This window comes from Novosphingobium guangzhouense, from assembly GCF_002896965.1.
GTDB classification, from domain to species: Bacteria; Pseudomonadota; Alphaproteobacteria; order Sphingomonadales; family Sphingomonadaceae; genus Novosphingobium; species Novosphingobium guangzhouense.
On sequence record NZ_LYMM01000027.1, the window covers coordinates 1 to 56812 of the forward strand.

The following is a 56812-nucleotide window of genomic DNA, read 5'->3' on the forward strand; positions in this document are numbered from 1 at the left end:
TGATGTTATCGGGCGACTTGAACGCCTGCTAGTGGTTGCTTCACGAAGGTCCGCAATCAGGAACCGTGTAACTGTCTCTGAGGGGCCTGCTTGGGGCGTTTGCAGACAGTCCACTTTCCTACACATGGCGCACTCCAGTACAACGCCTCCATGCCGACACAGACCGTCCTGCAAATCGCAAGGTTACACCATAAGGTGACACCTGTTCCTCCCAAGGTGACACATTGGCGGCCGAATGTGTCACCTTGCACGCCCAAGGTTACACATCCGGCCCCTCGATCCCCCCCAATTCCGGCAAGGTGACACCTGTTCCCCCTGGACCGTGTAAACCGTGTAAACCTGTCACCATGCGGCGGCCTTTTACAGGGCCTGCCGAAGCGCCCTTGACCTGCAACACCCACGCGCTAGGCAACCGGCCATGGCCTACCCCGTCTCCCCGCTCGCCTCGCCCTTCCCCGCCCTGCCCGATATCGCGGGCGTCGTGCCGCATGTCGTGCGCGCCGGATACAAGGACTGGGGCCGCTGCGATCTGACTTACGTGACGCTGGACGAAGGCACCGCCGTCGCGGGCGTGTTCACGAAGAACGTGTGCTGTTCCTCCGAAGTCGATCTTGGCCGCGAAAACGTGAAGCTGGGCCGGGCGCGGGCTCTGGTGGTGAACGCGGGCAATTCCAATGCCTTCACCGGCTATCGCGGCCGTGAAGCGGTGGAACAGATCATGGAACAGGTCGCCGGCCACATCGGCTGCCCGAAGGAACAGGTCTTCGTCTCCTCCACCGGCGTGATCGGCGTGCCGCTGCCCAAGGACAAGGCGCGCGAAGGGGTCGAAAAGGCGCTCAGCGCCGAACCCTGCAGCTGGGAAGACGCCGCCAACACCATCGCCACCACCGACACGTTCGCCAAGGGCGCCACGGCCACCGCGATGATCGGCGACACCAAAGTGACGATCAGCGCCATCATCAAGGGCTCGGGCATGATCGCGCCCGACATGGCGACGATGCTGGGCTATCTGTTCACCGACGCCGCCGTCAGCCCCGAATTCCTGCAGGCGGCCCTCTCCGCCGCGAACTTGCGCACGTTCTCGTGCATCACCGTCGATTCGGACACCTCGACCAGCGACACCGTGCTGGCCTTCGCCACCGGCAAGGCGGGCAACGCCCCCGTTACCGGATTCGACAGCCCCGGCGCCCATGCCTTCGCCGCCGCCGTCCATGACGTATGCCGCCAGCTCGCCCACCTCGTCGTGCGCGATGGCGAAGGCGCGCAGAAGTTCATCGCGGTGTCGGTCAGCGGCGCAGTGTCGGACGAAAGCGCGCGCAAGGTCGGCATGGCCATCGCCAACTCTCCCCTGATCAAGACCGCCATCGCCGGAGAAGACGCCAACTGGGGCCGCGTGGTCATGGCCGTGGGCAAAGCCGGCGAACCCGCCGACCGCGACAAGCTGTCGATCGGCTTCGGCGGCATCTGGGCGGCCAGGGAAGGCCTGCCTCTGGCAGACTATGACGAAGCCCCGGTGGCCGCGCATCTCAAGGGGCAGGACATTTCGATCGAGGTCGATCTTGGCCTTGGCGAAGGCTCCGCGACGGTGTGGACCTGCGATCTGACCCACGGCTACATCTCGATCAACGCCGACTACAGGAGCTGAGCTTGAACACGCCGTTCTTCACGATCTGGGGCCGTCTGAACTCCCACAATGTCAAGAAGGTGGCCTGGTTCGCCGAAGAACTCGGCCTCAAGTACCAGCGCCATGACATCGGCGGAAAGTTCGGCTTCACCGGCGAATATCTTGCCAAGAACCCCAATCGCCTGATCCCCACGATCGAAGACGGCAAGATCGTGCTGTGGGAATCGAACGCGATCCTGCGCTATATGGCGGCCGAGTACGGCGGCGGAGCATGGTTCCCCGCCGATCCTATCGACCGGGCGCTGGCCGATCGCTGGATGGACTGGCAGTTCGCCTATGCCGATGCGCAGCGCGTGCCCTTCCTCTCCTTCGCGCGCACGCCGCAGGACCAGTGGGACCACGAAGCCATCGCGCGCGGAGTTGAATCATGCGCCCGGCACCTTGCGGTGATGGACGCCTACCTTGCCGACAAGCCCTGGCTTTCGGGCGCGCAGTTCGGCATCGGCGACATTCCCATGGGCGTCTACGCCTACACCTGGTTCAGCCTGCCGTTCGACAAGCCCGAATTTGCCGCTGTTGCCGAATGGTACCAACGCATCCGCAAGCGCCCCGGCTTTGCCGAACAGGTGATGATCCCCCTCACATGATCACTCCCGCCCTTCACGCCGCCGTCGAGACCATCATGCGCGAGGCGAGCGAGCACGCCATCCTTCCGCATTACCAGAAGCTTGCCGCCAGCCAGATCGACGCCAAGGCGCCCGACGATGTCGTCACCGTGGCCGACAAGCAGGCCGAAGCGCTGCTGACAGATCGCCTGTCCGCCCTGCTCCCCGAAGCGGCAGTGGTGGGCGAGGAAGCCGCCTTTGCCGACCCTGCGGTGATGGAGCGGCTGAAAGAAAGGCTGTGCTGGACCGTCGATCCGCTCGACGGCACCAACAACTTTGCCTACGGCAAGGCGCCCTTCGGCGTCCTCGTCGCGCTGGCGGACAAGGGCGAGACGATCGGCGGGTGGATTCTCGACTGCCTGACCGGCCGCTTCTGCCGCACCGATCTGGGCGGCGGTGCATGGATCGACGGCGAACGCATTACCGCGCGCACCACCGGGCAGAAGCCGCCGGTCGCCGCGATCTCCACGATCTTCCTGGATGACGGCGCGCGCGAGAAAGTGCTCACTCACATCGCCCCGCACTACACGCTGGTCGATATCCCGCGCTGCGCGGCAGAGCAGTACCCCCGCCTCGTCAACGGCACCAACGACATCTCGGTGTTCAACCGCACCCTGCCTTGGGATCACGCAGCGGGCGTCCTGTTCCTCAACGAAGCAGGCGGCAAGGCCGCGCGGCCAGACGGCAGCGCTTACCGCGTAGACGAATACGAGCGCCGCGACCTCATCGGTGCGTCAAGCCCGGCGCTGTGGGATGCCTTTGCCGAAGTGGTGGCGAAGCTGGCGTAAAAGACCACGCATATCACGAACAAAAAAGCCCCCGCCGTTCACACGGCGGGGGCTTTTTCAAACCACTATCGAAGCGATCAGAGTTCGCTTTCGATCCAGCCCTTCAGCGCGCTCTTGGGAGCTGCGCCCAGCTTCTTGGCGACCGGCTGGCCATCCTTGAACAGCACCAGCAGCGGGATCGACTGCACGCCGATGGCCGAAGGCGTTTCGGTGTTGGCCATGATGTCCATCTTGGCGATGGTGACCTGCTCGCCCAGTTCCTCGGCGATTTCTTCAAGGGCGGGAGCGATCATCTTGCACGGGCCGCACCAGTCCGCCCAGAAATCGACGAGGACGGGCTTGTCGGACTTGAGGACGTCGGCCTCGAAGCTGGCATCGGTGACGGCAATGGTGGACATCGAATGACTCCTGAATTGGGATTTGAGCGACAATCTAGGGAGGAAACCCGGCGAAGCAACGCCGGAGCGGTGAAAGCTTTACTCGCGCGGCTCCAAGTCCGGCTTGTGGGCGGCCAGAACCTCGACCGGAACCGCGATCAGCCGGGGCACCGCGGTGTAGAGCAGCGCCACCTCCACCGTGCGACCGGGGAACGTGGCCTCCAGCGCAGCAGCATAGGCACCCATCTGCCGCAGCACACCGCGCGGCACGGCATGGACGGCATCAGGCGGGCGGCGCGCGCTCTTGTAATCGACAAGGCGCACGCGGCCAGGTTCGATCACCAACCGGTCGATCGTGCCCGCCACCACCTGCCCGCCGACGACTGCCGCAACCGGAACTTCGGCAAGGCTGTCCGGCCCGAACAGGTCCGCCCAGTCCGCGTTCCCAAGCACCGCCAGCGCGCTTGCCAGCAAGCCATCGCGAACATCGTGGGGAATGTCGGCCGCGTGCCGTGCCAGCCACCCTCTGCCCGCATCCTCGCGCGCGGCGGCGGGGACATCCGGCAGACGTTCCAGCAGCTTGTGAACCAGCGTACCGCGACGCGCCGCATCGCGCCCGGCGCCGGGCGGGAAAGGCGGGTCGGGCGCGTCTTCCTCACCCAGCGATGAGGGCGCCAGCGGGCGCGGCGGGCGTGGTTCTGCGGGAGGACCACGTTCCAGCCAGCGCGGAAGCGGCTCGCGAAGATCCAGCATCGGCGTTGTGGCAGCGCCACCCTTTACCGCAGCCGCGGGCACCGACGGCGCAGGCTGGCCATGTTCGCACCGCGCGCCCCAGATCGGGTCGCCGATTTCCGCATCCGCCGCGAAGAGTGCCCGCAGCCGCGCATACCAGCTTTTGGGGCTGGGCTCCCCCTTGTCGCGCGACGTCAGAGCACCACCGACGAACAGCGCTTCCTCCGCACGGGTCATCGCCACGTAGAGCAGGCGCCAGTGCTCCTGTTCATCCGCGCGCTTATCGGCGTCGATACGATCGGCGATGCGCCCTTGCTTCTCGTCCTTCGAAAGCGGCGGCAGCGGGATCGCGCGCGCCGGATTAGCGGGGTCCGGCAGATCGATACCGCGTTCGCGCGCATTGTCCGGGTTGCTCGTCGCATCGGCAAGAATGACGATCGGTGCCTGTAGCCCCTTCGATCCGTGGACGGTCATGACCCGCACCAGACCCGCCGCGTTATCCGCTTCGCGCTTCAGTTCGCCGTCGCCGGCATCGAACCATGCAAGAAACCCGGCAAGGCTCGGCGTATCGGTGACCGCATAGGCCTTGGCGGCATTGATCAGTTCATCGATCGGGTCGTTCGCTTCCGAACCCAACCGCGCCACCAGCCGCCGCCGTCCCTGCCACGGGCCGACCAGCAGCCACTGCAGCAGATCCTGTGGCGGTTCATAGTCCGCCAGCCGCAGCGCTTCGCCAAGCCGGTCCATCACCGCTGCGACTTCAGGATCACGCGATCGGCGCAGATGCTCCCACAAACGGGTGTGCTTGTCGCGATAGCCATGGGCCAGCAACTGCTCCTGGCTCCATCCGATCAGCGGCGACACCAGCAGCCCGGCAAGGTTGAGGTCATCTAGCGGCTGCACCGCAAATCGCAGCGCAGCGACGAGATCCTTGACCGCCAGTGGAGCGCCCAGTCGAAGGCGATCGACGCCCGCCACCGGCACGCCCGCCGCATGGAGCCGTGCCACGATCAGCCCGGCCAGTTCCTTGCGCTGGCGCACCAGCACCATGATGTCGCCCGCACGTGCCCGGCGTGGCGTTCCCTTGGCCAGCGTGAAGCCCGGCCCCTGTTCGTCCAGCCATTCGCGCACCTGCAGCGCGATGCGCTCTGCCATCTGGCGATCGGGGCGCGAGAGCCAGTCCGGCGTTGCGCCTTCTTCATCCGGCAGTTCGTCATCCTCGGCGTCCGTGCTGTCGCTGACGGGATGCCAGAGCGCGACATAGCCGGGGCGCTCCTGCCCTTCGTGGGGTTCTGGCGGCTGATCGAGCCCGAAGTTCTCATGCCCGACACCCGCGATCGCGCGGTCCACGAAGTCCAGCACCGTCTGCGCGGTACGGAAAGACCGGTCCAGCCCCAGTTCCAGCAGCGCGCGGGCGGAGTGGTTGCTGCGCAGCATCTGCGCATTGTCAGCCGCCGCGTCCATCTCCCTGCGCACCCGGTCAGCCGCGCGGCGGAAGTTTTCCGGGCTGGTGCCCTGAAAACGGAAGATCGCCTGCTTGTAATCGCCCACCACGAACAGCGTGCGCATAAGGCTCTCTTGCGGGCTGTCCTCATACTTCGAAAGTCCGGCCCAGAACTCTCCCGCCATGGCGAAGATGATGTCCCACTGCGCGGCATTCGTATCCTGCGCCTCATCGACAAGGATATGATCGAAGCGGCGGTCCAGCTTGTACCGTATCCAGTCCGCCTGTGCCTGATTGGCCAGCAGGTCGGCCGCGCGGCGGATCTGGTCGTCAAAGTCGATCAGCCCTTCGCGCTGCTTGGCTGCATCCCAGGCCATCGCGAAGGCACGGCCCAGTCGCAGCGCCGGAACCAGCCGCTCCGCCAGTGCCAGCAAAGCCCGCAGCGCCCGCACTTCCAGAATGCGTTCGATCACCCGCGCGGCAGAATCAGCGTAACCGGGATCGATCTTGTCCAGAGAAGTCGTGGACTTGGGTTCACCCTTGGCGGTCAGGAAGACTTTCGCCAGCGCATCCAGGCTTTCCAGCCGTTGCCTGGCGTTACCCAGCAACCACTCGCTGATCGCATCGACCGCGCCAAGCCCCGTCTTGGTTCCCCACTCGTTGTTGACCGCCATGCAGTGCCGCAGAGAGCGCACGTCGAACGCCGCATCCTCGCACCGCGCTGCCAGCCAGTCGGCATCGGCGTCGCTGGGCAGTCCCAGCAGGCGCAGCACGTTGCCGCGCATGTCCGCTGCCTGCCAGCCGCCCGGCCCGAACCAAGCCTCGCGCGCGGAGGCGCAGCGCAGCAGGAACGCCATGACGGCATCGGGGCCATGCCGAAGCGAAAGCTGCTCCACCGCCCGCAGCAGGGCCGGATCACCGACCGGCGCGTTCTGCGCGTCGACCAGCAGATCTGCCAGCACCTGCCGCGCCAGCAGATCGCGCTCCCTGTCCTCCATCGGGCGGCTGCCGGGGATGAGGTCTGCCTCCAGCGGGAAAGTCGCCAGCAACCACTGCGAGAACGCGTGGATGGTATCGATCCGCAGCCCGCCGCCCGGACTGTCCAGCACGGAAGCAAACAGCGTGCGCGCCCGTGCCAGGTTTTCATCGGTAGCCTGCGCGCCGATAGCGGCAAGGCGGGCACGCAAGCCGAACTCGTCCAGCCGCACCCATTCGGCCAGCGTACCGTTGATACGCGCGGCCATTTCCGTTGCGCCGGCTTTTGTGAAGGTCAGGCACAGGATCTGCGAGGGATCAACGTTGGGCTGCAGCAACAACCGCAGCACGCGCGATGACAGCACCTGCGTCTTGCCCGTGCCCGCCGAGGCGGAAAGCCACACGGTTTCCTGCGGATCGACCGCGCGCATCTGGTTCCCGTGCAGGGGATGGACGGCTGCGGGGCCGCTCATGCCGCACCTTCCGGCTTGTTGCCGAGCGAGGTGATCCATTCGTCCAGCCGCATCAGCTGATCGTAATCAGCATAGCTGCCCAGTTCAGGGTTGAGCCGTGCGGTGAAGGGTTCGTCGCCCAGAATCCAGCGGTCCAGCGCATCGTCCAGATAACACAGCGTCTCGGGCAGGAAATCCTCGCGCGGGATGCCGGATTTCTTGCGGCCTTCCAGCACCGGTTCGAACATGTAGCCCATGCCGCCGTCTTTGCCCTTGGCCATCGACCAGTATTCGAACGAATCCGCCACACCTTCCACGCCTTCGAAGCCGCCATCCTTCGCGATCAGAGCGATCAGGCCAAGCTGCAGCGCAAAGCCTTCCTGCACGCGGCGGCCGGTTGGCGGCTGCCCGGTCTTGTAATCGACCACGGCCAGACTGCCGTCCTCGCGCCGGTCGATGCGGTCGGCGCGGCCGTGGATGCGGATGTCGCGGTGGCGCATGTCGCCCCATTTCTCCACCGCAACGACCTTGCGCCCTGCCTTCTTGGCATCGAGGATCATGCCCTCGAAAGTCTCCAGCGCGGCGGAGAGGCGCGGCCACCACAGCACGCGCATCAGCGGGTGGGCATTCTGTTCCGTCAGCACGCCCTGCGCGATCGCATGAAGCCCGCCCTCCGGCTCTCCCGCTTCATGCCAGCGCTGCATGATAAGATGCGCAACCTCGCCCTTCCATGCTGCGCTTGGTTCTGCATCAAGGCCGTCGATGCTGCGCAAGCCAAGGACTGCGCTGGCATAGAACTGATACGGGTCACCGCGCAGCCGATCGAGCCCGGTGACGGAAACATCGACCCGGCGCTGCTCGGCCGAAGGCATCGGCTGCGGACGCGGATGCGCTGCGACTTGCGCGGCGTCGTCGAGCAGGCGGGCGAGACGCACGGCGTCCTTTTCCACGTGCCTTTCCAGCTGGTCACCCAGCATCGCGCGCACGCGCAGCACGAAGCGCGAAGGGATCACCGGCCCGCCTTCGTCACGCTGCGCCCAGCTGAGCACCACTTCGGGCGCGCCCAGCGCTGCGGCAAGGTCGTGCGCGGAAAGACCGATGCGGAAATCCGCACCCGGCACTCCCAGCGCGCGCAGCACGGCAGGCGGCAGCAGCGCGTCCTGCGCGGCGCTGCCCGGCCACACGCCCTCCACCAGACCGCCGCAGATGACAAGATCGGCACGGCTCATGCGGGCTTCGAGCAGGCCGTAAACCGATACGCGCGGATGCCCGCCCCATGGAGGGCGCACCGAAACCCGGTCCATCGCATCGCGCAGCACCGCGGCCAGTTCGCGCGGGTCCAGCAGCGTTCCCGCCGATCCCGCCGCCCCGCGCAAATCCTCCACCAGCGCACTGAGCGCGCGACCGTCAGCCCCGCCCCACAGGGCTTCGCCGCACAGGGCCTCTGCTGCATCGGCCAGCAGCCCAAGCAGGCGCTCGAACGGTTCCGCCTCGCCCAGAGCGAACAGCGGCGACAGGATCGCCTCGATCCCGGCCCACCATTCGGCCAGCTTCGCGTCCTCAGCCTTTGCGGTCAGAGGCGCAAGGCCCGCACCCGGACGCGGGCCGCGCAGTGCAAGGTCCAGCTTGCGCGCATTCTCCAGCCAGCGCGGTCGGCCCGGTCCCGCGCCCGTCAGCGGATGAACCAAAAGCGCGATGAGCGGCACCGGCGCGGCCTGTTCGGCAACGACTTCTGCCAGCAGCAGCAACAGGCGCCCCGCCGCAGTCTGCGGCAACGGGCGACCTGCGGTATCGTCCGCCTCGATCCCCCAGCGCTCCAGATGGCTGACGACACGCGCGGCCAGCCCCCGGTCCGGAGAGATCAACGCGACGCGCCGCTCGGGCGTTTCAAGCGCCTCGCGGATGAGCACTGCGATGGCCTGTGCTTCTTCTCCGGGATGGGTGCTTTCCATCAGGCGCACACCGTTCAGGCGGCGCTGTTCGGCAGGCAGATCGACCCATGCCGCAGACGCGCGCGGCGGCAGGAACAGGCTGGAGATCGCACGGCTTCGTTCCGGCGGGGCAGCGGCCAGGCCCGAACGGTGCCAAGGCTGCACTTCGCTGCGCGCCAGCCCCATGCGGTTGAGCAGCAGTTTGAGGTGATATTGCGGATGGGTCACCGCATCGCCGCGGCCAAACGGAGGTTCATCCGGCTGCGCGGGTGCACCTGCGGTGCCGAGTTCGCCCCAAACTTCGTCCGCCAGGGAAAGGTCGAGGTCGGGCAGCACCACAAGGCCCTGCGGCATTTCGCTGACGACCCGCAGCAGGCGCGCAAGCGCCGGGGACGCGCCGGTGACGCCCGCAGCCACGACAGGGTACGGCGGCGGCGCGGCCTTCCAGCGCGCGGCAGCGTGATCGAACAGGCGATTGCGACGGTCTGGCGCATCGATTTCGCCGCGCCCGGCAAGTTCGGCGATCCAGTGCTGCTGTACCATCAGGAAGCTGCGGGTATTGTCGCTCCAGTGACTGGCCAGATCGCCGACGATGCCGATCACCCGTTCGGACATGAGATCAATCGGAGCGATCTCCTCCGCAAGAAGGCGATCCATCGTGCGACCGATCTCAAAAGCGCGACGCAGCAATGCCGCACCGGTGCCTGCAGCATCGCCCTCCACTTCACGCAGGTAATGGGCAAGACGCAGCCAGCGGCGCGTGCCGTCAGCGGCAGGCGGAATGTCCGCCGCTCCCAGCGGATCGAGCAACGGCCCCAGAGTCTCGTCCAGATCGAGATCGCCCACCACCGCCATGCGCGGCAGCAACATGCCTGAGCCGGAGTGGCGCACGAAAGCCTCGGTCACCGTGCGCACCGTGCGGCGGCTTGGCAGCAGCAGCGTCAGGCGTGCCAGCGCGATCTCGTCTTTCGCGTAGCGCGGGATCAGCCCCGCGACGAGAGCGTCGGCAAAACCGCGATGGGCAGCAATGGAATAGACCTTTGGACCGGTGCGCTCAGGCACGGGTCAGCCATTCCTCGGTCGGCCGGATCGCCGACGGTTCACCCACTTCGAACCACAGCCCCTGATGCGACACACCGTAGAGCCGCCCTTCCTCGATCGCGCGCGACCACAGCAGGTTGGTGGAAAACGGCCCCTCCGGCGCATCGCGCAGCAGACGCTTCGAAACGAGCTGGATGCCGGTATAAATGAACGGCGCGACACGGCCCGGACGGCGGCGCGAAACACGGCCCTCAGGGTCAAGGTGGAAATCACCCTCCCCCCGATAATTGAGCGCGCGGGTATGCGGCACCATCAGTAGCAGCGCATCCATGCGTTCCGCGTCCCACACCTGCGACAGTTCGGTGAACACGTCATTGGGACCATCGAGCCAGATGTTGTCGCTGTTGAGACAGAAGAACGGATCGGGCAGCAGGGAAGCTGCGTTGACCATGCCGCCGCCGGTTTCGAGCAGCATCTCGCGCTCGTCCGACATCGTCACGGCGGGCGCAATCTTGCGCACCTTGAGGTGGCCTTCCAGCGCATCGGCCATGTAATGCGCGTTGACTACGGCGTGGGTGACCCCTGCATTGCCAAGCTTGTCGAGCGCATGATCGATCAGCGACTTGCCGGCAACGCGCACCAGAGGCTTGGGCTGCGTGGCGGTAAGCGGGCGCATGCGCTTGCCCAGCCCTGCAGCAAGAACCATCGCCGTATCGCTGGCGAGCGGCTTTATCGTCATTTTTCGAAAGTGCCCCCGTTGGCATCGCGCAGCGCGGCGGGAATATTGGCGTCGAACCAGCCCGCCACCGGGGCCAGCGCCGGGTGCGCCAGATCGCGCTCCAGCATGGCCCACACACGCGGGATCAGGTCAAGGTAGCGCGGCTTGCCATCGCGCCGCCACAGCCGCACGAAGATGCCGATGATCTTGACGTTGCGCTGCGCCCCCAGCCGCGCATAGTCCGCAAGGAAGGTTTCCACGTCCGTCCCGGCCTTGTGCACGTAACGGTCGAACATCTGCGCCTCAAGTTCGGGCGAGACTTCGCGGCGCGCGTCCTGCAGCAGCGAAACGAGGTCATAGGCAGGATGGCCGACAAGGGCGTCCTGAAAGTCCAGCAGCCCCTGCTTTTCCAGGCTGCCAAGCAGCATGATGTTTTCTGCGTGGTAATCCCGCAAAACGGTGACGCCGGGCCGCTGGCGCGGCAGAACCGGCGAAAGCGCCTGCTCCCACGCGGCCGTGAAACCGGCCGCATCGACATAAAGACCCTGCGCAGTGCAGTACCAGTCGATGAACAGCTTCACTTCGCGGATATATTCCGCCAGCGAATAGTCGCGGAAAGGCCCCGCCGGCAGCTGGTGCAGCTTCACCAGCGCATCGATCGCGGCGGAATAGACAGCGGTTTCGTCGGCCGGCCACTGGTCGAGGTAATCGCGCATCCGCGCATCCCCGAAGTCTTCCATCAGGATCAGACCGCGATCCGGCTTCTCGGCAAGGATGCGCGGCGGCCGCATGCCGTTGTCATCCAGCCAGTGCGCAGCGCGAAGGAATGGGCCAATATCCTCCTGCGGGGGCGGCGCGTCCATCAGCATCGCGGTAGCGCCGTCTATACTGCGCACACGGAAATAGCGGCGGAACGAGGCGTCGCCCGGCAAAGGTTCGACAGCCGCGCCTCCCCAACCGGCGGCGGCAAGAAAGGCATCGAGGCCTTCGGGCAGATCAACGGAGCTGAGCGTCATACAGGTATACGCCCTAGCCAATCCGCCCCACCCTCGACAATGGCGATCCTGCCGTCCTGAACAACTTCCAGCGTGATGGAGAGGCAACCCGGCTCATGCGTGAAGCCGCCCGCGTGATCCGGCCACTCGGCGATGAGGGCCGCGCCTTCGCGGTAATCGTCAAGGCCGATCTCCTGCGCCTCGTCAGGATGGTTGAGGCGATAGAAGTCTGCGTGAACCAGCGGCAGGCGCACGGCGGGCGGATCGTAAGGCTCTATGATCGCGAAACTGGGCGAGGGCACCTCGCCCTCATGGCCAAGCCCGGCGATTATCGCGCGCGCCAGCGTGGTCTTGCCCGCGCCAAGACCGCCGGTCAGCGCAACGACATCGCCCGGCAGCAGCGCATCGGCCAGCTTGCGACCCCATGCGTCCATCGCGACAAGATCGGGAAGGTCCACCCTCATGGCAGTTCGATCACGGCGCTGGTGCCCTTGCCGGGTTCCGATTCGAGCCTCAGGCTGCCGCCGTGCGCCTCCACCAGCTGGCGGGCCAGCGGCAGGCCAAGCCCGTCGCGGCTTTCCACCTTGCCGTCAGCGCTGACCTTCATCCCGTCCAGCGCGCGGGCGAGCGTGCGGCTGTCCATCCCGGCTCCCTTGTCCTGCACAAGTATCTGGATCGCATCCCCGTCCCCAGCCTTCCGGCGCGACAGCTGGACAAGCACGCGCCCCCCGCGTGAAGACGCTGCGATCGCGTTGTCCACGATATGCCCGACCGCCCGCGCAAGCCGCCGCCGGTCGGCGACGAGGGGGCGCAGCAGGCCCTTGGCCTGCAGATCCAGCGTCAACCCCGCCTTCTGCAATCGCCCGGCCCGTTCCTCGACCACGGAGCGCACGAAAGGCATCGGATCGATTTCCTCGAACTTGAGCGGTAGCAGGCCCGCTTCACTCTGCGAGAGGTCAAGCAAGCTATCGATATGGTCGCCCAGCTGCTGCGACGCCTCTATGATCGAACCGACATAATCCCGCCCCGGTTCGCTCAGATCGCCGCCAAGGCCCATGCCCAGCATTTCCGCGAAGCCGCCGATCGAAGTCAGCGGCGTGCGCAGTTCCTTGCTCATGTTGGCAAGGAAGCGGGTCTTGATCCCATCAGCCTCGATCAGCGCGGCGTTGCTTTCGCGCAGCGCCTGTTCAGCCTTCATCGAATCGGTAATGTCGAGCACCGCCAGCAGGCCGTTCCCATCGGGCAGCGGCACGCCCGCGTATTCGAGCACGCGGCCATCCGCGAGGGTAATCCGCCCGCCGGTCTGCGTGCGGTCAAGCGTGGCTGCGCGCACCACGTTCCCCACCGTTTCCGCCTCGACCGGGCGCTTGAGGCGTGACGCGATCTTCTTCAGCAGCGCTTCGACGTGCGGATGCGTATCTAAGAATTCGCTCTCCAGCCCCCAATCGGCGGCAAAGCGGCGGTTCCATATCTGCATGCGGCCATCAGGCGCGAAGACCGCCACCGATTCGAACAGGCTGTCGAACGTGGCCGTGCGCGTCCGCAGCAGCGTATCGCGAACGGCGGAGAGGCGCAGCTGCTCCGTCCGATCCTCGATGATCAGCAGCAGCCCGCCATCGGGGACCGGCTGGGCAACGATGCGCAGATGCGTGCCGTCCGCCAGCGTCCAGCTTTCCTCCTGCGTGGAGCCTGCCGCGAACCAGCCCGCCTTTTCGCGCCGCCATGCGGGAAAGTCCCGCGCCTCCGGTACGCGGCCCGAATCGCGCGCGGCGTCAAGAAGACGCTCAAACGCCGGGGGATCGACAAGCACCCGACCGTCAAGCTTGAACAGGCGCTGGAACGGCTGGTTGGCGAAGGAGAGACGACGTTTGGCATCGAACTGCGCGACACCCGCCGATAGCTGATCGAGCAGGGCCCGCTGCGCTTCCCGGAAGGCGCGGAAGGAGCGCGACATCTCCTCCAGATCCTCGATATCGACGGCGTAGCCAGCAACACCGTCATCCCCCAGCGGCAGGTCGCTGACGCGCAGGGCGCGGCGCTGGCCGTCGATGGTGGTGGAAACGATACGCTCTATCGGGGTGCCCTTCTCCGCCGCCTTGCGCGCCACCTGCCCCGGCGTGAGGCCGTCCGCAGATTCGATCAGTTCGGTGCCCTTGGCGACCACATCGTCCGCGCTTCGGGCGCCCACCGCCGCCACGTAGGCGTGGTTGACAAGTTGCAGTTCGCCGTCGGGCCTGCGGAACCACATCGGCATCGGCGCCGCTTCGATCAACGAGACGAGCGCGTGGAAATCCCCCCGCGCGCGCGCCGCTTCATCACGCAGGCGGACAAGTTCGGTCTCGCTGTCGGAAAAATCGAACACCCAGACCAGCGCCGCCCCGCCGGGAGAAACCTGCGGGTCCGCCAGATGCCCGCGCAGCGCAAGGCTGCGGCTGGAGCCATGCGGCGTCACCGCCATGCGAAAAGGCGCGGCCGTCTTCTGGCAACGGCGCACCGCCTCGGTCAATTCGGCAAGTTTCTCGGCGGGCAGGCCGCGATCATTTCCATCCAGTTCGGAGAGGAACTGCGGTACTTCGTCCAGCCCCAGCCACTGCGCAAGGCGCGGGCTTGCCTCGATGCGGCCGTCGGTACGCACCAGCAGCGGCAGCGCGGGCGATTCCTCGACCATTCGGCCAAGGCGGCGGGCGGAGCGCAGTTGCGCTTCGGCGCGGCTCTGGCGCAAGCGGGCAGACAGTACCGCCCAGGCAGCGGCGATCGTCCATGCGCCCAGCAGCAGGCCGATCAGAAGAGGCAGGAAACGCGAGAATTCCATCGCGACAGGCTATGCTGCGCGCAGATGCCGCTGACAATGGGGGATGGCGCGAAACCGGTAGATACACGCGGTGGGCCCACCGCCTGCCCGCACCCTTCAGCCGGAACGAAAAAGGGCGCCTCCTCGCGGAAGCGCCCTCTTCTTTCGGTTCATGACCGATCAGTAGCGGTAGTGATCCGGCTTGAACGGACCAGCTTCCGGCACGCCGATGTAATCAGCCTGCTTCTTCGACAGCTTGGTGAGCTTCACGCCCAGCTTTTCGAGGTGCAGCGCGGCCACCTTCTCGTCGAGGTGCTTGGGCAGCACGTAGACGCGGTTTTCGTACTCGTCGTTCTTGGTGAACAGTTCGATCTGCGCGAGCGTCTGGTTGGTGAAGCTCGACGACATCACGAAGCTGGGGTGGCCGGTGGCGCAGCCCAGGTTCACCAGGCGGCCCTTGGCAAGAACGATGATCTGCTTGCCGTCCGGGAAAGTGACAAGGTCGGTGCCCGGCTTCACTTCCTTCCAGTCGTAGTTGTCGAGCGCCGCGATCTGGATCTCGCTGTCGAAGTGGCCGATGTTGCAGACGATCGCCTTGTCCTTCATCGCGGCCATATGCTCGCCGGTGATGACGGAATCGTTGCCGGTCGCGGTGACAAAGATGTCGCAGCGGGTCACGGCGTCTTCCATGGTGACGACTTCATAGCCTTCCATGGCGGCCTGAAGCGCGCAGATAGGGTCGATTTCGGTCACCATCACGCGCGCGCCGCCGTTGCGAAGCGAAGCGGCCGAACCCTTGCCGACATCGCCGAAGCCGGCGACACAGGCGACCTTGCCGGCCAGCATCACGTCGGTGGCGCGGCGGATCGCGTCAACCAGCGATTCCTTGCAGCCATACAGGTTGTCGAACTTCGACTTGGTGACCGAATCGTTCACGTTGATCGCCGGGAACGGCAGCTTGCCGTCCTTGGCGAGATGATAGAGGCGGTGAACGCCGGTGGTGGTCTCTTCCGAAACGCCCTTGATCGCGTTGACGGTGCGCGAAAGGAAGCCCGGCTTGGCCTTGAGGAAGGCGTTCAGCGCGCGAACGAATTCGATCTCTTCAGCGTTGCTGGGTTCGAACAGCGTCTCGCCCGCTTCGACGCGCGCGCCCCAAAGCGCGAACATGGTGGCGTCACCGCCATCGTCGAGGATCATATTGCAGGTCTGGTCCGGGTTCTCTTCAGTGCCCCAGTCGAAGATCTTGCCGACGTAATCCCAGTAGTCCGACAGCGATTCGCCCTTGATCGCGTAGACCGGGATGCCCTGCGCGGCGATGGCTGCGGCGGCGTGGTCCTGCGTCGAGAAGATGTTGCAGGTGGCCCAGCGCACGTCCGCGCCAAGGGCAACCAGCGTCTCGATCAGCACGGCGGTCTGGATGGTCATGTGCAGCGACCCGGTGATGCGCGCGCCCTTGAGCGGCTGCGACGCGCCGAATTCCTCGCGCAGTGCCATCAGGCCGGGCATTTCGGTTTCAGCGATGGCGATTTCGGTGCGGCCGTAGTCGGCAAGCGAGATATCGGCGATCGCGTAATCGGGGGCAGTGGTGGTGGCCACGGGGGAAACTCCTGGTCGTGAAGGGTCGGCGCCCGAAGCGTACAGGACACCGACAATCGCGCCTCCCTACCCGCTCGGCACGACGGAGGCAAATATAAAGATATCTTTATATGCTGATCCGCCGCACCGCCATTGCCGCCGCCCGTCACGGCCCTATATCTCGGGCGCAACTCAATCCACGCCTTTGAAAGGACGAGATTCATGACCATCGCAGTTGGCGAAAAGCTGCCCGACGTTAAGCTCATCAAGGTTGGCGAAAGCGGCCCCGAGCCCGTGCAGTCGGGCGAATATTTCGCGGGCAAGAAAATCGCGTTCTTCGCCGTTCCCGGTGCCTTCACGCCGACCTGCTCGGCCAAGCACCTGCCCGGATTCGTCGACAAGGCGGCGGAATTCAAGGCCAAGGGCGTCGACGAAATCGTGTGCACTTCGGTCAACGACGCCTTCGTGATGGGCGCATGGGGCAAGGCCGCCGAGGCTTCGGACGTGACCCTGCTGGCAGACGGCAACGCAGACTTCGCCAAGGCCGTGGATCTGACCATGGACGGTTCCGGCTTCGGCATGGGCACGCGCAGCCAGCGCTACTCGATGGTCATCAACGACGGCGTCGTCGAACAGTTGAACGTCGAAGCGCCCGGCTCGTTCGAAGTCAGCTCGGCAGAGCACATGCTCGGCCAGCTCTGAGCCTGAGGCATCGCTGAAAAAAGGCGCCCTTCCGATGGAGGGGCGCCATTTTCTTGTCCGCCTGCTGCGTATCGGCAGGGCGTTGGAGTAGCCGCACGGCTTGGCGGGGGCGCAATGCGCGGGTAGCACTTGCGCGAACGGTTCAAGTCAGGGGTTAGATCATGGCGCGCTCGGTTATCGTCACCGGTGGTTTCGGAGTTCTGGGACAAGCGGTGGCGCAGGCATTCGCGGCGGCGGGGGACAAGGTCGCCCGGGTGGACTTCGCCCCCACCGCGCATGAACCGCTGCCGGGCGCACTCGATATCGGCGGGGTTGACCTGACCGACGCGGCATCAACGCAAACCGCGCTGGACAAGGTCGCCGCAGCGCATGGCGGGGTCGATGTGCTGGTCAACGTCGCGGGCGGCTTCACGTGGGAAACGCTGGAGGACGGCTCGATCGATGCGTGGGTCAGGATGCAGGCAATGAACCTCTTGACCGGGGCAACGATCACCAAGCTGGCCCTGCCCGCGCTCAAGGCATCCACCGCTGGCCGCGTGGTCAACATCGGCGCAGGTGCGGCAGGAAAAGCTGCGGCGGGCATGGGCGCCTACACCGCGTCGAAGTCAGGCGTCCACCGGCTGACAGAAGCGCTGGCGGAAGAACTTTCCAGCACCGCCGTCACCGTCAACGCCATCCTGCCCAGCACTATCGATACGCCAACGAATCGCGCCGACATGCCCGATGCGGATTTCTCCACATGGGTGCAGCCGTCAGCTATCGCGGACGTGATCGTATTCCTTGCATCGCCGCAGGCGCGGGCGATCAGCGGAGCGCTGATCCCGGTGACGCACGGCGGATGATACGCGGCACGTAGACAACGATACGCCGCCCTCCCCCCTCGCCCGCATAGATCCGTTGCCATGCACGGCTGCGGGACAGGGCTTCTGCCAGCGGGGCGTTGTGATCCTCGTCAAGCACAAAGGCAGCCGGGTTCCATTTGCGCACGACATCCACCAGCGGGACGATGCCGTTCTCGATCCCGCCGTTATACTGCCATTCCTGACGCGCGTAGCGGTAATAGCGGCCGTCATAGGCGACCTTCCAGTCGGGGTAGCCGGTGTCGATGATGACGCCGCCGAACGGGAAATCGCCATAGATCGTTCCGCGCACGCCCGTCTTGCGCAAATGCTCCACTGCCGCGATCGGCAGGGTCGGCGCGAAGCGGGTGGGCGCCAGCAGCGGGGCGGCCACCGCAACGAGCACCAGCGGAGCGAGCACCGCCAGCCATTCGCTTCGGCCCGGCCTTACGCCCTCCGATCCCGCAGCGCGGGCAATCACCGGCACCATCGCCACGGCCCAGAACAGCACGAAGCGATAGGCCATCAGCGTCATGATGGTGAGGCCCAAGGCAACGGCCGCTTCACCCAGATCGACGCGCCCGCCCCGGCGCACGATCAGCCAAAGCGTCAGCAGCGTTATCGCCAGCACCGGCAACCCGTTCGCATGATTGGCCGGTATCCAGATCGGGAACCACTCGCTTGCGCCGATGGCGATGCTTGCCTGAGCATTGGCGGCCGATGTCGCGAGTATCGAGGCCCCATCGGGGGTGGCGAACATCGCCGCCACCGCCAGCAGGCCAAGCGCGCTGAGCCCCCACGGGCCGGACGATGCGCGGCCCCTCATCCGGCGATACCACCCGGCCCCGGCAGCGAGGTTCAGCGCGGCCACCGCGACGCTTACCGAGGGATGCAGGTTCTGCCAGGCGACCAGCACCGGCAGGCCCAGCGCCACCATCGGCAGCGGCCGCAAGTCCAGCCGCTGTAGCGCCAGCAGCAGCCCGAAGCACAGGCAGGCGAAGCTTTGCGGACGCACGCTGGCAGTCGGCAGCGCCGCGACGAAGACCAGTGCCAGTGCGATCGTGACCGCTTGCAGGCTCGCGCCCTTCCAGCGGCACGCGGCGGCGACGGACCAGAACCCGCCAAGCCAGCACAAGGCGTCGAAAAGGCGCAGCAGATCCCAGCCGCCAATCCGCCGCACCGAGGCCATCACCGCCTGCCCCGCCCATGCCACGGCGGGCAACGGTTCCCCGGCGTGAAGCGCGGCGAATGGTTCGGTAGGCACCGGCCCGCCGCGATCGACGATCAGTTCGCCCAGCTTGAGTTGCCAGAAGATATCGACGTCCCAGACCGCCCGCAGCAGCAGGGTCAGCAGCATTCCCGCCGGCACCAACGCCATCAGCAGGCGCGCGCGCGCCGGTCTTGCCTGAAATGCCCCGTCTGACTGCTCGATCATCTGCCTGTCCGCCCCGGCCTGCCCCCGCCGGATGGCAGCGGCTTTGGCCACAGGCGCGGCACCATTCAAGAGGATTTTCGCATGTTCACTGCAGCCCCCGCCACGCAGCGTAATCCGCGATCAGCTGTGGATAGTCCTCAAGCGCGGGAAAGCGGTCATAGCGCCGCTCCACTCGCGTTTCGACCCAGCCCAGCTTCTCTGCCACCTGCATCTCGACATAGGGCATGAAGGCATGCCCATCGTCGAGCAGGGTTGCGCGCACATTCACGAAGCCCATCACCGGATCGACGCGGGTGAATACCCAGGACTTGCACCAGACGCAGTGGTGATGCTGCGCCTCGTCACCGTGAAGGCCGCCGATCTCGGTTTCCCCGGTGACAACCTCGAACCCGTGCAACGGCACGGCAATGGTGGTGGAGAATGCACTGGCCGTCATCCGTTGGCAGCCCGTGCAGTGGCAAAGTCCTTCGATCAGCGGCCGAGCGGTGAGGCGAAAGCGCAGGCGCGAGCAGCGGCAACCGCCCTCAAGAACCTGCGCCTGGCCCATGTCATCCTCCCGGTCGGCTCAATACCCCATCAGGCTGAGCACTTCCTTGCGGGAACGTTCATCCTCCAGGAAAGTGCCCATCATGCGGCTGGTGATCATGCCCACGCCGGGGGTGCGCACGCCGCGGGCCGTCATGCAGGCGTGGTTCGCCTCGATCACCACGGCGACGCCCTGCGGCTTGAGGTGTTCCCAGATGCACTGTGCCACTTCGGCGGTCAGGCGTTCCTGAATCTGCAGCCGCCGCGCGAAGCCATGCAGCACACGCGCCAGCTTGGAGATGCCGACGACATGGTTGCGTGGAAGATAGGCGATCGCGGCCTTGCCGATGATCGGCGCCATGTGGTGTTCGCAATGCGACTGGAAGGGGATATCCTTCAGCAGCACCACCTCATCGTAACCGCCCACTTCTTCGAAGATGCGCGACAGATGAATCGCCGGATCTTCCTGATACCCCTGGCAATATTCGAGCCATGCGCGCGCGACGCGCTTTGGCGTGTCGATCAATCCTTCACGCGTCGGATCGTCGCCCGCCCATTCGATCAGCGTGCGAATGGCGTCCTGAACGTTATCGGGCACGTTCGGCTTCCCGAGCGGGTTGTCCTCATCGGGACCGACCAGGCTGCTCATTCCGCTTGCTCCTTCTCAATTTCTTCATCAGGCGCACACGCATCAGGTGTCCTTTGCGTCGGAACAACCCGCGTCGCTCGATGGGCTCGAACATTTCGCCGGGGCGTTCCGGATCGAGCACCCCGCTTTGGCCGAGTGCTCTTTCAGCTTCCGACAAGTTCTTCAAGGGCAAGGGTTCGAGATATTTCACTCCGGCCTTGGCGCGATCGCGATTGAGCGCGTCCACCATCGCCGCCATCGAGCCGTGCGCCTCGATCCCGGCGGCCACTTCGTCTTCGGTGATACCGCAGTGCTCAGCCAGCAGGCGCAGGCGCAATTCGGTGATCGTGGCCGGATCGATGTGGGTATTGGCAGGCCGCGTGACGTCGATGAACACGTCACATTCGCTGTCCAGCCCCATCGATCGATTGTTCATGTTCGCTGAGCCCACGCGCAGCACTTCGTCATCGATGATCGTCAGCTTGGCATGGACGTAGATCGGCTCACCTTCGGCATTGGAGGGTGTGAAGATGCGAAAAGCACCCTTGGGGTCCGCGGCCTGCAGCGTCTCGACCAGTTCGACGCGTGCGGTGTCCATCGCCTTCTGTTCCAGCCAGCCGTCGGCGGTGACGGGATTGACGATGAAGAACTCGGGCGGATTGTCCTCAGCCAGCCGCTTGCAAATGGCCTCCGCGATCGCGCGTGAGGCGAAATACTGCGTTTCGGCATACATGAAGCGCTTCACGCGGGCGATCTGCTCGACGAAAAGCTGCTCGATCTCGTTGACCTGGGGGCAGTCGTTGTATTCCGCGCGGGTACGGGCGATGCCGATCTCGACGTTCTCGAATTCGGCCATCAGCCCTTCGGGCCATGGCGTTCCTTCACGCGGACTGCAGGGTGCGAGATCCTCGCCGCCGGCCACTTTCCATCGCTCGCGCCCCAGACGGCCCAGCGTCGCGGCGACTTCGCCCTCCATCATCATCGTGACGTCGTGCCAGGGGCCATAGAGCCGCCCCGTCGGCCGCTTGCGGCGCGGGTCGTGCGGCAGGTGGTCAGGCGTGTCCCAGCGGTCAGACGTCATGTCGATGCCGCCACAGGCCGCGACCTTGTCATCGATCACCACGATCTTCTGGTGGTGGCTGCAGCCGACCGGATGAGCGGAATCGAACTTGAAGTCGATGCGCGGATGCTTCGCCCAGCGCACTACGTCGAAAAGCATCGTACCCCGGAACAGGTACTTGAGCATGGCGACGTTCCACTTGAGCAGCTTGATTTCCAGCTGCGGATTGCGCCGCGCGACCCAGAGCATGAACGAGCCCAGCCGTGCAGGGAACTTGCGCTTGCGGCCGCGCTGCCACCAGCGTCGCCCCGAGGTCAGCAGGATGCGGGAATCGAAGTCCCACCCGATCATGAAGATGCGCTGGCGCGCGCCCTCCATCGTTTCGCGAATGGCCTCGAAGTAATCCGCCGCGTCCACCACCACATGCGCGCGCGAGGCTTTGGCGTAGCGCCACACCGAGGGCGAGACACCCCCGTCATTCCGGTCTTCCATCGTCGATCCTGCAGGAGCTTCCACCACGGCCGCATCAAGCACCCAGCCCCCGGAAAGTTCCCCTGCGAATGTCAACTTGTGAACATGGGGAGGGACTTCGCCCACCCTGCCCCGGCGTTCGTCGCACGGGGCCTTGGCCATAAGTATCGTAGGGGCCAGACCATGCCCTGCGCCTTGGGCGCAGCATGGTGATGCACGCGGTTTTCGCCAGTGTCGGGATTCGCCCAATCGCATCATGCAATGATCGTCTGGTAGTCATATCGACAACTGCAAGTGCTCACGCCGGTGGCCAGAACGGCTGAAATCCGCATTTTTCCACAAGGACAGACCGGCTCATCGCGCGAATGGCTCGATTCGCCCCGGCTTTCGGCAACCGTTCACCCTGCGTCGAATTTGGCTGACTATACCTGTCCCTTACCCCGTCTGCCGTGAGCGTGTTCGCCACGGCGGGGCCGGCGCAAGTCGGACGGGGTAACCCAAGCCCGGTTCGCCGGGCCGCATTTCTCGCCCCTTCAGGGGGGCTTGTTCCGGACTTGTCCTCCCACGGTCCGGCAAACAAGGAGTACGCCATGAAGAAAACCCTCATCACCGCCGCCATCGCTGCGGCCGCCTTCGCTCCCGCTGCCGTGATGGCACAGGCAGCCACTCCGGCTGCCGCTCCCGCCGCGTCGGCGACCGCTGCGGTCAATCCGACCACCGGCGCCAAGGTCTTCGACGCCACCGGCGCCGACGTCGGCACCGTGGAGGCCGTGCAGGGCGATATCGTCACCGTCTCCACCGGCACCGCGCGCGCCGGCCTTCCCAAGAATGCCTTCGTGATGCGCGACAAGGGCCTCACCATCGGCATGACCAAGGCTGAACTGGAATCGGCCGTGAACGGCGCCAAGGCAGAAAACACCGCTGCCAAGGACGCCGCGATCGTCGCCGATGCCCCGATCAAGAGCAGTGACGGCGTCGTTCTGGGCACCGTCAGCAAGGTTGAAGGCGACAACGTCACTGTGGCCCTCAGCGGCGGTGCTTCGGCTGCGCTCAAGAAGTCGTACCTCGGCCTCGGCGCCGACGGTTCGCTGGCCCTGGGCATGACCGCTGCCGACTTCGCCAAGGCGACCCAGTCGGCCGCCGCCGGCCAGCCGGGCGCAGACGCCGCCGCGACTGCGGGTGGCGCAGCTGCCGCGACCACGCCTGAAGGCCAGTAAGCCTGAAAGCTTATCCTGCTTCGGCAGGATGATCGAGGGCCGGGAGCGATCGATGTCGCTCCCGGCCCTTTCTATTTATCCGGGTCAAAAAGGTCTTGCGATTCGCGAACAGGCTGTTGCAATAGCGGCGCCAGCCCGTCCAGACGCGCGACAAGCGCGCCGCCCATAGACCTCATGGGATCCGCATTGACCATCTCGGAACGCTTCACGACCTTCTTCAAGGCCGTCCCCGGCATCGACGCCTCGCTTGACCTTGCGCGCCGCAGGGCCGCCACGATCGGCGGCGCGGTGCTGCTGGGCCTCATCGCCATCGCCTTTGCCTGGGCGGGTGACACTGCGCAGAAAGTGTTCCGCGAATTCGCCGCCGTTCATCCTTATGCGCCGCTGGTCATGACGCCCGCGATCTTCGCCGCGGTGGTCTATATTACCCAGCGCTGGGCGCCCGCCGCGCGCGGATCGGGCATTCCGCAGGTCATGGCGGCCGGCGAGAACCTTGAACTTGCCCGATCGCCGCTGCTGCAGATGCGCACCGCGATCACCAAGCTGATACTGACGGTGATCATGCTGCTGGCCGGAGGATCGGTTGGCCGCGAAGGCCCGACCGTACAGGTCAGCGCCGCGATCATGGTCGCCTGCCACCGGGTACTGCGCGTGCCGATGACTGCGGGCGTCCTTATCGCGGGTGGCGCGGCAGGTGTGGCCGCCGCCTTCAATACCCCGCTGGCAGGCGTCGCCTTCGCCATCGAGGAACTGGCCGCCGCGTTCGAGCAGCGAGTGGCCGTACTGGTGATGGGCGCGGTCGTCGTCTCGGGCCTCGTCAGCCTCGGCATCGCGGGCGACTATGTCTACTTCGGCGCCATGCGAAAGACGCTGGAAGTCGATTCCGTCGTCCTGATCGCGCCCGTCGCCGGTATTCTCGGCGGTGTGCTGGGCGGGCTGTTCTCGCGCCTGCTGCTGGCCTGCGCGCGCGCGGAACACCCGCTTCTGGCAACCATGCGCGCGCGGCCGGTGGTCACTGCGCTCGGCTGCGGCTTTGTGGTGGCAGTGCTGGGCGTCGTCACCGGCGGATCCACCTGGGGCACGGGTTACGAGACCACGCGCCTGATGATCGAGGGGCAACAGAGCGCATCGCCGTGGTTCGGCCCGGCCAAGTTCGTCGCCACCGCCGCAACCGCGATCTCCGGCGCGCCGGGCGGCATCTTCGCGCCGTCGCTATCGGTCGGCGCGGGCTTTGGCGAACTGCTGTCCTATGTCTTTGCAGGCGACCCCATGCCTGCCGTCGTGCTGCTGGGCATGACCGGCTACTTCGTCGGCGTGGTGCGCGCACCGCTGACCGCCGTGATCATCCTCATGGAGACGACCGCCAGCCGGGGCATGATCCTGCCGCTGTTCCTGACTGCCATCATCGCAGACACCGCCAGCACGCTGGTTTGCCGCGAAAAGCTTTATCACGGCCTGTCACGCGGCTTCGTGGCGAAAGGCTGACCCACAATCCTCCTGCCGGCGCCCCCGCATCCTGCGAGGTCGCCGGCAACCGCATGACCCAAAACGAAAAACCCCGCCGGATCTCGGCGGGGTTTTTCGTTTTGAATGGTGGCGCGCCCGGAACGATTCGAACGTCCGACCCTCAGATTCGTAGTCTGATGCTCTATCCAGCTGAGCTACGGGCGCATACCATTTTCAACCCAACCAAAGCCACGATTTCCCCCGAAAGGGAAAGTGGCGCGCCCGGAACGATTCGAACGTCCGACCCTCAGATTCGTAGTCTGATGCTCTATCCAGCTGAGCTACGGGCGCGTTGGAGGGCTGCCACTAGGAGGAGAATCGGCTTCGGTCAACGCCTATATGCCCCTTTGCGGCTATTATTTATCCACACCCCCCAAATACCGCTCAAGAGCATCGGCCAGCGGGTAGTCCAGCGGCGGCATGGCAAGCTGCGCGATCGCACCCGGCAAGACCCAGGCCACGTCCGCCGCTTCCAGGGCGCGCGGTTCGCCCTGCCAGCGCCTGCATATATAAAGAAGGATCACTATCGGACGCGGCATCCCCTTCCCGCCTTCGGCGACCGATGCGGTACGCCCGCTGGCGAAGCCTACCGCCTGCAGATCATCAGGCGCGATCGTCACGCCCAGTTCCTCCTCCAGTTCGCGAACCAGTGCGGCCTCGGGGCTCTCGCCCGGCTCCAGCTTGCCTCCGGGAAATTCCCATAGGCCGCCATGCACCCCGGTGAAATCGCGCTGCTGCATAAGAATGCTGCCGGAACGCTCGCCGTCAGCCTGACGCAAGAGCGCGCCGGCGACCACGAGCAGGGGTGTCGGTGAACTTTCCAGCACTGCCTCCTGAATTAATGCCTAATTAACGCTGCCGTGGGATCAGCCAGCCCTCGCGCGAACTAGCACGGTGACCATGCGCTTCCATCGCCTTCTCAAGACGATCATCGAAAACCGGGACGGAGCGTCCACGGTGGAATACGGCATGATCCTCGCCTTCATCGTGCTGGCTGTCTTCGCCACCCTGCAGGGCGTGGCCAGCCAGACCGTATCTATGTGGAACACCGTAGCGACGAAGTCCTCCGCCGCGACGAATAAAAACTAGCCTGAAAACGGGGCTCAAACAGCCTTAAGCGTTTATCAACGATTGCAGGGTAAAAAGAGATTGTCCAAGGCGCAGAAGAGAGACTGAAGCGAGGCGGACCGGGTACACACAGACTGCTTTATCAGGAGACCACCATGAAGTTTCTCGCCAAGCTGCGCCGCAACGAACAGGGCGCGACCGCCATCGAATACGGCCTGATCGCCGCTCTGATCGCAGTTGCCGCCATCGCCGCCATGCAGGGCATGGGCTCGCAGCTCGTCACCACCTTCACGAAGACCTCGTCGGCTATGTCGAAGGGCGTGAACTAATATACGAATACTTGATCTGTACTTTCACATCAGTGTTTCGAGGGGCGGCAGGGAAACCTGCCGCCCCTTTCGTATTTGCGCGATCGGGGCGATACGGCGCCTGATCTCAGTAGGTTACGATCTTCACCTTCTGCCCCGGCGTCAGCGTGGCGTTCGCCTGCAGGCCGTTGAGCACCAGGAAACGGTCCACGGCCGCATCGGTATACGCCATCCGCGCCGCCAGCGAACGCACGCTGTCGCCCTGCTTTACAGTGACCACCCGCAGCAGACGCGGCTTCACCGTGCCTGCATCGGCCGCCGAGATGCGCCGAATCGAGCGGAACATCGGCGTGAACACTTCGGCCGCGCCCGCCTGTGCCAGGGTGACGAAGTGATAGGCCTGACTGTTCCCGAAATCGTAGGCGAAGACGACGACGTCTACCGTGCCGCTCTGCTGCTGCACCCGCGCCACGCCATAAGCGGCGGGGATGCCGTTCACGGTCGTCTTCTGGATGCTGGACGGCGTGATTCGCGCCTGATTCGATTCGGTCAGCCCCGCGAATACGCTGGTGATATACGAATCAAGGGTGCCGTTCAGCTTGCCGCCCGAAAACTGCGCCTTGCCCGAAGACCCGCTGATCGACACCGCCTGCGTGCCGTTGACCATGAAGAAGCCGTCGGGTGCCTCGAACGCGAATCTCAGGGTGGGATGGGTGAACTTGCGCCCGTCGACCACGCCTTGCTTGGGATCGTCACCGTAGACCAAGCCATCGATCCGCGTCAGGAACGTGTCCCGATTCGTCGCCCCCGCAGCAGAATTGCCCGCGTACGTCAGTGCCGATCGCACGCGCGAAGCGGGATCGGGGTGAGTCGAGGCCCATTCCGGCGTCTGGTTGCTGGACCCGCGCAGTTGCGCCTCAAGCGCATTCTGCCGCGCCAGGCTTTCCAGCACGCTCGACATCGCGCGCGGATCGTAACCGGCGCGCTTTAGATACGTGATGCCCAGCTGGTCCGCCTGCAGTTCCTGCGAGCGTGAGAATTTCAGCGTAAGCAGCTGCGATCCTTGCGAAAACAGCTTCTGCCCGAAATCACCAAAGGCATTGTCGCCCAGCACCGCGCCGGCCAGCACGGAACCCAGAACGCCTAGGATCTGGTTGCGCTGCGCGGCCTTCTGGCGCTGAGCGGAATGGCGCGCGGCGACATGGCCGACTTCGTGGCCGAGCACACCCGCCAGTTCCGCCTCGTCGTTCATCAGCGCGGTCAGCTGGCGCGTCACGTAGACGTAGCCGCCGGGGATCGCGAAGGCATTGTTAACCGGCGAATTGAGCAGCGTAACCGTGAAGTCCCCCGTCGCGTTGGACAGGCCGGACTGCACCGCGATACGCTTGCCCACTTGCTCGACATAGCTGGCCTGCGGGCCGGTGAGCGCACCGCCGAATTCCGCAAGAAGTTCCGGGTGGGCCTTGGCGCCTTGCGACTTGTCGGCCGCAGAGATCGCATAGACGCGCGGCGCCTTCGACGATTGCGCCTCAAGCCGCGACGGCCCTGCTGTAGCCACCAGCAGCCCCAGCGCGGATACTGCCGTGCCGATCCCGGCCGCGCGCTTCACGTTCAACACCATCTCGCTCCCTTTTACCGTGCGACGGGCCGCCACCCGCAATCTTTCCCGTGCGATCAACGAGTCGCAGGTGGGCCTTGTTCCATTCCGGCTACATCCGCCCCGTCGCCAGCGGGTGACGGGAATTGACCAGTTCAACCAGCCGCGAACTGTCGACATGCGTGTAGATCTGCGTCGTCGCGATATCCGCGTGGCCCAAAAGCATCTGCAGCACGCGCAAGTCCGCGCCGCCTTCCAGAAGGTGCGTGGCAAAAGCGTGGCGCAACACGTGAGGCGAGACGCGCTCAGGGTCGAGCCCCGCCCTGCCCGCCAGCGCGCGCAAAAGCTGGAACAGCCGCACCCGCGTCAGGTGCCCGCTTTCCCCGCTCGACGGGAAGAGGAATTTCGACGTACCCTTTCGCACCGCCAGCCAGCGTGAAAGCACGGCGCGGGCCCGCGTGCTGACCGGGACCATGCGCTGCTGCCCACCCTTGCCGGTGATATGCAGGAACGGCGCATCGCGCGGCACAGCGGCCACGGGCAGCGAAACCAGTTCGGTCGCCCGCAGGCCGGAGCCGTAAAGCAATTCGAGCAACGCCAGCAATCGCACCGCGTCGGACCGTTCGCAGACGGCTTCCTCATCCGCCTGCGCCAGAAACCGCTCCACCTCTTCATGGCTGAGAAGGCGCGGCAGGGGACGGCGTGGACGCGGGCGCGGCAGCGCGCCGGAAGGATCGTCGGCACGCAGGCCCTCATCCATGAGAAAGCCGTAGAACTGGCGCAGCGCCGAACAGCGCCGGGCAAGGCTGGATGCGGCCAGCGTGCTCCATGCAGCGCCCAGCCCTTCCAGCGCTTCGGCGTCGGCATCCGCGACATCGCCCAGCGCCTGACGCGCGGCCTCAAGATCGCGGCGATAGGCGGCAAGAGTGTTGGCCGCCGCACCGCGCTCCGCCGCCAGCATGGCAAGGAAGCGTTCGACCAGATCGTCGCCCGCTCCGGCCCCGCTGCCAGCCGCGCTGCTCCCCACGCTTCCGGCCCCGGCCACGCCTGTCAGACCCGCGCGACCGCCTCGGCGGCGATCATCCGCGCTTCGGCGTCGAGCCCGACCGACCGCAGCGCCGCAACGATATGATAGAGGTGGCGCGGCGTCATGCGCTGCCAGTTGTCACCCTGCATGCCGAAAGCCGCGAGCAGCGCCACGCTGGCCTCGTCGCCGCGACTGGCGGCATGGTCGATCGCCTGCGTCCAGCGGGTGCTGCCACCCATCCCCATCCCGGCATCGCGCACGACCCGCTCTGCATCGGCGCGATCGACGCGCTCCAGCCCGGCAAGCCCGGCGGCAAGGAAGGCCGAGCGGCGCTTCTGCGTGCTGTCGTCGTTATCGACGTAGGTATTGAGCGTCGAGCTGCCGACCGTCGCCACGCGTCCCGGCGCTGCAAGGATCAGCATACCCCACGCGCGCGACCCGGCCTCGACCACGCTCGACCAGCGCAGCGCATTGGCGTCGTATCCCGCGGCCAGCATCGAGGCGATCAGCGAAGGCGCAGCCTCTGCCATGTCGGCGCTGGGCGCCATGCGCGCCGCCGCTGCCGCCGTCAGCACCTGGCGCGCATAGAGCGCCGATCCTTTGGCGTTCCACAGCGTCTGCATTGCCGCCAGCCGCGCTGCCGGGTCCTGCAGCGTATAGGCATCGCGCAGGGATTCGGCGCGATCCTGCCATTCACCGGTCACGTCGGCATCGGCGAATATCTGCGAATAAAGATCGACCATCGCCGCGTTGGACAGCACCCCCGTGGCCGCCGCGCGGTCCGCCGCCGCAGCCCGTCGCGCCAGCCCTACCATCGGCGCCAGCGCGGTTGCATAATCATAGGAAGGCCCCGCCTGCGCCATCAGCGCGGCCGGCGGCTCAAGCCCGGTGCCGATGGCAAGGCCATAGCGCCACGGCGTCATCGTGGTGACCTTGTCCCACTCGATCGTCACCGCGCGCCGCGCCTTGCCCGCCGCCCCGGCGTACTTCTGGGCGAGGAGCAGGTCGATCTGGTCCATCTTGCCGCGCACCCGGTCCCGCTCAAGCTTCGATATCGCCGCCGTGCTGTTGCCGCGAAACGCCTCGCAGATCGTGCGCGATGTATTCCACGCGGCATCGTCACGCAGCGACCCTTGCGTCGCCATGACCGGGCACATGCCGGTAAAATCGGCATTACGGGCATAGACGTCAAACGCCACCTGCCCGAACGCGGGAGTATAATCGGCGATGTCGAGATCCTGCAGCACCACGCGCGCCGCATCGGTTTCGCCCATGCGCAGCAGCAGGCCCACGCGCATCGCCATGAAGTCGGCCGCGCTCATCCCGGCGGGCGGATTGAGGCGCGAAGCCAGCGCGCGGCGCAGCAGGATGTGCCCCCAGCGCGAAACCAGCTGGCCCCGGTTACCTTGCAGCGCCACACGGATCAGGCTGCCGTTCTGCCCAGCGAGCGAGGCCATCGGCAGCCCCCCCTCGTCCGCGCCCAGCATTCCGGCCTCGTCGGCAGAGCGGCGCGCGGCGGGCGGCATGTCGATCACCACCTTGGCGCCCAGCAGCGCTTCGAAATCCTCGGGCGACATGCGCTCAAGCTCTTCAAGGGTGGGGATGCGGCGCAAGGTGCCGTCGTCCTGCGCGATTTCCGTCGGCATCGCGCCCGGCGTGCCGGTCGGAACCGCCTGTACCACCGGGGTCGACGTGGCGGCGGGGCGCGGAGCCCCCGATGCGGCGGCTGCGGCAGGCGCGGAAGAGGATGCCTGAGGACGAGGCGCCTGCGTGCGCGGGGCCTGCGGACGCGGAGCGGCCGTGCGCGAAGGCGCGGGCGCTGGTTCGTCGAACATCTTGGGCAGAAGGGATTCAGGGCCTTCCTGCGCCACCGCCCATACCGAAGTGAGCGCCAGCGCCGCACCGGCCAGCAGGTTCACCGCTCTCATTTGGGCAGCTCCGGCACGGCAACCGATACGGTCTGCTGCACCACCGGCTGAACGCCCGCGTCATTCCATGCGGCAATGCCAAGGCCGATGACGGCGATCGGCAGGAGAATGGCAACGGCCGACGCTATACGGCGCCTGCGCTTTACGATGTTCACTCGGCTTCCTTCACCATGCTTGCGCTGCGACCTAGCGCAACTATAGGCGATGGGGCAATGGACGTTCAACAAACCCGGTTTTCCGCGCAGGAAATTGCGGCACTCGCTCGCCGCATCCACCGCCCCATCGTGCTTGTCGGCATGATGGGCGTGGGCAAGTCCAGCGTGGGCAAAAGGCTCGCGCAGCTGCTCGATTGCCCCTTCGCCGATGCGGACGACGAGATCGAGCGATCTGCCCAGATGACCATCCCGGAAATCTTCGAAACATACGGCGAAGACTATTTCCGCGACGGTGAACGCCGGGTCATCGCGCGCCTCATCACCGACAGCGAAGTGGCAAAGCGCCGCATCGTCATCGCCACGGGCGGCGGGGCCTTCGTCAACCCCGAAACCCGCGCGCTGATCCTCGAAAAAGCGATCACCGTATGGCTCGACAGTGAGGTCGACACCCTTGTCGAACGCACCGCGCGCAAGGAAAACCGCCCCCTGCTGCGCAATGGCAACCCGCGCGAAATTCTCGGCCGCCTGCGCGAAGAACGTGCGCAGCACTATTCGCAGGCCCCCATCCACGTGCTGAGCAGCGCCGGCCCGCACGTCCAGACAATCAACAAGGTACTTCAGGGAATTTCCCAATGGCTGTGATCCCCGTCGATATCGCCGGTCGCCCTTACGAAGTGCGCGTCGGCGCCGGGCTGCTGGCGGAACTCGCCCCCAATTGCCGGGGCAAGCTGCGCAAGCGCGGCGTGCCCATCGTCACCGACGTCAACGTTCATGCGGCGTGGGGCGCGGTCGTCGAAAAGTCCCTGCGTGACAGCGGCCACGAACCGCACTGGCGCATCCTGCCTGCTGGCGAGGCGACCAAGTCCTGGGACGAGCTTGCCGCAACGGTGAACTGGCTGCTCGGCCTTGAAGTGGAACGCGGCGATCACATCATCGCGCTTGGCGGCGGTGTGATTGGCGACCTTACGGGCTTCTGCGCCTCCGTGCTGAAGCGCGGCTGCCACTTCATCCAGGTGCCCACGACGCTGCTTGCGCAAGTCGATTCGAGCGTCGGCGGCAAGACCGCGATCAACACACCGGCGGGCAAGAACCTCGTCGGCGCGTTCCACCAGCCCTCGCTGGTGCTGGCCGACCTTTCGGCGCTGGAAACACTCCCCCAGCGCGATCTTCTGGCGGGCTATGCCGAAGTCGTGAAGTACGGGCTGATCGATGATGCCGACTTCTTCGCATGGTGCGATGCCAATGCCGGCGCGATGATCGCGGGCGACAGTGCGCTTCGCGAATATGCCGTCGCGCACTCGGTCGGCGCCAAAGCGCGCATCGTGGCCGAAGACGAATTCGAAACGACCGGCCGCCGCGCCCTGCTCAACCTCGGTCACACGTTCGGCCACGCGCTGGAAGCGGAAACCGGATTCTCCTCGCGCCTGCTGCACGGGGAAGGCGTCGCCCTCGGCATGGTGATGGCGGCGCGCTACTCCGCCCGGCGCGGACTGATGCCGCACGCAAGCGCTGAACATGTGGCACAGCATATCGGCGATATCGGCCTGCCTGCCAGCCTCAAGGCGCTGGGCCTCGATTGCAACGGTGCGGTGCTGGTGCAGCACATGCTGCACGACAAGAAGATGGACGCGGGCACCCTGCCCTTCCTGCTGATGAAGGGTATCGGCCAGACCTACCTCGAAAAGCAGGTTTCGCTGGAAGATGTCGCGACATTTCTCGACGAGGAACTGGCGCGCTGACAGTGGGCTGACGAAGCGCGGCCACGTGCTGTTGTGGCACCTTTGGGTGCTGCTAGGTGCCGCCTAGGTGCGGTTGTGTGCCGCCTAGGTGCCGTCTAGGTGCGGTTGCGTGCCCCCCGCCTCATGTCGGTTGTGCGCCGCCTCGTGCACCCGCAGCGACGAAGCACGGATCGCTGCCGCCTCGGGTACGTTATAGAATTGCACGTACTTTCAACGAAGTAGGCGCTGTCACGCTGGCCGGGGGGCCAAGACGCCCCGTGCGAATCCCCCGGGGCGTTGCGAGGCGGCAGGTCGATCGGCCTGCCGCCTTTACTATGCATCGCGCATTCAGTTTGACCCGGATACATCGGCATGACATTGCTCGCCCACGACCGGCGATTACGCCCACGCACAAGAATATTACGGGACCAAGATGACCGCAGCCGAAGCGACACCCGAACTCGATTTCCCCGAGGAGGCGGCCCGCGATGACCGCGCTTTTCTGGGCCATCCCAAAGGCTTAGGTCTGCTTGGTATGGTTGAGGGGTGCGAACGTTTCTCGTATTACTCGATGCAGACGCTGCTGGCGCTCTACATGGTCAACTACCTGCTGGTGCCCGGCCGGCAAGAGGGCGTGATCGGCCTCGCCTGGGTCACCACCCACCTGTTTCCCGGCCTTTCCGGCCAGCCGCTGGCGTCCGAAATATTCGGACTTTACACGGCGTTAGTCTACCTGACGCCTATCCTCGGCGGCATTCTGGCAGACCTGTTCCTCGGTCGCCGCGCGGCCCTGATCGCAGGTGGCGTGATCATGTCGCTCGGCCATTTCCTGATGGCGTTCGAAGGCGCCTTCCTCCTCGCGCTCATCTCGCTGGTCATCGGCGTCGGTCTGTTCAAGGGTAATATCGCCAGTCAGGTGGGCGAACTCTACCGGCCCGGCGACAATCGCCGCGCGATGGCATTCCAGATTTTCTATATATTTATCAACGTTTCGGTGATCGCAGCCCCGCTCGTTTCCGGCACTTTGGGAGAAAAAGTGGGCTGGCATTGGGGCTTTGGCTGCGCTGGCGTGGTCATGGTCCTTGGTCTGTTCCTCTACCTTTATGCCAGGCCGTGGCTCCCCGCCGAAGGCAAAGCCACAAAGTCTTCCGAGCCGCGCGCCCGGTTCCAGAAGGGCGATGGCCCGCGCCTTCTCGCCGTACTTGTACTGGTTCCGATCATGGGCGTATCGCTGCTCACCAACCAACAGATTTTCAACGCTTATCTCGTCTGGGCCGACCAGCAGTTCCAGCTCTCTTTCATGGGAGAGACGCTGCCGACAAGCTGGATGATCACCATCGATGCCACGCTCAGCTTCTCGATGCTGGTGGCGGTCGCTGCGTTCTGGGCGTTCGTCGGCAAGCGCACCGGCAAGGAACCCGACGAACTGGGCAAGATGATCCTCGGCTGCGCCTTCATCGTCGGCGGCGCAGCGTGCCTGTACATGGCAGCAGCAACTCAAGGCACTGGGAAGATTGGACTATTCTGGCCGGTCATGTTCCATCTCATAAACTCGATCGGCTTTGCACATCTGCTCCCGGTCAGCCTTGCGCTGTTCACCCGGCTTGCCCCCAAAGCACTGAATGCATCGATTGTGGGCATCTATTACCTGTCGTTCTTCGGCGCGAACCTTGCTGTCGGCAAGATCGGCACGCTGTTCCAGACGATGCCCACCACGCAGTTCTGGCTACTTCACATGGCCTCGGCAGCGGTCGCACTGGCTGGCTTCGCCTTGTTCAAGTTGTTGTTCGCAAAGCGATTGATGGCCGCTGCCTGATGCCTGTCGTCGGCTGCCTGCTGCTGATCGTCCTACCCTTGCTAGGACTTGCGGCAGGCGGCTTTCTTGACGGCGCCGAGGGAGCGAAATGGGGCGCCGGCGTTGGCTTGGCACTCGCCCTGACGCTCTTCGGTATCGGTTCCTACGCCTTCGTAAAAGGCATCCGAAGCCGCTGAGATCAGCCGAAAACCGCGACCGACTGCATCCCTGAAATTGCCGGAACGCCTTCCGCATTCCACTGCATGATATGCTCGCTCGCTCCGCCGTGCGCCGCGTGGTTGCTGGTCGAGCGGATCAGCCACCAGCCGTCTGCAGAAGGCTTTGCACCTAGCATGTTAACATGCCACTGCATCGACGAAATCGGCACCTTGAAGCCCAGCAACGGCCACACCGCCACCGGCAAAACATCGCCGCACAGTAAGGTTTCGACCTCCGGATCAAGGTTTTCCCTGTCGCCCGCCCGCACCCACCATGCAAGATCCGCTTCCCCCAGGGCCTCCTTCGGCATGGCGAACCGGGCTTCGAAATGATTTCGCAGGAACGCCGGAGCATGATCCATCGGTACCGGCTTTGCGTCATCCAGCGCGATGAGGCCGTCAGGCAGCGGGTGGTGATCGATCGAAAGCACACTCTCGATCTGACGCATGAAGACGAAGGTGCTGGTAAACCCGACGATACCGCCAGCGGTCAGTTCGGCGGAAACCCAGGTCGCGTTGCGCCCCTGCCGCAGTATCCTTGCCTTAGCTTCGATCCGGCCCGCCAAAGGACCTACCATCGACAATTGCCCCGAACGCAACGGCGCAAGATTATCACAAACGCCTTTGGCGGCCGCCAATGCGATGGCCGAAGTAAGACCACCATATGCGGTGCGCCCTTGCAGCCAGTGCTCCGCAATCTCCAGCGCGAAGCCGCCGTCAATCGCCTCTGCCCCGGCAAGCATCTGTCCGAAGCCATCCATCAGAACAGCCTCGATCCGTCAGGCACGCGCTTATCGGGGGAGAACAACGTGACCCGCCCCTCTTCGTCCGCAAAGCCAAGCGTGAGCACCTCGGACAAGGCCTTGCCAATCTGCCGAACAGGAAAGTTCACCACTGCCGCAACTTGCCGCCCAACCAGTTCCTCAGGAGAATAGAGCGCGGCCACCTGACCCACGCTCTTCTTCTCTCCGATCCCCGGACCGAAATCGATCCTCAGCTTGTAACTTGGCTTGCGCGCGCCCTCGTAGACTTCCGCGGCGACGATAGTTCCAATGCGGATGTCTACCTTAAGGAAATCATCGAAGCCTATGGTTGCGCCAGTGGGGGCTGACGGGTCGTGATCGAGATGCATATCACTCCATTTCGAGGATAATCGCGTCCACCGCCAGACTTTCGCCCGCCTTGGCGTTGACGGATTTTACCGTGCCCGATTTCTCGGCGCGCAGGATGTTTTCCATCTTCATCGCCTCGACCACGGCGAGCGGCTGACCGGCCTCGACCTTATCACCCTCACCCACATTGAGAGAGACTAGCAAACCGGGCATCGGGCAGATCAGGTACTTCGAAAGATCCGGCGGAATCTTCTCGATCATGTGCTTCGTGTAATCGGCAATGTGCGCGGGCAGGCAGTCCACCTTATGGATCGCGCCGCGGGTAGTCATGCGAAAACCGGTGCGGGAAACGTCCAGCTTGAGCGTCAGGTGTTCGCCATCGACTTCCGCGTCCACGAAGCGATCCCCGGGCGTGTATTCCAGCTCAAGCTCGACTTCGTCGCCATTTACGGTCAGCAGATCTTCGTCGAGTTCCACCGCGAACACGCTGCCGTCGATAGTCACGGTCCACTCGCCCGGAGGATCGAGCGGCCCGCCAAGCTGGCCTTCGACCCGGCGTGAACGATCGGCGCGCGCGGTGGCTACGAAGGCGGCAACTGCAGCCAGTTGCACCTTTAGTTCACCCGACGCAGGCGCGCCGGTGAAGCCCTCAGGGTATTCCTCGGCAATGAAGCCGGTCGTCAGTTCGCCCGAGCGGAACCGCGGGTGCTGCATGATGGCCGAAACGAAATCGATGTTATGACCAAGACCCTCGATCTCGAAGGCGTCAAGCGCAGCAATCTGCTTGTCTGCCGCTTCATCGCGCGTCTCGCCCCAGGTGATCAACTTGGCAATCATGGGATCGTAGAACATCGATACTTCGCCACCTTCGTAGACGCCGTCGTCGACGCGGATACCATCCACGCCGCGGCGCCCGTTCTCGGCACCGTCATCCGTCCAGCCTTCGACCGGCGGATTGTAGCGCACGAGGCGGCCCGTCGAGGGCAGGAAGCCGCGATAGGGATCTTCGGCATAGACGCGGTTTTCGATGGCCCAGCCGTCGATCTTCACTCCGCCCTGCGTCATCTCCAGCTTCTCACCAGCGGCGACGCGGATCATCTGCTCAACGAGGTCGACGCCAGTGATCGCCTCGGTAACGGGGTGCTCCACCTGCAGGCGGGTGTTCATTTCGAGGAAATAGAAGCTCTCGCCCGTCGAATCTGCGCCCGAGACGATCAGTTCTACCGTACCCGCCGAGTAATATCCCACCGCGCGCGACAGAGCGACGCATTGCTCTCCCATGGCCTTGCGCATCGCAGGCGTGACGAACGGCGACGGCGCTTCCTCGACCACCTTCTGATGGCGGCGCTGGATCGAGCATTCGCGCTCGTTCAGGTAGAGGATGTTGCCGTGCTTGTCGCCGAGGATCTGAATCTCGATGTGACGCGGGTTGAGGATGAACTTCTCGATGAAGACGCGGTCGTCGCCGAAGGAGTTCAGACCTTCGCGCTTAACGCTCTCGAAGCCCTCGCGCACGTCCTGTTCGGTATAGGCAAGGCGCATGCCCTTGCCGCCGCCGCCCGCGCTGGCCTTCATCATCACCGGATAGCCGATCTCGTTGGAAATGCGGACCGCGTGTTCTGTATCCTCGATTTCCCCCACGAAGCCGGGAACGACGTTGACGCCCGCTTCCTTGGCCAGCTTCTTGGATTCAATCTTGTCACCCATCGCGGCGATCGCACCGACGGGAGGGCCGATGAACTCGATGCCTTCCGCCGCCAACGCCTCTGCGAACGAGGTGCGCTCAGACAGGAAGCCGTAGCCGGGGTGGACCGCTTCGGCGCCGGTCTGCTTGCAGGCGGCGATGATCTTGTCCGCGATCAGATAGGACTGCGCGGCGGGTGCCGGGCCGATGTGGACCGCCTCGTCAGCCATCTGCACGAAAGGCGCGCGGGCGTCGGCATCGGAATAGACGGCCACCGTCTGGATACCCATACGGCGCGCGGTCTTGATCACACGGCAGGCAATCTCGCCCCGGTTTGCGATCAGGATTTTCTTGAACATCAGTTCCCCGTCTCCACGTATCCGCGCAACTGCTTCGTGCGCGCTTCGGTCAATTCCCTGAGGCAGCCGTTCTGCTGAAGCGGCCAGATCGTGCCGCTGTCCTCACGCGGACCGTTCTCTGCAAAGCACTGGGCGTCGCGATAGGCGAGCCACTTGCGCTGCGCATCGAGCAGCCGATTGAAATTTCCGCCGGGGCCCTGCTTGTCGGCGGTCTTAGCCGCCGCTGCCGCCCTCCCCCAGACCTCGTTCATCACCCGATCCGCAGATTGGAATTCGCGGTACGAGCAAACGTTCATGTCCGTCTGCGTCATCGCGTTAGCGCAATCGATCGCGGGCTCAGAGGCCAGGAGGAGGATCGGCAGGATCATTTGTGGATCACTCAGCCGCTTCCAGCTTGGCGCAGCCCTTGGGCATACGCTGGGCTTCGACTTGTGCAGGTGTCAGTTCGATGGCCATCGGCTTGATGCCAAGGCGCGCGAACATCGCCAGATCGCTGTCATCACCCGCATTCGGCGCAGTCAGCAGCTTGTCGCCCGTAAAGATCGAGTTGGCGCCTGCCATGAAGCACATCGCCTGCGTCATCTCTGACATGGACTCGCGCCCCGCAGAGAGGCGAACCATCGATTGCGGCATGGTGATGCGCGCGACGGCCACGGTGCGCACGAACTCCACATCGTCGATCTTGGCGAGTGGGGTGTCGGCCAGCATGTCGCCCAGCACGGTGCCCTTCACAGGAACCAGCGCATTGACCGGCACCGACTGCGGGTGATCGGGCAGCGTCGCCAGCGTATGGACGAAGCCCACGCGGTCGGCGCGCGTCTCGCCCATGCCGACGATGCCGCCGGAGCAGACGTTGATGCCCGCCATGCGCACGTTCGACAGCGTATCGAGGCGGTCGTCCATCGTGCGCGTGGTGATCACCTGATCGTAACGCTCAGGCGAGGTGTCGATGTTGTGATTGTAATAATCGAGACCCGCCTCGGAGAGCATGTCCGCCTGATCAGGCGTCAGCATGCCCAGCGTCATGCAGGTTTCCATGCCCATGGCGCGCACGCCCTTCACCATCTCGATGATCGCGGGCATGTCGCGGTCCTTGGGATTGCGCCATGCAGCGCCCATGCAGAAGCGGGTAGAGCCCTGATCCGCCGCCTGCGCCGCGCGCTGCAGCACCTGCTGCACTTCCATCAGCTTGGTCGCCTTGACGCCGCTGTTCGCTGAAACCGACTGCGAGCAGTAGCCGCAATCCTCCACGCACCCGCCAGTCTTGATCGAGAGCAGTGTGGAAAGCTGAACCTCATTCGCCGGATGGCTCGCGCGGTGAACCTCAGCAGCGCGGAAGACCAGCTCAGTGAAAGGCAGGTCGAAAAGCGCCGCGATTTCCTCGCGGGTCCAGTCGTTACGGGGCATGATGGCGGCGGTATCGGTCATTGTCATTCCTTAGCTGGCGAGAGCCAAACCACACCCATAGGCGCAGGAGCAGCCCTGATCCAGCATCAGCCTCATTCAGCTGCCTCAAGATGGGAACCGAGCGGCGGCATGTTGTGGCCGAGCAGCCGCAGCACGTCGGCCGCGCACTCCACCACGTTCGAGCCGGGACCGTAAATGCCCTGCACGCCTGCGTTGCGCAGATACTCATAGTCCTGCGGCGGAATGACTCCGCCGGCAATGACCTTGATATCGCTGCGCCCGGCTTCACGCAGCTTCTGGATCAACTCCGGGATCAATGTCTTGTGGCCCGCTGCGAGACTGGATGCGCCGACAACGTCGACCTCGTTTTCCAGCGCGAGCACCACCGTTTCATCCGGTGTCTGGAACAGCGGGCCGGAAACGACGTCGAACCCCATGTCCCCGAACGCCGAGGCGATCACGTTCGCGCCGCGATCATGGCCGTCCTGCCCCATCTTGGCGACCAGCAGCTTGGGCTTGCGGCCGAGACGGCGCTCCACCGCCTGCACACCATCCAGCACTTGCTGCCAGCGGCTATCGCCTTCGTAGGGCGCGGCATAGACGCCCTTCACCGGGGTCGGCTGAGTGCCATAACGCTGGAAGCTGTCCTCCATGGCCGAACTGATCTCGCCCAGCGTCGCCCGGGCACGGGCGCATTCGACGGCGAGCGCGAGCAGGTTGTTCTCTATGCTGGCGGGCGCCGCAGCACCGTCGCGCAGGGCCTTGAGCGCGGCCTGGCAAGCAGCCTCGTCACGCTGCGCCTTCATCTTGTTGATGCGGGCAATCTGGCCTTCGCGGACCTTGGCGTTGTCCACTTCGAGCGTTTCCAGCAGGTCTTCGCTGGCAAGGCGGTACTTGTTGACACCGACGATCACGTCGTCGCCACGGTCCACACGGGCCTGACGGGCGGCGGCGGCGGTCTCGATCATCGCCTTGGGCCAGCCGGCAGCAACGGCCTTGGCCATGCCGCCTTCGGCCTGCACGCGCTCAATGATCTCCCAGGCCTGGTCGACCAGCTGCTGCGTCAGCGCCTCGATGTAGTAGGACCCACCCAGCGGATCGACGACATTGCACATGCCGGTCTCTTCCTGGATGATGATCTGCGTATTGCGGGCGATGCGGGCCGAGAAGTCGGTCGGCAGCGCGATCGCCTCATCCAGCGCGTTCGTGTGCAACGACTGGGTTCCGCCCAGCATCGATGCCATCGCCTCGATCGTGGTGCGGATGACGTTGTTGTAGGGGTCCTGCTCCTGCAAGCTGACGCCCGAAGTCTGGCAGTGGGTGCGCAGCATCTTCGACCGTTCATCCTTGGCGCCCAGATCGGTCATGACCCGGTGCCACAGCACGCGCGCGGCGCGCAGCTTGGCGATCTCCATGAAGAAGTTCATGCCGATGGCGAAGAAGAACGACAGGCGGCCCGCAAACTTGTCGATATCGAGGCCCGATGCCACGCCGTACTTCACGTATTCCGCGCCGTCGGCGATGGTGAAGGCCAGTTCCTGCACCTGCGTCGCGCCGGCTTCCTGCATGTGATAGCCGGAAATTGAAATCGAATTGAACTTCGGCATCTCGCGGCTGGTGTAGCCGAAGATGTCAGAGATGATCCGCATGCTCGGCTCTGGCGGGTAAATGTAGGTGTTGCGGACCATGAACTCCTTGAGGATGTCGTTCTGGATGGTCCCGTCGAGCAGCTTGCGATCGACGCCCTGCTCTTCGCCCGCCACGATGAAGAAGGCCAGGATCGGGATCACCGCGCCGTTCATCGTCATGGAAACCGACATCTTGTCGAGCGGGATGCCGTCGAACAGGATCTTCATGTCCTCGACGGAATCGATGGCGACGCCGGCCTTGCCCACGTCACCCACGACGCGCGGATGGTCGCTGTCGTAACCGCGATGGGTGGCAAGGTCGAAGGCGACCGAAAGACCCTTCTGGCCCGCCGCAAGGTTGCGGCGATAGAAGGCGTTCGATTCCTCGGCGGTGGAGAAGCCTGCGTACTGGCGGATGGTCCAGGGGCGGCCGGCATACATCGATGCGCGCACACCGCGCGTAAACGGCGCGAAGCCGGGAAGGCCGGGATCGACGGTCACGTCCTCGGCAGTGTAGAGCGGCTTCACCGCAATACCCTCGGGCGTGTTCCAGGTCAGGTCCTTGCCCTTGACCTCCTTGTCGGCGGCTGCCTTCCAATCGTTGATGTCTGCCATTGTCCGCATCCCTTCCGGCCCACACTCATTGCGTCGGCCGTAATCTTTTCTCAGTGAGCGCCCTTGGGCGTTTCCATGATCTCTGTGAGCTGACCGCCCATGTCCCTGGGGTGGACGAAAAAGATCAGCGTCCCGTGGGCCCCCATGCGCGGCTCACCCAGCACACGTTTGCCAAGGCCTTCGAACCACGCCTTGGCCGCATGAATATCGGGCACTTCGTAGCAGATGTGATGCTGCCCCCCGAGAGGGTTCTTCTCCAGCCACTTGCCGACAGCTGAATCCGCGACAGTGGGCTGAAGCAGTTCGATCTGCGTACCGGACGTGCCGTCTTCACCGGGCGTATTGACGAAGCAGATACGCACTTGCTGGCTTTCGAGCACGAAGGGCTCGGTCACGTCGGTTGCCCCCATCACGTCCCTGTAGAACGCAATGGAGGCGTCGAGGTCAGGCGTAGCAACGCCAATATGGTTCAGCCTGCCCAGCTTCATGCGGCTTGTCCTACGTTCTCGATGACCATGGCGATGCCCTGCCCACCACCGATGCACATGGTGATAAGACCGTACTTCCCGCCGATACGCTTCAGTTCATACATGCATTTGATAGTCAGCATGGTTCCCGTTGCGCCGACGGGATGGCCGATGGAAACGCCCGATCCATTGGGGTTGACCTTCTCCGGATCAAAACCCAGAACCTTGGCGACGGCGGCAGCCTGCGCGGCGAAAGCCTCGTTGCTTTCGATCACATCGATCTGGTCCAGCGCAAGGCCGGCGCGCTTGAGCGCGATCGGAACAGCCCGGATTGGCCCTTCGCCCATATATTCCGGCTCAACGCCCGCATGACCCCAGGCAATGATCTTGGCGAACGGCTTGAGGCCGCGCTTCTCGACTTCGGAGCCAGTAGCAAGCACCACCGCAGCTGCGCCGTCGTTGATGCCGCTGGCGTTGCCCGCAGTGACTGCACCATCCTTCTTGAAGGCCGTGCGCATCTTGCCCAGCACTTCAAGGGTCGTGTCAGCTTTCACATGCTCGTCAATGTCGAAGACGGTTACGCCCTTGCGGGACTTCACCTCGACGGGAAGAATCTGTTCCTTGAAACGCCCATCTGCGATCGCATGGGCGGCGCGCTGGTGACTGGTGACAGCAAGCGCATCCATATCTTCACGGCTGACACAGTGGCGCGCCGCCACGTTCTCCGCCGTGATGCCCATGTGATAACCACCAATGGCGTCCGAGAGGCCAAGCGTCAGCGCATCTTCCTGCGTGTTCGCCCCCATTTTGCGACCCCAGCGCACGCCATGGTCATGATAAGGCACGTTCGACATCGATTCCGCGCCGCCAGCCAGCGTTACCGTGGCTTCACCCAGCTTCATCATTTGCGCGGCCGAGATGATCGCCTGCACGCCAGAGCCGCAAAGGCGGTTAAGCGTCAGCGCCGGCGTGGAGATTGGAATGCCGGCGTTGATGCCGATCACGCGAGCCAGCATCTGGTCACGAGCGCTGGTCGGCATAACCTGCCCGATGACGACATGCTCGACAGCCGCGGCCTCGATCCCGGCACGCGACAGCGCCTCAGTAGCGACGAGGGCGCCCAGCTCCGAGGCGGCGAAGCCCTTCAACGAACCGCCAAAATCACCAACCGCCGTGCGGACGCCGCTGACGATGTAGATGTCTTCCATGACCTGACTTCCAATCCCTTGTTATCGATCGGAGGCTTATTCGGCCTCCGATCATTGTCACGGTACTCTCAAAAAGGTCACTCCCCGTCTTAGAGCGGGATATTGTCGTGCTTCTTCCAGGGGTTTTCGAGGCTCTTGTTGCGCAGCTTGCGCAGGCCCAGCGCGATACGGCGGCGGGTCGAGTGCGGGTAGATCACCTCATCGATGTAACCCCGGCTTGCCGCCACGAAGGGGTTGGCGAAGCGGTCTTCATATTCCTTGGTCTTCGCAGCAATGCCGTCCGCATTCTGACCGCGGAAGATGATCTCCACCGCGCCCTTGGCGCCCATCACGGCGATTTCCGCCGTGGGCCATGCGTAGTTGAGGTCACCGCGCAGATGCTTGGAACTCATCACGTCGTAGGCGCCGCCGTAAGCCTTGCGGGTAATGACGGTGATCTTGGGCACAGTCGCCTCGCCATAAGCGAACAGCAGCTTGGCACCGTGCTTGATGATGCCGTTGTGTTCCTGGTCAGTGCCCGGCAAGAAGCCCGGCACGTCGACGAAAGTGATGATCGGGATACTGAACGCGTCGCAGAAACGCACGAAGCGCGCGGCCTTCTTCGATGAATTGATGTCGAGAACACCGGCCAGCACCATCGGCTGATTGGCAACGATGCCAACCGTGCGCCCTTCGATACGACCGAAACCAATGATGATGTTGCTGGCATGAAGGGGCTGAAGTTCGAAGAACTCCCCTTCATCAACAGTCTTACGGATGACCTCGTGCATATCGTAAGGCTGGTTTGCCGAGGGCGGAATGATTGTGTCCAGACTGGGCTCAAGGCGATCCCAGGCATCGGCGCTGGGCCGCTCAGGCACGTCATCTCGGTTGGACGAGGGCAGGAAGTCGAAGAAATCGCGCGCAGCCAGCAGTGCCTCGATATCGTTCTCCAGCGCCAGATCGGACACCGAGGTCTTGCTGGAATGCGTAATCGCCCCCCCCAGCTCTTCCTGCGTGACGACTTCGTTGGTGACCGTCTTCACCACTTCAGGCCCGGTGACGAACATGTAGGAGCTATCCTTCACCATGAAGATGAAGTCGGTCATGGCAGGCGAATAGACCGCACCGCCGGCGCAAGGCCCCATGATCAGCGACAGCTGCGGCACTACGCCGGATGCCAGCACGTTGCGCTGGAACACGTCGGCGTACCCACCGAGCGATGCGACACCTTCCTGAATGCGCGCGCCGCCGGAATCGTTCAGGCCGATCACCGGCGCGCCCACTTTCATCGCAGCATCCATCACCTTGCAGATCTTCTGCGCGTGACGGGCGGAAAGCGAACCGCCGAACACGGTGAAATCCTGGCTGAACACGTAGACCAGGCGACCATTGATCGTGCCGGAACCGGTCACGACGCCGTCGCCAGGGATCTTCTGATCCTGCATGCCGAAATCGACGCAGTCGTGCTCGACGTAGAGGTCCATCTCCTCGAAGCTGCCTTCGTCAAGCAGCACGTCGAGACGCTCACGCGCAGTCAGCTTACCCTTTGCATGCTGCGCGTCGATGCGCTTCTGACCGCCGCCCAGCTTGGCGGCGGCACGGCGCTTCTCCATTTCGGCGATATTTGCTGACATCCGGATTCCCTTGCCTCGGCGCATACAGCGTCAATTGCTGCATCCGCGTAAGACCGGGAAACCCGTCCCGTCAACTGTTTTTAATCGCCCGGTTAACACTTATCGCAGGTGTGTCTGCGATCTATCCGTCAGGCGATATGCGGACCACTTCGCCGTCCGCTGCCTTACTTTAGGAGCACCATCTCCTCCGACATGGTAGGATGGATTGCGACCGTGGCATCGAAGTCGTCCTTGGTCAGACCCGCCTTCACCGCGACCGCTGCAAGCTGCATGATTTCCGGCGAATCCGGGCCGATCATGTGGATGCCAAGGACTTTGCCAGTCTCTGCATTGCACACCATCTTGTAAAGCGAACGCTCGTTGCGATGCGCTACAACGTTCTTCATCGGGCGAAAATCGCTGGTGTAGACCTTGACCGTGCCGAACTTCTGGGTTGCCTCGGCTTCCGTAAGACCTACCGCCGCAATCGGCGGGTGGCTGAAAACTGCCGAGGCGATGCAGGAATAGTCAACCGTGGTCGGCTTGTTGCCGAACACGGTGTCGGCAAAAGCCTGCCCCTCTCGAATGGCCACTGGGGTGAGCTGCACCCGGTCCGTTACATCACCCACGGCATGGATGCTCGCGATGCTCGTGCGCGAATTCTCGTCGACCTGGATCGCACCGCGGTCGTTGACGACCACGCCCACGTCATCCAGCCCCAGCCCCTCGATGTTCGGTATGCGACCGGTAGCAAAAAGCACGCAGTCCACCTCGATCGGTTCATGATTGCTCATGAAGACCAGCAGAGAGCCATCCTGCTGCTTCTCGATCTTCTCGAAGTTCGCATTGAAGCGGAAGTTGATGCCCTTGGTCAGCGAGATCTGCAGCAGGCGATCGCGAATCTGCTCATCATAGCCGCGCAGCAGCTGGTCGGAGCGGTTCATCAGCGTCACCTTCGCACCGAACTGATGGAAGATGCCAGCGAACTCGTTGGCGATGTAACCGGCACCGGCGATCAGGACACGCTCGGGAATGGCATCAAGGTGGAATGCCTCGTTCGAGGTGATACCATACTCATGGCCCGGACACGAAGGAACGTGAGGGCGCGCGCCGGTTGCAATCAAGATATGCCTGGCCGTCTTCTTCTCACCGCTGGCGAGCGTAACCTCGTTCGGGCCGGTGATAGTGGCGCGTTCGTGAAATATCTCGACCTTGTTGTTCTCAAGCGTCTGTGTGTACAGGCCATTCAGCCGGTCGACATCGCCCAGAACATTGTCCCGCAGCTTCTTCCAGTCGAAAGTGCAGTCGGAAATCTCCCAGCCGAAGTGCTTGGCGTCTTCCAGATCCTCGGCGAAGTGCGCACCGTAGACGAGCATCTTCTTGGGTACGCACCCACGGATTACGCACGTACCGCCGACCCGGAACTCTTCAGCCACCGCAACGCGTGCGCCGTGCGCCGCCGCAACGCGGCTTGCGCGCACGCCGCCGGAACCGGCGCCGATGGTGAAGAGGTCGTAATCGTAGTCGGCCATGCGATGAAGCTCCTTAGGGTCGCGGCGCATATGGGCCATGGCCAAGGCGATTGCCAGCATGGCGGGCGCGCATTTCCATCCGACGCTCAAGAATTTCTTCCCGCCGCATCGTTCGAGGAACACATTGTCAACTTGATTGGTTGAGTTTATATCTGAAGGCATAGCACAAGGGAGATCGTAGATGCCCCGCTCGCCCCTACCCTCTTTAAACACATCTGGCTCACCAGCGCAGGAACCGCTGATACTGCTCGTCCCCGGCCTTGACGGCAGCGGCCCGCACCACTGGCAGCGCCGCTGGGCCGAAGAACTTGACAACGCTCAGGTCGTGGAACTCGGCACTTGGGACAACCCGCATCGCAACACCTGGATCAACCGTCTGAACCTTGCCGTCCATCGTGCCGGAAGGCCCGTGGTCATCGTTGCCCACAGCCTCGGGTGCATCCTCACCGCGTGGTGGTCCAAGTTCGAGCAGCCCAGCTGGTCGGCACCCGTGATCGGCGCAATGCTCGTGGCCCCGCCGGAAGTGGATTTCTTCCCGCGCGACGAGCGTGTCACCGGGTTCTCTCCAACGCCAGCAGATGCTCTGCCGTTTCCCTCACTACTGATAGCTAGCCGCAACGACCCGTGGATGGGCTTTGAAACATCGAAGAGCCTTGCCCGGCGCTGGGGCAGCACATTTGTGGATGCGGGCAACGGCGGACACATCAACGCCGATTCAGGCCTTGGAAGTTGGGAGGATGGAAAACGCCTGCTGGCGCAACTGGTAAACGGCAAAGTCCCTGCGCCAGGCTCTCCACTGCCTGCGCATGCAGATTGGGCAGAGGGCCTCGAATACCGCGCCTGAAAGCGGGCCTGCTCCCCCTTGCAGGGTGCCGGGGTGGTCTTGCGGCCACCCCGGCGTATCGCAGATCAGCCGATCCCCGCGAGAGCCAGCAATGCAGTGGTCGAGGGGTCGAATTCCACGCCACCCTGCTCGATCTGCTTGGCTATTTCCTTGCCCAGCTCCACGCCGAACTGGTCAAACGGGTTGATGCCCAGCAGCACTGCATTGGCGAACGTGCGGTGTTCGTGGAACGCCACCAGCGCACCGAATGTGGCGGGGGTCAGGTCATCGAGCAGAATGGTCGCCGAAGGACGATCGCCCGGATAGGCCCGCGCGGGATCATCGCTGTGCTTGCCCGCCATCAGCGCCGCGCCCTGCGCGAAGCAGTTCGACAGCAGGATGCGGTGGTGATCCTCGGCAAGATCGTCACCCGGCGCGATAGAGGCGATGAAGTCCACCGGCACCAGGTTGGTGCCCTGATGCAGCAGCTGGAACACAGCATGCTGCGCATCGGTGCCTACGCCGCCCCAGGTGATCGGCGCGGTTGGACCATCAACGGGCTTGCCATCAAAAGTCACCTGCTTGCCGTTCGATTCCATTTCCAGTTGCTGGAGATAGTCGGGCAGCAGCGCCATGCGTTCATCGTAAGCGAAGACCGCGCGGGTCTGGCAGCCGCGCAGGCGGGTGTAATACTGATCTGCGAACGCTGCGCGCAGGGGAAGGTTCGCAAGTCCGTCCGCGTCGCGGAAATGCACATCCATTGCCGCCGCCCCGTCGAGGAACTCTGCGAAGTCAGGCCAGCCCAGCGCCATAGCAACAGGGAAACCGATCGAGGACCACAGCGAATAACGACCACCGACACTCTCGGAGAACGGCAGGATTCGGGTTTCGTCGACGCCCCACTCGATCGCCTTTTCAGGCGCGGCGGTCAGTGCAACCACGCGGCCATAAGGGTCCTCGACGCCGTTCTCGCGCAGCCAGATCAGCACGCTGTCGGCATTCGTCATCGTTTCGATGGTGGTGAAGGTCTTGGAAGCAACCGCCAGCATGGTGGTAGCCGGATCGCACTTTGCAAACGCCTGTTCCAGCGCGCAGCCATCAATGTTGGAGACGACGTGGACGTCCACCATAGCGCCTTCACGCGCCAGCGCATCGATCGCCAACGCCGGGCCGAGAGCTGAACCACCGATGCCAACGTGGATGAGGTGCTTCACCTCGCCCATCGCACCGCGATGGATGGCCTCGACGATGGCAGCCATACGATGGTGATTCTCGGCCGCGAGCTGGACGCTCTCTTCCTTGCCGACGCCACGCTGAGCGGTGTGCTCGGCAGCGCGGCCTTCGGTCGGATTGACGATCTCTCCGGCGAACAGCGCCGCGCGACGTCCCGCGAAGTCCTGCACCTGGGCCAGTTCCTCAAAAGCGGCGACGTGCGCAGCGTCAAGGTGCGTTTTCGACCAGTCGAACAGGATGCCGATGGAGCTTTCCTCCTCTCCCATGTCGAAGCGCGTTGCGAAGGCATCGAGGCGACCGGAGTCGGCATCGAAAAGCTGCTTCAAGGTAGGTTTGTCGAGGCCCTGCAGCTTGTTCCACACCGCTTCGCTCATACAACGCTTCTCCTGATAGGCATTCGGATGCGCCTTATGCGTTCCGCAGTTGCGAAATCCAAGCCCGAGTTGTGCAATAATTGGCCACTTGGAAGAACCGTAACGCACGTTGGTCGGGATCACTCTTGACGAGAGCACGCCGCCATGAGCAAGGGTTTGCCCATGAGCGACACCCATAGCGCGACCAAAACCGAGCCCGCGGGCACCCCCACCAATGGCGCGGCCCCGGCCTCAGATGCCAAGCCCAAGAAGGACGAGAATTTCTTCTCGTTCCTGTTCTGGCTGGTGCTGGGCGTGGTGGTGCTGCGCAGCTTCATCATCTCGCCCTTCAACATCCCCAGCGAATCCATGCTGCCCCGCCTGCTGACCGGCGACTATCTGTTCGCCACCAAGTGGTCCTACGGCTATTCAAAGTATTCGCTACCATTCAGCCTGCCGCTGATCCCCGGCCGTATCCTCGCCAGTCAGCCCGAGCGCGGCGACGTGGTGATCTTCAAGGCTCCGCCCGACAACGACGTCGATTACATCAAGCGCGTCATCGGCCTGCCCGGCGACGAGATTCAGATGAAGGGCGGCCAGCTGTGGATCAACGGCAAGTCCGTTCCCAAGGTCAAGGTTGCGAACTTCATCGTGCCCGTCAGCCCCAACACCGACTGCGGCCCGGGTTTCGAAACTACACAGGCCGGCAGGGAAGTCTGTTCCTATCCGCAATTCCGTGAAACCCTGCCCAACGGCAAAAGCTACACGGTGCTCGACATGGGTGCGACCCCGCAAGACGACACCGGCGTCTTCGTGGTTCCCGAAGGACATCTGTTCCTGATGGGCGACAACCGCGACAACTCGATGGACAGCCGCTTCCCGGCGGTTGAGGGTGGCGGCGTCGGCATGGTCCCGCAGGAGAACCTCGTGGGCAAGGCAGCGGTCATGATGTTCTCGACCGATGGTTCGGCCGAGTGGATCAAGCCCTGGACCTGGTTCACAGCAGCGCGCTGGAACCGGATCGGGAGCGTGATCTGAGTGCTTGAGACAAAGACCCGCGACTTCCTGACCAGGCACTCCGGCTGTGAACCTCTGGACGAGGGGCTCTGGCTTTCCGCCCTGACGCACGGCTCTACCGGTGAGAAGCGCAATTACGAACGGCTGGAATTCCTGGGCGACCGGGTACTTGGCCTCTCCGTCGCCGAATGGCTCTTCCGTAACAGCGAAGAAGCGGAAGGCCGCTTGTCGCAGCGCCTGAACGCGCTTGTCAGCCGCGCCACTTGCGCCCAGATCGCGCGCGGTATCGACTTGGGCTCGCACATGCGCCTGGGCAAGCAGGCGCGCGACGATGGCGGACAGGATTCGGAAAACATCCTGGGCGACGTGATGGAAGCGATCATCGGCGCCTGCTTCACCGAGCGCGGTTTCGAAGCCGCGCGTGACATGGTATTGGGCCTGTGGGCAGACACTCTTCAAGGCAAGACCGGCAAGCGCAAGCACCCCAAGTCCGCGTTGCAGGAATGGGCCGCCGGCAACCGCCGCCGGATGCCCGAATACAAGCTCATCGACCGGTCAGGCCCCGATCACGCGGCACGCTTCACGGTTGAGGTATCGATACACAACGTCGGCTCGGCCCAGGCCACCGCCAATTCCAAGCAGGACGCCGAAACCGGCGCTGCGGAAGAGTTCATGAGGAAATTCGGATGACCCAGCACTGCGGTCTCGTCGCCGTCATCGGCGCTCCCAACGCGGGCAAGTCAACGCTCGTCAACGCGCTTGTCGGTCAGAAGGTGGCTATCACCTCGGCCAAGGCACAAACCACGCGCGCTCGCCTGTTGGGCATCGCGCTTGAAGGCGATGCGCAGATCATCCTAGCAGACACCCCCGGCATCTTCGCCCCCAAGCGCCGCCTCGATCGCGCGATGGTAGCGGCCGCATGGGAAGGCGCGCAGGAAGCGGACGCGATCCTGCTCATCGTCGACACGGTGAAACTGCGCCGCCACGAACTGATGCCTCTGCTGGAAACCTTGAAGGACCGCCAGGAACGCAAGGTTCTGGTGCTCAACAAGGTCGATGCGGGCGCCAAGGAAAAGCTGCTCGTTCTCGCACAGGAATTCACCGCCGAAGTTCAGTTCGACGAAGTGTTCTTCGTCTCCGCCCTCACCGGAGACGGCGTGCCGGAACTGAAGACCTGGCTTGCCGCACAAATGTCCGAAGGGCCGTGGCATTACCCGGAAGATCAGGTTTCGGACGCCAGCGAGCGCCTGCTGGCCTGCGAAATTACGCGTGAACAGCTATACCGCCAGCTGCATGAGGAACTCCCATACGACGCCGCCGTGCGCCCTGAAGCCTACACTCCGCGCAAGGACGGCTCAGTGGAAATCCGCCAGCAGATCGTTGTCACTCGCGATAACCAGCGCGCCATCGTGCTTGGCAAGGGTGGCTCCAAGATCAAGGCGATCGGCGAAGCCGCACGCAAGGAACTGAGCGAAGTCCTTGGCCAGAAGGTCCACCTCTTCCTGCACGTCAAGGTCGAGGAAAACTGGGCCGAAACTAAGGATATCTACGAGGAAATCGGGCTCGACTGGGTGAAATGATGAAGGCCGCATTCTCGACCCTCGCCGCAGCCGCATTCCTGCTGGGCGGCTGCGCCACCCCTTACATGAAGGCCGTCGCTGCCGAAAAGGCGCAGGTCGCCATGGTGGAGGAGAATTTTGCCGGTCAACGCTATGTGGCCATCGGTTCATCCTTTGCCGCCGGCCCGCAACTGCCTCCGGTGAAGCCCAGCTGGCCGGCCCGCTGCGGGCAGAGCTTCAACAATTATCCGACCCTTCTTGCCGAGCGTTTCGGCATGGTGCTGATCGACCGTTCGTGCTCCGGTGCAACCACTGACAATGTGCTTGGCCCATGGGGCGAAGTGCCGCCCCAGATAAACAGCGTCACACCGGACACCAAGCTGGTGACAGTGACAATAGGCGGCAACGACCTGTCCTATATCGGCAATCTCTTTTCGGCGACTTGCGCATTCAACGCCCGGATCATCGCGGCCTCCGGAGCGAAAACGAAGGCCTGTGGCCCGGTCCGCATACCGACCGAAGCCGATTATATCCGCGATGAAGCGCAACTCAACGAAATCGCGAAGCGGATAAAGGCCACCGCACCGCAGGCGCGGATCGTCTTCGTTCAGTATCTGACGCCCGTGCCGCCGCCGGGCAAGCTTTGCGCCGATACGCCGGTGAGCGAGACCGACGCGGCAATCGTGCGCGAGATCGGCCGTCGCCTTGCCGAGATCACCGGCAGGGTCGCGCAGGCCCACGGCACCATCGTTGTCGAGATGAACCAGTCCTCGGCCACGCACACGCCTTGCGACAGGGAACCCTGGATGATCGGTTCCCCGCAAGGTTACGACGGTCGACAGGGCTTGCAGTGGCATCTCAACAAGGCGGGCATGCAGGCCACCGCAGATGGGATTTCAGCCTGGCTGATCAAAGCGGGTATCCGCCCCGTCAAGCCCTCAGTCACCGTCGAACCTGGCCTTAATCCGCCCGGCCAGGCCCCGACGAAGCCCGCTCCGGGACAACCGATCCCGGCCGTTCCGGTACCGGCACCAAGCACTGCCCCAACCGCCAAGCCGGCACCTGGCGCAAAACCCTCCGCCTAGGCAACGAAGCGGTCTTGATGTCCCAAGCAGGTACGACGCCCCCAGCATCGTCGCATTCCTGCAATCAATGACCCTTATGCGGCCCTATCCAACGACCGCCCCTGTCCTGCGGCCGGAACAAGGAAAGGGTCGCTCATGGTCGCGCGGACTACCGCCGCGGCGCAAAGGGATGTTCCGGTAGCGATAAGCCGCTCATTCGGCACTCAACTGCCATGGGGCTCGCTTGCGCTATTCGTGCCGGTTGCCTTCGCGCTGCGGATCATGATGTTCGGCAAGCCGGCATTCCAGTCGGACGAGCAATTCTACCTTCTGGTGGCGCAACGCATGGCGCAGGGCGCCCTGCCCTACATCGATATATGGGACCGCAAGCCCTGGGGTCTGTTCGCGATCTATCGCGCCGCCTTTGCCCTGCCTTTCGATCCCGTTCTTGGCTACCAGTTGCTTGGACTGATCTGCTCGGTTCTCACCGCGCTTGTCATCGAACGCATCGCGCACCTAATCGCCCCCCAGCGAGCCGCGCGCATGGCCGGGTTGGTCTACCTCTTGTGGCAGCCGGTTTTCAACGTAGCGCTCGGTCAGTCTCCGGTGTTCTACAACCTGCCGGTTGCCACGGCTGCGCTCATCGTCATGGAGGCCCACGCGCGAGCGCACGATGCCTCGCTTCCCCGCCGTGGGATGAAGGCCATGCTGCTGCTCGGGCTGGCGATGCAGATCAAGTACAGTGTGGTCTTCGAAGGAGCTGCCTTTGGCCTGATGCTTCTGATACGTGGCCGGCTAGACGGCTGGTCAGGCCGGCAGGTTGCGCTCATCGGCATCACATGGATCAGCGTAGCGCTGGCTCCCACCGGAGTCGCATGGGCGGGCTACGCACTTGCGGGACATGGGGAAGCCTTCGCTCACGCCAACTTCACGTCCATCCTTGGACGGACGACGGACCTGCCGGAGGCATTTGCAAGACTGGCGAAGGAATGCGTAGCGCTGATCCCATTCGCCTTTGCCCTCCTGCTGGCGCCGTTCCGCCTGCCCCAGGTCCGGGGTATACGGCCGGCCGTCCTACCCTGCCTTCGTATCTGGGCGCTGGCCAGCCTGGGCGGATTCCTCGTCTTCGGCACCTGGTACGATCACTATCTGGGGCCGGTGCTTGTTCCGTTATGCGCCCTTTCTGCTCCGGCGCTCGCACGCAACGACAAAGGCGAGCGCTGGTACGGCAACCTGCTGTCGGCTCTTGGCGTCATCGGCGCCATCATCGTCCCTGCCCTGCAAGTACGTGAGAAAGGCAGCGCCGCACAGTTCACTGCCGCCACGCATGATATCGCGCGCGAATTGCGTGGCCGCTGCCTCTACGTCTTCGAAGGAGACAGCGCGCTCTATCGCACCACCAATGCCTGCATCCCGACGCGCTTCGCCTACCCCAGCCACCTCAACGCCATGAACGAGGCCAAGGCGCTTGGCATCAACCCGGCAGACGAAGTGCGGCGCATCATGGCCAGCCGCCCCGGCGTTGTAGTCATATCGCTTTCCGGGCGCCCGAACCGCGCCAATGACGAGACTCGCGCTATCGTCATGAAGGCGCTGCATCGCAATTATCGCGCTTACGCCGAAGTCACCCTGGGCACGCGCCGGTTCGGCCTCTGGAAACTCAAGTAACGGCACTCCCGACCGGAGTCGGAGTGCCGTCACCCTGATCAGCGTGCCTTGGCGATGTTCATCCCGTGCAGACGGGCTGCATCCTTAGTCGATTCTTCAGTGCGATTAAGGGCCTTGGCGATTTCCTTGAGCCCCTTCCCTTTGCCCGCAAGGGTTTGCAGCTTCTGCAATTCCTCGGGCTTCCAGGGCTGCTTGTGCTTGGCAACCTTGTCGCTCATTCTGCGGCCTCCTTCGACTTCTTGGCCGGAGCCTTCTTGGCTGCGGTCTTCTTAGCAGGCGCCTTCGCCGCAGTGTCCTTCTTGGCAGCATCCTTCGGGGCAGCAGCCTTCTTCGGAGCCGTCTTTTTCGGTGCGACCTTTTTCGCCGGTGCCTTCTTCTTGCCCTTGGCAGGGCCCTTCGCAGCCTTTTCATCGATCAGCACGATCGCCTGTTTGGCAGTCAGGTCTTCGGGCTTCTGGTCGCGCGGAAGCGTGGCGTTAGTGGTTCCGTCAGTCACATATGGGCCATAACGGCCCGCCATGACCTTGATCTCACCGCCCGAAGTGGGGTGAGCGCCCAGAACCTTGAGCGGCTCTGCCTTGGCACGTGAAGCTGCTCCGCCGCGGTTGGCGGCATCGGCCAGCATCGACACCGCGGCGTTCATTCCGGTGTCGAACACTTCCGCCGTCGAGCGCAGGCGTGCGTACTTGCCTTCATGGGCCAGATAGGGGCCATAACGCCCGATGCTGGCAGTGATATCCTTGCCCGTCTCCGGATGCGGACCGACCGTGCGCGGCAAGCTGAGCAACTTGATCGCCCATTCCAGCGTCAGTTCGTCGATATCCTTGGGAATCGAGGCGCGCTTGGCCTCCTTGCCTTCTCCCAGCTGGATATAGGGACCGAAACGCCCCGAACGGCGTGTGATCTCCATGCCGGTTTCGGGATCCTTGCCCAGCCCTTCGTCATCGCCACCATCGTTTGCACCGCCGGGCTGCGCGAACTTGCGGGTGAACTTGCACTCAGGGTAGTTCGAACAGGCCACAAAGGCACCATAACGGCCCCCACGCAGCGACAGGCGCCCCTCACCGCACTTGGGACAGACACGCGGGTCGGTGCCGTCAGCCTTGGGCGGGAACAGATAGTCGGACAGGAATTCGTCGAGCGCCTCGGTTACTTCCGAGGGCTTCTTTTCCATGACCTCATCGGACTTGGGCTTAAAGTCGCGCCAGAAAGCTTCGAGCAGCGCCTTCCATTCCTGACGGCCGCCCGACACGTCATCGAGTTCATCCTCCATACCTGCAGTGAATTCATACGCCACATAGCGGGGGAAGAAGCGTTCGAGGAACGATGTCAGGAGTCGCCCGGTTTCCTCTGCAAAGAAACGGTTTTTCTCGGTCCGAACGTAAGCGCGGTCCTTGATGACCTGAATCGTTGCGGCATAGGTGGACGGACGCCCGATCCCCAGTTCTTCCAGCCGCTTGACGAGGCTCGCTTCAGAGAAACGCGGAGGCGGTTGCGTGAAGTGCTGTTCGGCGGTGATGTCCTTCTTGGCGGGCATGTCGCCTGCCTTCATGAAGGGCAGCAGGCCGCTTTCTTCATCATCGTCCGACTTGTTGTCGCGGCCTTCCTCGTAAACGGCAAGGAAGCCCGGAAACTTCACGACCTGCCCCGAGGCGCGCAGTTCGTTGCGGCCGGTGCCATCGCGCAGAGTGACGGTTGTGCGTTCAAGCTGGGCCGACGCCATCTGGCTGGCCATCGCGCGCTTGAAGATCAGATCATAAAGGCGTGCCTCATCCCCCGAACCGAAACGATCCTTGGAAAAGTCGGTCGGGCGAATGGCCTCGTGCGCTTCCTGAGCATTCTTCGCCTTGGTTTCGTAATGGCGCGGCTTTTCGGGGACGAAATGGCCGGAGAAACGCTCGGCAATGGCGGCGCGGGCGGCTGAGATGGCGCTGGGGTCCATCTGCACGCCATCGGTACGCATGTAGGTGATCGCGCCCGCTTCGTAGAGCGTCTGTGCCACCCGCATCGTCTGGCTGGCCGAGAAACCCAGCTTGCGCGCAGCCTCCTGTTGCAGCGTGGACGTGGTGAAGGGAGGCTGCGGGTTGCGGCGATGCGGCTTGGTTTCAACACCTTCGACCTTGAAGGCGCCCTGCTGCACCGCTGCCTTTGCGCGCATCGCCACGCCTTCGTCGCCAAGGCTCAGCCGGTCGAGCTTCTCGCCCTCGAACGTCACCAGCTTGGCGGTGAAGTCCGTACCGTCATGTGCCATCAGCGCGGCGACCGACCAGTATTCCTGCGGCTTGAACGCCTCGATCTCACGCTCGCGGTCGACGATCAGACGCAGCGCAACCGACTGCACGCGGCCTGCGGACTTGGCACCGGGCAGCTTGCGCCACAGCACGGGAGAAAGCGTGAAACCGAACAGATAATCCAGCGCACGACGGGCAAGATACGCGTCGATCAGATCCTGATCGAGTTCGCGCGGGGCCTGCATGGCCTTGGTCACGGTTTCCTTGGTGATCGCGTTGAACGTCACCCGCTGCACGTCCTTGGGCAGCGCGCGGCGTTTGGCCAGCAGTTCCTTTACGTGCCACGAGATCGCCTCACCTTCGCGATCAGGGTCAGTCGCGAGGATCAGTCGGTCGGCTTCCTTGGCGGCATCGGTGATCGCCTTCACCTGCCGCTGCTTGTCGCCATAGAGTTCCCAGTCCATCGCGAATTCCTCGTCCGGGCGGACGGAGCCGTCCTTGGGCGGCAGGTCGCGGACGTGGCCGTAGCTGGCGAGAACCTTGTAGTCCTTGCCCAGATACTTTTCGATGGTCTTTGCCTTGGCGGGCGATTCGACGATGACTAACTGCATTTCAGACTTTCTTATTGCCCCTCACGTACACGTACGCGCACAGGTGTATGCGCATAGGGTGGGAAGGCTTGGGGGCTTTCGTCAACCCTCGTGGCGACGCTCCCCCTGCATTCAGGCGAAGACGTTGTCGAGGTCACTGGCCTCGCTTCTTGACAATCGGAAGGCAGCCACCGCCACAAGCGAGGCGACGATAGAGTAGACTGCCGTAAAAAGGTTGGGCGTAACGGAAACTGCCAGGGGCGGGAAATCGGCGACATAGTCCTGCCCGACCTCCAGCCCGACCAATACGGCGCCAAGGATGGCAGCGTTGATGGCATATGCGATCGCGATCGGCAGCCAGC

The 56812-nt window shown here is 64.1% G+C and carries 50 protein-coding genes and 2 tRNA genes (1 of these 52 cut by a window edge); 19 read left to right on the top strand and 33 right to left on the bottom strand.

All coding sequences use genetic code 11. From position 1 onward, the window contains the following. Positions 1-418: 418 nt before the first annotated feature. From argJ to A8V01_RS08225, 3 genes are read left to right on the top strand one after another with little or no spacing between them, the layout of a single operon-like run. Positions 419-1645: a bifunctional glutamate N-acetyltransferase/amino-acid acetyltransferase ArgJ gene (argJ, locus tag A8V01_RS08215; protein ID WP_103095444.1), complete on the top strand. Its 1227-nt coding sequence runs from the start codon at positions 419-421 to the stop codon at positions 1643-1645. Positions 1646-1647: 2 nt separating this feature from the next. Further along, positions 1648-2271 (top strand): glutathione S-transferase family protein, encoded by a 624-nt coding sequence (locus tag A8V01_RS08220; RefSeq protein ID WP_103095445.1) that lies wholly within the window; start codon positions 1648-1650, stop codon positions 2269-2271. Next, a complete protein-coding gene (locus tag A8V01_RS08225) occupies positions 2268-3077 on the top strand; it encodes an inositol monophosphatase family protein (RefSeq protein ID WP_103095446.1) in 810 nt (269 codons plus the stop codon). The genes A8V01_RS08220 and A8V01_RS08225 overlap by 4 nt, the downstream gene beginning before the upstream one ends. A 77-nt stretch (positions 3078-3154) precedes the next feature. Here the strand turns inward: A8V01_RS08225 and trxA are convergent, their stop codons facing one another. The 8 genes from trxA to ahcY all read right to left on the bottom strand — a co-directional run bounded on the left by trxA (position 3155) and on the right by ahcY (position 16129). Then, positions 3155-3475 (bottom strand): thioredoxin, encoded by a 321-nt coding sequence (gene trxA, locus A8V01_RS08230; RefSeq protein ID WP_069707606.1) that lies wholly within the window; start codon positions 3473-3475, stop codon positions 3155-3157. 78 nt (positions 3476-3553) lie between these two features. Further along, the gene (addA, locus tag A8V01_RS08235) at positions 3554-7078 is read right to left on the bottom strand and encodes a double-strand break repair helicase AddA (RefSeq protein ID WP_103095447.1); all 3525 of its coding nucleotides are present in this window, start codon (positions 7076-7078) and stop codon (positions 3554-3556) included. Further along, the gene (locus A8V01_RS08240) at positions 7075-10050 is read right to left on the bottom strand and encodes a PD-(D/E)XK nuclease family protein (RefSeq protein WP_103095448.1); all 2976 of its coding nucleotides are present in this window, start codon (positions 10048-10050) and stop codon (positions 7075-7077) included. The genes addA and A8V01_RS08240 overlap by 4 nt, the downstream gene beginning before the upstream one ends. Next, entirely contained in the window at positions 10043-10768 is a 726-nt protein-coding gene (locus A8V01_RS08245) for a nucleotidyltransferase family protein (protein ID WP_103095449.1), read from the bottom strand. The genes A8V01_RS08240 and A8V01_RS08245 overlap by 8 nt, the downstream gene beginning before the upstream one ends. Beyond that, positions 10765-11763, bottom strand: coding sequence for an aminoglycoside phosphotransferase family protein (locus A8V01_RS08250; RefSeq protein ID WP_103095450.1), 999 nt, complete (start codon positions 11761-11763; stop codon positions 10765-10767). Before A8V01_RS08250 ends, A8V01_RS08245 begins: the two co-directional genes overlap by 4 nt. Beyond that, the gene (gene tsaE / locus A8V01_RS08255) at positions 11760-12206 is read right to left on the bottom strand and encodes a tRNA (adenosine(37)-N6)-threonylcarbamoyltransferase complex ATPase subunit type 1 TsaE (RefSeq protein WP_103095451.1); all 447 of its coding nucleotides are present in this window, start codon (positions 12204-12206) and stop codon (positions 11760-11762) included. Before tsaE ends, A8V01_RS08250 begins: the two co-directional genes overlap by 4 nt. Continuing rightward, positions 12203-14554, bottom strand: a complete 2352-nt coding sequence (locus tag A8V01_RS08260; protein ID WP_103095452.1) for a PAS domain-containing sensor histidine kinase — start codon at positions 14552-14554, stop codon at positions 12203-12205. Before A8V01_RS08260 ends, tsaE begins: the two co-directional genes overlap by 4 nt. Positions 14555-14713: 159 nt before the next feature. Further along, on the bottom strand, positions 14714-16129 hold the full coding sequence (gene ahcY / locus A8V01_RS08265) for an adenosylhomocysteinase (protein WP_103095453.1): 1416 nt from the start codon (positions 16127-16129) through the stop codon (positions 14714-14716). A 201-nt stretch (positions 16130-16330) separates the two neighbouring features. Here ahcY and A8V01_RS08270 point away from each other — a divergent pair, with 201 nt between their 5' ends. Then, positions 16331-16810: a peroxiredoxin gene (locus A8V01_RS08270; RefSeq protein ID WP_103095454.1), complete on the top strand. Its 480-nt coding sequence runs from the start codon at positions 16331-16333 to the stop codon at positions 16808-16810. A gap of 161 nt (positions 16811-16971) precedes the next feature. Then, positions 16972-17652: an SDR family NAD(P)-dependent oxidoreductase gene (locus A8V01_RS08275; RefSeq protein ID WP_103095455.1), complete on the top strand. Its 681-nt coding sequence runs from the start codon at positions 16972-16974 to the stop codon at positions 17650-17652. Here A8V01_RS08275 and A8V01_RS08280 read toward each other — a convergent pair. Genes A8V01_RS08280 through A8V01_RS08295 form a run of 4 tightly spaced genes read right to left on the bottom strand, consistent with a single transcriptional unit; the run spans position 17615 to position 21789 of the window. Then, positions 17615-19135, bottom strand: coding sequence for a hypothetical protein (locus A8V01_RS08280; RefSeq protein ID WP_245892386.1), 1521 nt, complete (start codon positions 19133-19135; stop codon positions 17615-17617). The two genes, A8V01_RS08275 and A8V01_RS08280, sit on opposite strands and share 38 nt — an antisense overlap. Before the next feature lie 34 nt (positions 19136-19169). After that, complete coding sequence (locus tag A8V01_RS08285; RefSeq protein ID WP_103095457.1) at positions 19170-19631, bottom strand: GFA family protein; 462 nt, start codon at positions 19629-19631, stop codon at positions 19170-19172. A gap of 18 nt (positions 19632-19649) precedes the next feature. Continuing rightward, positions 19650-20258, bottom strand: a complete 609-nt coding sequence (folE, locus tag A8V01_RS08290; protein ID WP_103095458.1) for a GTP cyclohydrolase I FolE — start codon at positions 20256-20258, stop codon at positions 19650-19652. Then, positions 20233-21789 carry a phospholipase D-like domain-containing protein gene (locus A8V01_RS08295; RefSeq protein WP_103095523.1) on the bottom strand — a complete coding sequence of 519 codons (1557 nt, stop codon included), beginning with the start codon at positions 21787-21789 and terminating at the stop codon, positions 20233-20235. Before A8V01_RS08295 ends, folE begins: the two co-directional genes overlap by 26 nt. A gap of 569 nt (positions 21790-22358) precedes the next feature. On the opposite strand from A8V01_RS08295, the gene A8V01_RS08300 reads away from it, so the two are divergent. After that, entirely contained in the window at positions 22359-22985 is a 627-nt protein-coding gene (locus A8V01_RS08300; protein ID WP_103095459.1) for a hypothetical protein, read from the top strand. Positions 22986-23171: 186 nt separating this feature from the next. Continuing rightward, complete coding sequence (locus A8V01_RS08305; protein WP_245892387.1) at positions 23172-24470, top strand: chloride channel protein; 1299 nt, start codon at positions 23172-23174, stop codon at positions 24468-24470. A 109-nt stretch (positions 24471-24579) separates the two neighbouring features. On the opposite strand, the gene A8V01_RS08310 is transcribed toward A8V01_RS08305, so the two are convergent. From A8V01_RS08310 to A8V01_RS08320, 3 genes are all read right to left on the bottom strand, one after another. Beyond that, positions 24580-24656 (bottom strand) — tRNA-Arg (locus A8V01_RS08310). Between the two features lie 49 nt (positions 24657-24705). Further along, positions 24706-24782, bottom strand: a tRNA-Arg gene (locus A8V01_RS08315). A gap of 65 nt (positions 24783-24847) precedes the next feature. Then, positions 24848-25315: a (deoxy)nucleoside triphosphate pyrophosphohydrolase gene (locus A8V01_RS08320; protein ID WP_425437298.1), complete on the bottom strand. Its 468-nt coding sequence runs from the start codon at positions 25313-25315 to the stop codon at positions 24848-24850. A 76-nt stretch (positions 25316-25391) separates the two neighbouring features. Between A8V01_RS08320 and A8V01_RS08325 the strand changes: the two genes are divergently transcribed. After that, the gene (locus A8V01_RS08325; RefSeq protein WP_103095461.1) at positions 25392-25580 is read left to right on the top strand and encodes a Flp family type IVb pilin; all 189 of its coding nucleotides are present in this window, start codon (positions 25392-25394) and stop codon (positions 25578-25580) included. A gap of 134 nt (positions 25581-25714) precedes the next feature. Then, positions 25715-25888 (top strand): Flp family type IVb pilin, encoded by a 174-nt coding sequence (locus A8V01_RS08330; RefSeq protein ID WP_103095462.1) that lies wholly within the window; start codon positions 25715-25717, stop codon positions 25886-25888. 106 nt (positions 25889-25994) lie between these two features. On the opposite strand, the gene A8V01_RS08335 is transcribed toward A8V01_RS08330, so the two are convergent. From A8V01_RS08335 to A8V01_RS28550, 4 genes are all read right to left on the bottom strand, one after another. Continuing rightward, complete coding sequence (locus tag A8V01_RS08335; RefSeq protein ID WP_211294987.1) at positions 25995-27488, bottom strand: M48 family metalloprotease; 1494 nt, start codon at positions 27486-27488, stop codon at positions 25995-25997. Between the two features lie 88 nt (positions 27489-27576). Then, positions 27577-28491 (bottom strand): tyrosine recombinase, encoded by a 915-nt coding sequence (locus A8V01_RS08340; protein WP_103095526.1) that lies wholly within the window; start codon positions 28489-28491, stop codon positions 27577-27579. A gap of 23 nt (positions 28492-28514) precedes the next feature. After that, a complete protein-coding gene (locus tag A8V01_RS08345; protein ID WP_103095463.1) occupies positions 28515-30419 on the bottom strand; it encodes a hypothetical protein in 1905 nt (634 codons plus the stop codon). Further along, positions 30416-30574: a hypothetical protein gene (locus A8V01_RS28550; protein ID WP_170065880.1), complete on the bottom strand. Its 159-nt coding sequence runs from the start codon at positions 30572-30574 to the stop codon at positions 30416-30418. Before A8V01_RS28550 ends, A8V01_RS08345 begins: the two co-directional genes overlap by 4 nt. 57 nt (positions 30575-30631) lie before the next feature. Between A8V01_RS28550 and A8V01_RS08350 the strand changes: the two genes are divergently transcribed. From A8V01_RS08350 to A8V01_RS28555, 4 genes are all read left to right on the top strand, one after another. Next, positions 30632-31216, top strand: coding sequence for a shikimate kinase (locus A8V01_RS08350; RefSeq protein WP_103095464.1), 585 nt, complete (start codon positions 30632-30634; stop codon positions 31214-31216). Next, entirely contained in the window at positions 31207-32313 is a 1107-nt protein-coding gene (gene aroB, locus A8V01_RS08355) for a 3-dehydroquinate synthase (protein ID WP_103095465.1), read from the top strand. The genes A8V01_RS08350 and aroB overlap by 10 nt, the downstream gene beginning before the upstream one ends. 412 nt (positions 32314-32725) lie before the next feature. Further along, positions 32726-34108: a peptide MFS transporter gene (locus A8V01_RS08360; RefSeq protein WP_103095466.1), complete on the top strand. Its 1383-nt coding sequence runs from the start codon at positions 32726-32728 to the stop codon at positions 34106-34108. Continuing rightward, positions 34108-34284: a hypothetical protein gene (locus A8V01_RS28555; protein ID WP_170065881.1), complete on the top strand. Its 177-nt coding sequence runs from the start codon at positions 34108-34110 to the stop codon at positions 34282-34284. Before A8V01_RS08360 ends, A8V01_RS28555 begins: the two co-directional genes overlap by 1 nt. A gap of 2 nt (positions 34285-34286) precedes the next feature. On the opposite strand, the gene A8V01_RS08365 is transcribed toward A8V01_RS28555, so the two are convergent. The 10 genes from A8V01_RS08365 to gor form a co-directional block, all read right to left on the bottom strand. Further along, a complete protein-coding gene (locus A8V01_RS08365) occupies positions 34287-35066 on the bottom strand; it encodes a thioesterase family protein (protein WP_103095467.1) in 780 nt (259 codons plus the stop codon). After that, on the bottom strand, positions 35066-35437 hold the full coding sequence (locus A8V01_RS08370) for a tRNA-binding protein (RefSeq protein WP_103095468.1): 372 nt from the start codon (positions 35435-35437) through the stop codon (positions 35066-35068). Before A8V01_RS08370 ends, A8V01_RS08365 begins: the two co-directional genes overlap by 1 nt. 1 nt (position 35438) lies before the next feature. After that, positions 35439-37460 (bottom strand): acetyl-CoA carboxylase biotin carboxylase subunit, encoded by a 2022-nt coding sequence (locus A8V01_RS08375; protein ID WP_103095469.1) that lies wholly within the window; start codon positions 37458-37460, stop codon positions 35439-35441. Beyond that, a complete protein-coding gene (locus A8V01_RS08380; protein WP_103095470.1) occupies positions 37460-37828 on the bottom strand; it encodes a lysozyme inhibitor LprI family protein in 369 nt (122 codons plus the stop codon). The genes A8V01_RS08375 and A8V01_RS08380 overlap by 1 nt, the downstream gene beginning before the upstream one ends. Positions 37829-37835: 7 nt before the next feature. After that, positions 37836-38888, bottom strand: coding sequence for a biotin synthase BioB (bioB, locus tag A8V01_RS08385; protein WP_211294988.1), 1053 nt, complete (start codon positions 38886-38888; stop codon positions 37836-37838). Positions 38889-38959: 71 nt separating this feature from the next. Beyond that, complete coding sequence (gene scpA, locus A8V01_RS08390; RefSeq protein WP_211294989.1) at positions 38960-41110, bottom strand: methylmalonyl-CoA mutase; 2151 nt, start codon at positions 41108-41110, stop codon at positions 38960-38962. 50 nt (positions 41111-41160) lie between these two features. Beyond that, a complete protein-coding gene (gene mce, locus A8V01_RS08395) occupies positions 41161-41598 on the bottom strand; it encodes a methylmalonyl-CoA epimerase (RefSeq protein WP_103095472.1) in 438 nt (145 codons plus the stop codon). Then, positions 41595-42785 carry a beta-ketothiolase BktB gene (gene bktB / locus A8V01_RS08400; RefSeq protein WP_103095473.1) on the bottom strand — a complete coding sequence of 397 codons (1191 nt, stop codon included), beginning with the start codon at positions 42783-42785 and terminating at the stop codon, positions 41595-41597. Before bktB ends, mce begins: the two co-directional genes overlap by 4 nt. 89 nt (positions 42786-42874) lie before the next feature. Next, the gene (locus tag A8V01_RS08405; protein WP_103095474.1) at positions 42875-44401 is read right to left on the bottom strand and encodes an acyl-CoA carboxylase subunit beta; all 1527 of its coding nucleotides are present in this window, start codon (positions 44399-44401) and stop codon (positions 42875-42877) included. A gap of 164 nt (positions 44402-44565) precedes the next feature. Beyond that, positions 44566-45912, bottom strand: a complete 1347-nt coding sequence (gene gor, locus A8V01_RS08410) for a glutathione-disulfide reductase (RefSeq protein WP_103095528.1) — start codon at positions 45910-45912, stop codon at positions 44566-44568. Positions 45913-46093: 181 nt separating this feature from the next. Here gor and A8V01_RS08415 point away from each other — a divergent pair, with 181 nt between their 5' ends. Continuing rightward, positions 46094-46756 (top strand): RBBP9/YdeN family alpha/beta hydrolase, encoded by a 663-nt coding sequence (locus A8V01_RS08415; RefSeq protein ID WP_103095475.1) that lies wholly within the window; start codon positions 46094-46096, stop codon positions 46754-46756. 65 nt (positions 46757-46821) lie between these two features. Here the strand turns inward: A8V01_RS08415 and pgi are convergent, their stop codons facing one another. Further along, entirely contained in the window at positions 46822-48342 is a 1521-nt protein-coding gene (pgi, locus tag A8V01_RS08420; RefSeq protein ID WP_103095476.1) for a glucose-6-phosphate isomerase, read from the bottom strand. Positions 48343-48504: 162 nt separating this feature from the next. Between pgi and lepB the strand changes: the two genes are divergently transcribed. The 5 genes from lepB to A8V01_RS08445 all read left to right on the top strand — a co-directional run bounded on the left by lepB (position 48505) and on the right by A8V01_RS08445 (position 53629). After that, positions 48505-49359, top strand: a complete 855-nt coding sequence (lepB, locus tag A8V01_RS08425; protein ID WP_245892388.1) for a signal peptidase I — start codon at positions 48505-48507, stop codon at positions 49357-49359. Next, positions 49360-50028 (top strand): ribonuclease III, encoded by a 669-nt coding sequence (gene rnc, locus A8V01_RS08430; protein WP_103095478.1) that lies wholly within the window; start codon positions 49360-49362, stop codon positions 50026-50028. It abuts the gene before it with no gap. Further along, positions 50025-50918, top strand: coding sequence for a GTPase Era (gene era, locus A8V01_RS08435; protein WP_103095479.1), 894 nt, complete (start codon positions 50025-50027; stop codon positions 50916-50918). Before rnc ends, era begins: the two co-directional genes overlap by 4 nt. Beyond that, positions 50915-51982: an SGNH/GDSL hydrolase family protein gene (locus A8V01_RS08440; RefSeq protein WP_103095480.1), complete on the top strand. Its 1068-nt coding sequence runs from the start codon at positions 50915-50917 to the stop codon at positions 51980-51982. The genes era and A8V01_RS08440 overlap by 4 nt, the downstream gene beginning before the upstream one ends. 135 nt (positions 51983-52117) lie before the next feature. Continuing rightward, on the top strand, positions 52118-53629 hold the full coding sequence (locus A8V01_RS08445; protein WP_103095481.1) for a glycosyltransferase family 39 protein: 1512 nt from the start codon (positions 52118-52120) through the stop codon (positions 53627-53629). 38 nt (positions 53630-53667) lie between these two features. Here A8V01_RS08445 and A8V01_RS08450 read toward each other — a convergent pair whose 3' ends face one another. From A8V01_RS08450 to A8V01_RS08460, 3 genes are all read right to left on the bottom strand, one after another. Beyond that, complete coding sequence (locus A8V01_RS08450) at positions 53668-53847, bottom strand: hypothetical protein (RefSeq protein WP_103095482.1); 180 nt, start codon at positions 53845-53847, stop codon at positions 53668-53670. After that, positions 53844-56471 (bottom strand): type I DNA topoisomerase, encoded by a 2628-nt coding sequence (topA, locus tag A8V01_RS08455; protein WP_103095483.1) that lies wholly within the window; start codon positions 56469-56471, stop codon positions 53844-53846. The genes A8V01_RS08450 and topA overlap by 4 nt, the downstream gene beginning before the upstream one ends. Positions 56472-56582: 111 nt before the next feature. Beyond that, positions 56583-56812, bottom strand: partial view of a hypothetical protein gene (locus A8V01_RS08460; RefSeq protein ID WP_103095484.1) — the 3' portion only. The gene runs 406 nt beyond the window's last position; 230 of the gene's 636 nt are visible here — the last part of the coding sequence; its start codon lies beyond the right edge, outside the window — the gene reads right to left on this strand; it ends in the stop codon at positions 56583-56585.

What these genes read in the sequence shown, in the direction of transcription:
- argJ (WP_103095444.1), top strand. Translation starts at nt 419, where the DNA reads ATGGCCTACCCCGTCTCCCCGCTCGCCTCGCCCTTCCCCGCCCTGCCC.
- A8V01_RS08225 (WP_103095446.1), top strand. Translation starts at nt 2,268, where the DNA reads ATGATCACTCCCGCCCTTCACGCCGCCGTCGAGACCATCATGCGCGAG.
- trxA (WP_069707606.1), bottom strand. Translation starts at nt 3,475, where the DNA reads ATGTCCACCATTGCCGTCACCGATGCCAGCTTCGAGGCCGACGTCCTC.
- addA (WP_103095447.1), bottom strand. Translation starts at nt 7,078, where the DNA reads ATGAGCGGCCCCGCAGCCGTCCATCCCCTGCACGGGAACCAGATGCGC.
- A8V01_RS08245 (WP_103095449.1), bottom strand. Translation starts at nt 10,768, where the DNA reads ATGACGATAAAGCCGCTCGCCAGCGATACGGCGATGGTTCTTGCTGCA.
- A8V01_RS08250 (WP_103095450.1), bottom strand. Translation starts at nt 11,763, where the DNA reads ATGACGCTCAGCTCCGTTGATCTGCCCGAAGGCCTCGATGCCTTTCTT.
- tsaE (WP_103095451.1), bottom strand. Translation starts at nt 12,206, where the DNA reads ATGAGGGTGGACCTTCCCGATCTTGTCGCGATGGACGCATGGGGTCGC.
- A8V01_RS08260 (WP_103095452.1), bottom strand. Translation starts at nt 14,554, where the DNA reads ATGGAATTCTCGCGTTTCCTGCCTCTTCTGATCGGCCTGCTGCTGGGC.
- A8V01_RS08270 (WP_103095454.1), top strand. Translation starts at nt 16,331, where the DNA reads ATGACCATCGCAGTTGGCGAAAAGCTGCCCGACGTTAAGCTCATCAAG.
- A8V01_RS08275 (WP_103095455.1), top strand. Translation starts at nt 16,972, where the DNA reads ATGGCGCGCTCGGTTATCGTCACCGGTGGTTTCGGAGTTCTGGGACAA.
- A8V01_RS08285 (WP_103095457.1), bottom strand. Translation starts at nt 19,631, where the DNA reads ATGGGCCAGGCGCAGGTTCTTGAGGGCGGTTGCCGCTGCTCGCGCCTG.
- folE (WP_103095458.1), bottom strand. Translation starts at nt 20,258, where the DNA reads ATGAGCAGCCTGGTCGGTCCCGATGAGGACAACCCGCTCGGGAAGCCG.
- A8V01_RS08295 (WP_103095523.1), bottom strand. Translation starts at nt 21,789, where the DNA reads ATGGAAGACCGGAATGACGGGGGTGTCTCGCCCTCGGTGTGGCGCTAC.
- A8V01_RS08300 (WP_103095459.1), top strand. Translation starts at nt 22,359, where the DNA reads ATGAAGAAAACCCTCATCACCGCCGCCATCGCTGCGGCCGCCTTCGCT.
- A8V01_RS08325 (WP_103095461.1), top strand. Translation starts at nt 25,392, where the DNA reads ATGCGCTTCCATCGCCTTCTCAAGACGATCATCGAAAACCGGGACGGA.
- A8V01_RS08330 (WP_103095462.1), top strand. Translation starts at nt 25,715, where the DNA reads ATGAAGTTTCTCGCCAAGCTGCGCCGCAACGAACAGGGCGCGACCGCC.
- A8V01_RS08335 (WP_211294987.1), bottom strand. Translation starts at nt 27,488, where the DNA reads ATGGTGTTGAACGTGAAGCGCGCGGCCGGGATCGGCACGGCAGTATCC.
- A8V01_RS08345 (WP_103095463.1), bottom strand. Translation starts at nt 30,419, where the DNA reads ATGAGAGCGGTGAACCTGCTGGCCGGTGCGGCGCTGGCGCTCACTTCG.
- A8V01_RS08350 (WP_103095464.1), top strand. Translation starts at nt 30,632, where the DNA reads ATGGACGTTCAACAAACCCGGTTTTCCGCGCAGGAAATTGCGGCACTC.
- aroB (WP_103095465.1), top strand. Translation starts at nt 31,207, where the DNA reads ATGGCTGTGATCCCCGTCGATATCGCCGGTCGCCCTTACGAAGTGCGC.
- A8V01_RS08360 (WP_103095466.1), top strand. Translation starts at nt 32,726, where the DNA reads ATGACCGCAGCCGAAGCGACACCCGAACTCGATTTCCCCGAGGAGGCG.
- A8V01_RS28555 (WP_170065881.1), top strand. Translation starts at nt 34,108, where the DNA reads ATGCCTGTCGTCGGCTGCCTGCTGCTGATCGTCCTACCCTTGCTAGGA.
- A8V01_RS08365 (WP_103095467.1), bottom strand. Translation starts at nt 35,066, where the DNA reads ATGGATGGCTTCGGACAGATGCTTGCCGGGGCAGAGGCGATTGACGGC.
- A8V01_RS08370 (WP_103095468.1), bottom strand. Translation starts at nt 35,437, where the DNA reads ATGCATCTCGATCACGACCCGTCAGCCCCCACTGGCGCAACCATAGGC.
- A8V01_RS08375 (WP_103095469.1), bottom strand. Translation starts at nt 37,460, where the DNA reads ATGTTCAAGAAAATCCTGATCGCAAACCGGGGCGAGATTGCCTGCCGT.
- A8V01_RS08380 (WP_103095470.1), bottom strand. Translation starts at nt 37,828, where the DNA reads ATGATCCTGCCGATCCTCCTCCTGGCCTCTGAGCCCGCGATCGATTGC.
- bioB (WP_211294988.1), bottom strand. Translation starts at nt 38,888, where the DNA reads ATGACCGATACCGCCGCCATCATGCCCCGTAACGACTGGACCCGCGAG.
- scpA (WP_211294989.1), bottom strand. Translation starts at nt 41,110, where the DNA reads ATGGCAGACATCAACGATTGGAAGGCAGCCGCCGACAAGGAGGTCAAG.
- mce (WP_103095472.1), bottom strand. Translation starts at nt 41,598, where the DNA reads ATGAAGCTGGGCAGGCTGAACCATATTGGCGTTGCTACGCCTGACCTC.
- bktB (WP_103095473.1), bottom strand. Translation starts at nt 42,785, where the DNA reads ATGGAAGACATCTACATCGTCAGCGGCGTCCGCACGGCGGTTGGTGAT.
- A8V01_RS08405 (WP_103095474.1), bottom strand. Translation starts at nt 44,401, where the DNA reads ATGTCAGCAAATATCGCCGAAATGGAGAAGCGCCGTGCCGCCGCCAAG.
- gor (WP_103095528.1), bottom strand. Translation starts at nt 45,912, where the DNA reads ATGGCCGACTACGATTACGACCTCTTCACCATCGGCGCCGGTTCCGGC.
- A8V01_RS08415 (WP_103095475.1), top strand. Translation starts at nt 46,094, where the DNA reads ATGCCCCGCTCGCCCCTACCCTCTTTAAACACATCTGGCTCACCAGCG.
- pgi (WP_103095476.1), bottom strand. Translation starts at nt 48,342, where the DNA reads ATGAGCGAAGCGGTGTGGAACAAGCTGCAGGGCCTCGACAAACCTACC.
- lepB (WP_245892388.1), top strand. Translation starts at nt 48,505, where the DNA reads ATGAGCGACACCCATAGCGCGACCAAAACCGAGCCCGCGGGCACCCCC.
- era (WP_103095479.1), top strand. Translation starts at nt 50,025, where the DNA reads ATGACCCAGCACTGCGGTCTCGTCGCCGTCATCGGCGCTCCCAACGCG.
- A8V01_RS08440 (WP_103095480.1), top strand. Translation starts at nt 50,915, where the DNA reads ATGATGAAGGCCGCATTCTCGACCCTCGCCGCAGCCGCATTCCTGCTG.
- A8V01_RS08445 (WP_103095481.1), top strand. Translation starts at nt 52,118, where the DNA reads ATGGTCGCGCGGACTACCGCCGCGGCGCAAAGGGATGTTCCGGTAGCG.
- A8V01_RS08450 (WP_103095482.1), bottom strand. Translation starts at nt 53,847, where the DNA reads ATGAGCGACAAGGTTGCCAAGCACAAGCAGCCCTGGAAGCCCGAGGAA.
- topA (WP_103095483.1), bottom strand. Translation starts at nt 56,471, where the DNA reads ATGCAGTTAGTCATCGTCGAATCGCCCGCCAAGGCAAAGACCATCGAA.